At 61.8% G+C, this 54,967-nt stretch carries 58 protein-coding genes and 1 pseudogene (2 of these 59 only partly in view); 31 read left to right on the top strand and 28 right to left on the bottom strand.

The annotated features are described in order from the left end of the window. From phnD to phnE (LMTR13_RS13490), 3 genes are all read left to right on the top strand, one after another. Positions 1-211, top strand: partial view of a phosphonate ABC transporter substrate-binding protein gene (gene phnD, locus LMTR13_RS13480; RefSeq protein ID WP_065728304.1) — the 3' end only. It extends 698 nt beyond the left edge of the window; the window shows 211 of its 909 coding nt (coding positions 699-909); its start codon lies off the left edge, out of view; its stop codon occupies positions 209-211. A gap of 66 nt (positions 212-277) precedes the next feature. Continuing rightward, entirely contained in the window at positions 278-1,165 is an 888-nt protein-coding gene (phnE, locus tag LMTR13_RS13485; RefSeq protein WP_065728305.1) for a phosphonate ABC transporter, permease protein PhnE, read from the top strand. Next, complete coding sequence (gene phnE / locus LMTR13_RS13490) at positions 1,162-2,016, top strand: phosphonate ABC transporter, permease protein PhnE (RefSeq protein ID WP_065728306.1); 855 nt, start codon at positions 1,162-1,164, stop codon at positions 2,014-2,016. The genes phnE (LMTR13_RS13485) and phnE (LMTR13_RS13490) overlap by 4 nt, the downstream gene beginning before the upstream one ends. 106 nt (positions 2,017-2,122) lie before the next feature. Here phnE (LMTR13_RS13490) and phnF read toward each other — a convergent pair whose 3' ends face one another. Further along, positions 2,123-2,848 (bottom strand): phosphonate metabolism transcriptional regulator PhnF, encoded by a 726-nt coding sequence (phnF, locus tag LMTR13_RS13495; protein ID WP_065728307.1) that lies wholly within the window; start codon positions 2,846-2,848, stop codon positions 2,123-2,125. A gap of 104 nt (positions 2,849-2,952) precedes the next feature. On the opposite strand from phnF, the gene phnG reads away from it, so the two are divergent. Genes phnG through LMTR13_RS13540 form a run of 9 tightly spaced genes read left to right on the top strand, consistent with a single transcriptional unit; the run spans position 2,953 to position 9,905 of the window. Continuing rightward, positions 2,953-3,414: a phosphonate C-P lyase system protein PhnG gene (gene phnG, locus LMTR13_RS13500; RefSeq protein ID WP_065728308.1), complete on the top strand. Its 462-nt coding sequence runs from the start codon at positions 2,953-2,955 to the stop codon at positions 3,412-3,414. Positions 3,415-3,418: 4 nt separating this feature from the next. Continuing rightward, positions 3,419-4,027: a phosphonate C-P lyase system protein PhnH gene (gene phnH / locus LMTR13_RS13505; RefSeq protein ID WP_065728309.1), complete on the top strand. Its 609-nt coding sequence runs from the start codon at positions 3,419-3,421 to the stop codon at positions 4,025-4,027. 3 nt (positions 4,028-4,030) lie between these two features. After that, on the top strand, positions 4,031-5,134 hold the full coding sequence (locus LMTR13_RS13510) for a carbon-phosphorus lyase complex subunit (protein WP_065728310.1): 1,104 nt from the start codon (positions 4,031-4,033) through the stop codon (positions 5,132-5,134). After that, a complete protein-coding gene (locus LMTR13_RS13515) occupies positions 5,131-6,015 on the top strand; it encodes an alpha-D-ribose 1-methylphosphonate 5-phosphate C-P-lyase PhnJ (protein ID WP_065728311.1) in 885 nt (294 codons plus the stop codon). Before LMTR13_RS13510 ends, LMTR13_RS13515 begins: the two co-directional genes overlap by 4 nt. After that, positions 6,008-6,808 (top strand): phosphonate C-P lyase system protein PhnK, encoded by an 801-nt coding sequence (gene phnK, locus LMTR13_RS13520; protein WP_065728312.1) that lies wholly within the window; start codon positions 6,008-6,010, stop codon positions 6,806-6,808. Before LMTR13_RS13515 ends, phnK begins: the two co-directional genes overlap by 8 nt. A gap of 9 nt (positions 6,809-6,817) precedes the next feature. After that, positions 6,818-7,516 carry a phosphonate C-P lyase system protein PhnL gene (gene phnL / locus LMTR13_RS13525; protein WP_065728313.1) on the top strand — a complete coding sequence of 233 codons (699 nt, stop codon included), beginning with the start codon at positions 6,818-6,820 and terminating at the stop codon, positions 7,514-7,516. 13 nt (positions 7,517-7,529) lie between these two features. Next, positions 7,530-8,684, top strand: coding sequence for an alpha-D-ribose 1-methylphosphonate 5-triphosphate diphosphatase (locus tag LMTR13_RS13530; RefSeq protein WP_065728314.1), 1,155 nt, complete (start codon positions 7,530-7,532; stop codon positions 8,682-8,684). Further along, a complete protein-coding gene (phnN, locus tag LMTR13_RS13535; protein ID WP_065728315.1) occupies positions 8,681-9,292 on the top strand; it encodes a phosphonate metabolism protein/1,5-bisphosphokinase (PRPP-forming) PhnN in 612 nt (203 codons plus the stop codon). Before LMTR13_RS13530 ends, phnN begins: the two co-directional genes overlap by 4 nt. A gap of 1 nt (position 9,293) precedes the next feature. Then, complete coding sequence (locus LMTR13_RS13540; protein ID WP_065728316.1) at positions 9,294-9,905, top strand: pyridoxamine 5'-phosphate oxidase family protein; 612 nt, start codon at positions 9,294-9,296, stop codon at positions 9,903-9,905. A 45-nt stretch (positions 9,906-9,950) separates the two neighbouring features. On the opposite strand, the gene LMTR13_RS40730 is transcribed toward LMTR13_RS13540, so the two are convergent. Then, positions 9,951-10,169, bottom strand: coding sequence for a hypothetical protein (locus tag LMTR13_RS40730; RefSeq protein ID WP_156795610.1), 219 nt, complete (start codon positions 10,167-10,169; stop codon positions 9,951-9,953). 323 nt (positions 10,170-10,492) lie between these two features. Here LMTR13_RS40730 and LMTR13_RS39225 point away from each other — a divergent pair, with 323 nt between their 5' ends. The 4 genes from LMTR13_RS39225 to LMTR13_RS43355 all read left to right on the top strand — a co-directional run bounded on the left by LMTR13_RS39225 (position 10,493) and on the right by LMTR13_RS43355 (position 12,721). Next, entirely contained in the window at positions 10,493-10,819 is a 327-nt protein-coding gene (locus LMTR13_RS39225) for a hypothetical protein (RefSeq protein ID WP_083219029.1), read from the top strand. Between the two features lie 294 nt (positions 10,820-11,113). Next, on the top strand, positions 11,114-11,194 hold the full coding sequence (pqqA, locus tag LMTR13_RS13550) for a pyrroloquinoline quinone precursor peptide PqqA (protein ID WP_035728097.1): 81 nt from the start codon (positions 11,114-11,116) through the stop codon (positions 11,192-11,194). 304 nt (positions 11,195-11,498) lie between these two features. Then, entirely contained in the window at positions 11,499-12,371 is an 873-nt protein-coding gene (locus LMTR13_RS13555; RefSeq protein WP_236843377.1) for a hypothetical protein, read from the top strand. Positions 12,372-12,484: 113 nt separating this feature from the next. After that, on the top strand, positions 12,485-12,721 hold the full coding sequence (locus tag LMTR13_RS43355; RefSeq protein WP_065728319.1) for a hypothetical protein: 237 nt from the start codon (positions 12,485-12,487) through the stop codon (positions 12,719-12,721). Between the two features lie 21 nt (positions 12,722-12,742). Here the strand turns inward: LMTR13_RS43355 and LMTR13_RS13565 are convergent. From LMTR13_RS13565 to LMTR13_RS13585, 5 genes and pseudogenes are all read right to left on the bottom strand, one after another. Beyond that, positions 12,743-13,067, bottom strand: a pseudogene (locus LMTR13_RS13565) (hypothetical protein). Positions 13,068-13,101: 34 nt separating this feature from the next. Further along, positions 13,102-13,896, bottom strand: a complete 795-nt coding sequence (locus LMTR13_RS13570; protein WP_065728320.1) for a pentapeptide repeat-containing protein — start codon at positions 13,894-13,896, stop codon at positions 13,102-13,104. A gap of 48 nt (positions 13,897-13,944) precedes the next feature. Then, the gene (locus LMTR13_RS13575; protein WP_065728321.1) at positions 13,945-14,673 is read right to left on the bottom strand and encodes an ABC transporter ATP-binding protein; all 729 of its coding nucleotides are present in this window, start codon (positions 14,671-14,673) and stop codon (positions 13,945-13,947) included. Then, complete coding sequence (locus LMTR13_RS13580; protein ID WP_065728322.1) at positions 14,663-15,400, bottom strand: ABC transporter permease; 738 nt, start codon at positions 15,398-15,400, stop codon at positions 14,663-14,665. The genes LMTR13_RS13575 and LMTR13_RS13580 overlap by 11 nt, the downstream gene beginning before the upstream one ends. A 1-nt stretch (position 15,401) precedes the next feature. After that, positions 15,402-16,376: an ABC transporter substrate-binding protein gene (locus LMTR13_RS13585; protein WP_065732658.1), complete on the bottom strand. Its 975-nt coding sequence runs from the start codon at positions 16,374-16,376 to the stop codon at positions 15,402-15,404. Between the two features lie 86 nt (positions 16,377-16,462). Here LMTR13_RS13585 and LMTR13_RS13590 point away from each other — a divergent pair, with 86 nt between their 5' ends. Next, positions 16,463-16,822: a hypothetical protein gene (locus LMTR13_RS13590; RefSeq protein WP_065728323.1), complete on the top strand. Its 360-nt coding sequence runs from the start codon at positions 16,463-16,465 to the stop codon at positions 16,820-16,822. Between the two features lie 214 nt (positions 16,823-17,036). Here the strand turns inward: LMTR13_RS13590 and LMTR13_RS13595 are convergent, their stop codons facing one another. Beyond that, entirely contained in the window at positions 17,037-17,852 is an 816-nt protein-coding gene (locus tag LMTR13_RS13595) for a quinoprotein dehydrogenase-associated SoxYZ-like carrier (protein WP_083219030.1), read from the bottom strand. Between the two features lie 55 nt (positions 17,853-17,907). After that, positions 17,908-18,834 carry a quinoprotein relay system zinc metallohydrolase 2 gene (locus LMTR13_RS13600; protein WP_065728324.1) on the bottom strand — a complete coding sequence of 309 codons (927 nt, stop codon included), beginning with the start codon at positions 18,832-18,834 and terminating at the stop codon, positions 17,908-17,910. A gap of 213 nt (positions 18,835-19,047) precedes the next feature. Between LMTR13_RS13600 and LMTR13_RS13605 the strand changes: the two genes are divergently transcribed. Together LMTR13_RS13605 and LMTR13_RS13610 are read left to right on the top strand one after the other, a co-directional pair. After that, on the top strand, positions 19,048-19,932 hold the full coding sequence (locus tag LMTR13_RS13605; RefSeq protein ID WP_065728325.1) for a substrate-binding domain-containing protein: 885 nt from the start codon (positions 19,048-19,050) through the stop codon (positions 19,930-19,932). Then, entirely contained in the window at positions 19,929-20,504 is a 576-nt protein-coding gene (locus LMTR13_RS13610) for a PQQ-dependent catabolism-associated CXXCW motif protein (RefSeq protein ID WP_065728326.1), read from the top strand. The genes LMTR13_RS13605 and LMTR13_RS13610 overlap by 4 nt, the downstream gene beginning before the upstream one ends. A 3-nt stretch (positions 20,505-20,507) precedes the next feature. Here the strand turns inward: LMTR13_RS13610 and LMTR13_RS13615 are convergent, their stop codons facing one another. The 7 genes from LMTR13_RS13615 to LMTR13_RS13645 all read right to left on the bottom strand — a co-directional run bounded on the left by LMTR13_RS13615 (position 20,508) and on the right by LMTR13_RS13645 (position 26,562). Then, the gene (locus tag LMTR13_RS13615; RefSeq protein ID WP_065728327.1) at positions 20,508-21,119 is read right to left on the bottom strand and encodes a hypothetical protein; all 612 of its coding nucleotides are present in this window, start codon (positions 21,117-21,119) and stop codon (positions 20,508-20,510) included. Then, positions 21,116-21,964 carry an ABC transporter permease gene (locus LMTR13_RS13620; RefSeq protein ID WP_065728328.1) on the bottom strand — a complete coding sequence of 283 codons (849 nt, stop codon included), beginning with the start codon at positions 21,962-21,964 and terminating at the stop codon, positions 21,116-21,118. Before LMTR13_RS13620 ends, LMTR13_RS13615 begins: the two co-directional genes overlap by 4 nt. Next, complete coding sequence (locus tag LMTR13_RS13625; protein WP_065728329.1) at positions 21,961-22,782, bottom strand: ABC transporter ATP-binding protein; 822 nt, start codon at positions 22,780-22,782, stop codon at positions 21,961-21,963. The genes LMTR13_RS13620 and LMTR13_RS13625 overlap by 4 nt, the downstream gene beginning before the upstream one ends. Beyond that, a complete protein-coding gene (locus LMTR13_RS13630; RefSeq protein WP_236843378.1) occupies positions 22,779-23,705 on the bottom strand; it encodes a YVTN family beta-propeller repeat protein in 927 nt (308 codons plus the stop codon). Before LMTR13_RS13630 ends, LMTR13_RS13625 begins: the two co-directional genes overlap by 4 nt. Positions 23,706-23,765: 60 nt before the next feature. Beyond that, entirely contained in the window at positions 23,766-24,947 is a 1,182-nt protein-coding gene (locus LMTR13_RS13635; RefSeq protein WP_065732660.1) for an ABC transporter substrate-binding protein, read from the bottom strand. 116 nt (positions 24,948-25,063) lie between these two features. Next, entirely contained in the window at positions 25,064-25,909 is an 846-nt protein-coding gene (fghA, locus tag LMTR13_RS13640) for an S-formylglutathione hydrolase (RefSeq protein WP_065728331.1), read from the bottom strand. Beyond that, positions 25,906-26,562 (bottom strand): response regulator, encoded by a 657-nt coding sequence (locus LMTR13_RS13645; protein WP_065728332.1) that lies wholly within the window; start codon positions 26,560-26,562, stop codon positions 25,906-25,908. Before LMTR13_RS13645 ends, fghA begins: the two co-directional genes overlap by 4 nt. Positions 26,563-26,745: 183 nt before the next feature. Here LMTR13_RS13645 and LMTR13_RS13650 point away from each other — a divergent pair, with 183 nt between their 5' ends. Together LMTR13_RS13650 and LMTR13_RS13655 are read left to right on the top strand one after the other, a co-directional pair. Beyond that, entirely contained in the window at positions 26,746-28,095 is a 1,350-nt protein-coding gene (locus LMTR13_RS13650) for a histidine kinase (protein WP_065728333.1), read from the top strand. Between the two features lie 162 nt (positions 28,096-28,257). Beyond that, positions 28,258-30,696, top strand: coding sequence for a TonB-dependent receptor (locus LMTR13_RS13655; protein WP_065728334.1), 2,439 nt, complete (start codon positions 28,258-28,260; stop codon positions 30,694-30,696). A gap of 77 nt (positions 30,697-30,773) precedes the next feature. Here LMTR13_RS13655 and LMTR13_RS13660 read toward each other — a convergent pair whose 3' ends face one another. Continuing rightward, entirely contained in the window at positions 30,774-31,742 is a 969-nt protein-coding gene (locus LMTR13_RS13660) for a helix-turn-helix domain-containing protein (protein ID WP_065728335.1), read from the bottom strand. Positions 31,743-32,153: 411 nt separating this feature from the next. On the opposite strand from LMTR13_RS13660, the gene xoxF5 reads away from it, so the two are divergent. The 5 genes from xoxF5 to LMTR13_RS13685 all read left to right on the top strand — a co-directional run bounded on the left by xoxF5 (position 32,154) and on the right by LMTR13_RS13685 (position 37,937). Next, positions 32,154-33,956: a lanthanide-dependent methanol dehydrogenase XoxF5 gene (xoxF5, locus tag LMTR13_RS13665; RefSeq protein ID WP_065728336.1), complete on the top strand. Its 1,803-nt coding sequence runs from the start codon at positions 32,154-32,156 to the stop codon at positions 33,954-33,956. 117 nt (positions 33,957-34,073) lie between these two features. After that, positions 34,074-34,535: a c-type cytochrome, methanol metabolism-related gene (locus tag LMTR13_RS13670; RefSeq protein WP_065728337.1), complete on the top strand. Its 462-nt coding sequence runs from the start codon at positions 34,074-34,076 to the stop codon at positions 34,533-34,535. Positions 34,536-34,607: 72 nt separating this feature from the next. Then, entirely contained in the window at positions 34,608-35,714 is a 1,107-nt protein-coding gene (locus LMTR13_RS13675; protein ID WP_065728338.1) for an S-(hydroxymethyl)glutathione dehydrogenase/class III alcohol dehydrogenase, read from the top strand. A gap of 34 nt (positions 35,715-35,748) precedes the next feature. Then, positions 35,749-36,318 carry an S-(hydroxymethyl)glutathione synthase gene (gfa, locus tag LMTR13_RS13680; protein WP_065728339.1) on the top strand — a complete coding sequence of 190 codons (570 nt, stop codon included), beginning with the start codon at positions 35,749-35,751 and terminating at the stop codon, positions 36,316-36,318. Positions 36,319-36,746: 428 nt separating this feature from the next. After that, positions 36,747-37,937 carry a fumarylacetoacetate hydrolase family protein gene (locus tag LMTR13_RS13685; RefSeq protein ID WP_065728340.1) on the top strand — a complete coding sequence of 397 codons (1,191 nt, stop codon included), beginning with the start codon at positions 36,747-36,749 and terminating at the stop codon, positions 37,935-37,937. A gap of 22 nt (positions 37,938-37,959) precedes the next feature. On the opposite strand, the gene LMTR13_RS13690 is transcribed toward LMTR13_RS13685, so the two are convergent. Genes LMTR13_RS13690 through LMTR13_RS13705 form a run of 4 tightly spaced genes read right to left on the bottom strand, consistent with a single transcriptional unit; the run spans position 37,960 to position 42,763 of the window. Beyond that, entirely contained in the window at positions 37,960-38,310 is a 351-nt protein-coding gene (locus LMTR13_RS13690; RefSeq protein WP_065728341.1) for a hypothetical protein, read from the bottom strand. Then, positions 38,307-40,829 (bottom strand): cytochrome c oxidase subunit I, encoded by a 2,523-nt coding sequence (ctaD, locus tag LMTR13_RS13695; RefSeq protein WP_065728342.1) that lies wholly within the window; start codon positions 40,827-40,829, stop codon positions 38,307-38,309. The genes LMTR13_RS13690 and ctaD overlap by 4 nt, the downstream gene beginning before the upstream one ends. Then, positions 40,830-41,834 carry a cytochrome c oxidase subunit II gene (gene coxB / locus LMTR13_RS13700; RefSeq protein ID WP_065728343.1) on the bottom strand — a complete coding sequence of 335 codons (1,005 nt, stop codon included), beginning with the start codon at positions 41,832-41,834 and terminating at the stop codon, positions 40,830-40,832. Then, a complete protein-coding gene (locus tag LMTR13_RS13705) occupies positions 41,831-42,763 on the bottom strand; it encodes a c-type cytochrome (RefSeq protein WP_236843464.1) in 933 nt (310 codons plus the stop codon). Before LMTR13_RS13705 ends, coxB begins: the two co-directional genes overlap by 4 nt. Here LMTR13_RS13705 and LMTR13_RS42465 point away from each other — a divergent pair. After that, a complete protein-coding gene (locus LMTR13_RS42465) occupies positions 42,647-42,949 on the top strand; it encodes a hypothetical protein (protein WP_236843536.1) in 303 nt (100 codons plus the stop codon). The two genes, LMTR13_RS13705 and LMTR13_RS42465, sit on opposite strands and share 117 nt — an antisense overlap. Positions 42,950-42,963: 14 nt before the next feature. Here the strand turns inward: LMTR13_RS42465 and LMTR13_RS13710 are convergent, their stop codons facing one another. After that, positions 42,964-43,617, bottom strand: coding sequence for a cytochrome c oxidase assembly protein (locus LMTR13_RS13710; protein WP_083219031.1), 654 nt, complete (start codon positions 43,615-43,617; stop codon positions 42,964-42,966). A 180-nt stretch (positions 43,618-43,797) separates the two neighbouring features. Here LMTR13_RS13710 and LMTR13_RS13715 point away from each other — a divergent pair, with 180 nt between their 5' ends. Continuing rightward, entirely contained in the window at positions 43,798-44,235 is a 438-nt protein-coding gene (locus tag LMTR13_RS13715; protein ID WP_065732662.1) for a DUF6766 family protein, read from the top strand. A gap of 58 nt (positions 44,236-44,293) precedes the next feature. Further along, the gene (locus tag LMTR13_RS13720; RefSeq protein WP_065728345.1) at positions 44,294-45,463 is read left to right on the top strand and encodes a Gfo/Idh/MocA family protein; all 1,170 of its coding nucleotides are present in this window, start codon (positions 44,294-44,296) and stop codon (positions 45,461-45,463) included. A gap of 44 nt (positions 45,464-45,507) precedes the next feature. Here the strand turns inward: LMTR13_RS13720 and LMTR13_RS13725 are convergent, their stop codons facing one another. After that, positions 45,508-46,818 carry an ABC transporter substrate-binding protein gene (locus LMTR13_RS13725; RefSeq protein WP_065728346.1) on the bottom strand — a complete coding sequence of 437 codons (1,311 nt, stop codon included), beginning with the start codon at positions 46,816-46,818 and terminating at the stop codon, positions 45,508-45,510. A 313-nt stretch (positions 46,819-47,131) separates the two neighbouring features. Here LMTR13_RS13725 and LMTR13_RS13730 point away from each other — a divergent pair, with 313 nt between their 5' ends. After that, entirely contained in the window at positions 47,132-47,725 is a 594-nt protein-coding gene (locus tag LMTR13_RS13730; protein WP_065732663.1) for a QcrA and Rieske domain-containing protein, read from the top strand. Between the two features lie 66 nt (positions 47,726-47,791). Continuing rightward, on the top strand, positions 47,792-49,519 hold the full coding sequence (locus tag LMTR13_RS13735; protein WP_065728347.1) for a methanol/ethanol family PQQ-dependent dehydrogenase: 1,728 nt from the start codon (positions 47,792-47,794) through the stop codon (positions 49,517-49,519). Between the two features lie 95 nt (positions 49,520-49,614). Here LMTR13_RS13735 and LMTR13_RS13740 read toward each other — a convergent pair whose 3' ends face one another. From LMTR13_RS13740 to LMTR13_RS13760, 5 genes are all read right to left on the bottom strand, one after another. Continuing rightward, positions 49,615-49,878: a hypothetical protein gene (locus LMTR13_RS13740; RefSeq protein ID WP_065728348.1), complete on the bottom strand. Its 264-nt coding sequence runs from the start codon at positions 49,876-49,878 to the stop codon at positions 49,615-49,617. Between the two features lie 53 nt (positions 49,879-49,931). Further along, a complete protein-coding gene (locus LMTR13_RS13745) occupies positions 49,932-52,247 on the bottom strand; it encodes a xanthine dehydrogenase family protein molybdopterin-binding subunit (RefSeq protein ID WP_065728349.1) in 2,316 nt (771 codons plus the stop codon). A gap of 2 nt (positions 52,248-52,249) precedes the next feature. Beyond that, the gene (locus tag LMTR13_RS13750) at positions 52,250-52,702 is read right to left on the bottom strand and encodes a (2Fe-2S)-binding protein (protein WP_065728350.1); all 453 of its coding nucleotides are present in this window, start codon (positions 52,700-52,702) and stop codon (positions 52,250-52,252) included. A gap of 421 nt (positions 52,703-53,123) precedes the next feature. Then, entirely contained in the window at positions 53,124-54,212 is a 1,089-nt protein-coding gene (locus LMTR13_RS13755; protein ID WP_065728351.1) for a mandelate racemase/muconate lactonizing enzyme family protein, read from the bottom strand. 129 nt (positions 54,213-54,341) lie between these two features. Then, positions 54,342-54,967 carry the 3' portion of a cystathionine gamma-synthase family protein gene (locus LMTR13_RS13760; RefSeq protein ID WP_065728352.1) on the bottom strand. The gene runs 658 nt beyond the window's last position, so the window shows 626 of its 1,284 coding nt (coding positions 659-1,284); its start codon lies off the right edge, out of view; its stop codon occupies positions 54,342-54,344.

Genomic DNA, 54,967 nt, shown 5'->3' on the forward strand with positions numbered 1-54,967 from the left:
TTCGCCGATGGCATATCTCGGTAGCCTGCCTGCCGACCTTAAGGCGGCGATTAAGAAGGCAGTGCTGGAAATTGCAGTGAAGGACAAGGCCGCTTTCGACAAGATTTACGAGGGGAAGCAACTGCCTTTCGTCGAGGTTGACCACAAGGCCTATGAGGCCGTGATCGATCTGACCAAATTTGTCGACAGCCTGCGCAAGCAGAAGTCCTGAACGGAACCACGTTTCCAGACGACTCGGGCGGATCGCGAGGTCCGCCCATTTCTCTTCAGAAAACCCATGCGAACAGCAGTCCCCGAATTCCCGGAAGCCAGGCTGCGCGAACTGGCCGATCGCTATGCGGCTGCAGTTGCCGCGAAGCGACGGCGTATATGGCTGGGTTCGGCGATCCTGATCGCTGCGGCGCTTGCCGCCGGCTGGATGGGCGACGTCGACCTTTGGAAGTTTGCCGAGAATTTCTGGCGGTTCCCGGCCTATTTCGCCAGCATAGCTCCCACGTTTTCGTTTTCGTCTGCATGGAACGATCTCTCGGAATGGCTTTGGGGCCTGCCTCGCTGGACGCTGCTTCTCGGGGACACCCTGCTGATTGCGTACATGGGAACCCTTTCGGGAGCTATATGCGGATTCGTTCTCTGCTTCTTGGCTTCGGCCAATCTCGTCAGGTCGCGCGCGATCGTTTTCGTCACGCGGCGCGTTCTCGAATTTTGCCGGACCGTGCCGGAGATCGTCTTTGCCCTGGTTTTTGTGCTGGCATTCGGCCTGGGACCGCTTCCGGGCGTGCTCGCGATAGCGATCCATACCACGGGCGCGCTTGGCAAGCAGTTCGCCGAGGTTGTCGAGAATATCGATAACAAGCCGATCGAGGGGGTGGCGGCGAGCGGAGGAAGCTGGATTCAGATTGTCCGGTTCGGCGCGGTGCCTCAGGTTCTTTCGAATTTCGTAAGCTATGCTCTGTTGAGATTCGAGATCAACGTGCGCGGCGCGGCGGTGATGGGCTTCGTCGGCGCCGGCGGGATCGGGCAGGACTTGATCGAGGCCGTGCGCAAGTTTTACTACAGCGATGTCAGCGCCATCCTTTTGCTCATCGTCGTCACCGTCATGCTGATCGATTTTGTCACGGAGCGCGTACGTCATCGCCTCCTTGGGCTGGAGGGCGCGGGCACGTGATTTCCTTCAGTTCTGAAAACCAGGCCGCAATCGTTGAACGCTATCCGGAGGTTTTCCGCCCGGATTGGTGGAACAGGGGAAAGATCGCACTGAGCCTCGGCGGGGCAGTTATACTTTTTCTGTTCGGGATTGCCCAGCTAGACATTCCGTTTGACCGGCTTTCTGACGGAATGGCCAGACTAGGCGGATTCCTTCGGCTTATGCTGCCGCCCGATCCTGGTTCATGGGCGGAGGCATTGAAGTATTTGAATGCGCTCGGCGAGACGGTGTCGATCGCATTTCTCGGTACGCTGGGCGGAGCACTACTGGCATTGCCAGTGGCCCTGCTGGCCGCGCGCAATGTGGTTGCGAACCGGATCGTCCACTTTTTCACACGCCGTAGCCTCGACACCATCCGCGGTGTCGATATCTTGATCTGGGCGCTCATCTGGGTCGGCGTCGTGGGATTGGGTCCGTTTGCAGGTATCCTTGCGGTCATCTGCAGCGATTTCGGGACGTTTGGAAAGCTCTTTTCAGAGGCCATCGAGACTGCGGACAAGAACCCCGCTGAAGGAGTCCAGTCGGCGGGCGGCAGCCATTTTCATGCAGTTCGGTTTGGACTGATGCCGCAGGTCTTTCCGATTCTGCTGAGCCAAGTGCTTTACTATTTCGAATCGAATACGCGATCGGCGACGATTATCGGAATCGTCGGGGCCGGCGGAATCGGCCTTCAGCTTGCCGAACAGATCCGGGTGCTGGAATGGCAAAAGGTATCGTTTCTGATTCTGCTAATCCTCATCGCGGTTTCCGCAATTGACTGGATTTCGGGCAAACTCCGCTTCGCGATCATTGGACAGCGCGCGGTCGCGTGATGCTTCTGTCGGATGGGCAAAGGCGCGCCAGCGACGTGCCCGCCATCTAGTCTAGTGCACGTCACTGAATGGTGGGCACGCTATCGCTTTGCCCATCCTACAAGCATCAACTGTTCTCTATCAAAAACTCGACGCGCTCCGCGGCAAAGCGCGATCGCTTGGTGACGAGCGGCTTGTCGCCGGTGTCGACATCGGTACTGTCAACCACGAGCACGGGACGGCCGAGCGCGAGATCGAGTCGTGCGGCGTCGGTGGCGTCCACGATGCCGGCGGTGACGCGGGTCGAGGCGCGGCGGTAATCGCGGACGCCGTAATGCGCCAGCAGTTTGGTCATTGAGCGCGCGTTGGCGAAGACCGCTCCGGCGTCCGGGAAGCGATCGGCAGAAAGCCAACTGGTGCTGACGCAGATCGGCGTGCGGTCAGCGAGCCGCACCGATTCGATCCGGATCAGGGGCGCGCCGGTCTTCAGTCCGAGCTCACGGGCCAGCTCGCGCGTCGCGGGCTCTTCGGAGGTATCGATCAATTGGCCGCGCGGCTCGCGGCCGCCGGCGCCGACGATTTCGGAAAATCGCGTCCGCGAGCGCAAGGGATAGGCGAGGCGCTGCGCCTCGACATAGGTGCCGCTGCCGCGTTCGGCACGCACCAGGCCGCGTTCGGCAAGCGCAGCCAGTGCGCGCCGCACGGTGTGGCGGTTGACCCGATAGGTATCGGCGATCTCGATCTCGCCCGGCAGCTTTTCGCCCGCGGCAAAGCGGCCGTCGGCAATGCCGCGCTCGATGCCGTCGGCGACCTGCCGCCATAAGGCGACGCCGGAACTCTCCTGCAGGCTCATGGCGTGGTGGTACCAGAAATTATCCGTTTGTCACGAAACAGTCATGGCGCTCCGCTATCAAGTTGTCTATTATCATAGACAACTTGATTTAGGCAAGGTTGCTCATGGGTTTGTCCGGACGGAACGGCAGAGAGGCGCAGCGCAAGGCGGCGATGGCGGTGCTGGCGCATTCCGGGGCTGGCGACATTGCGGGCCATCTCGCGGCGATCGCGGTACCCGCACACGAGAACCTGCGCGAGCCCGAGAACGGCCTCGTGATGCTGCGCGGCCGGATCGGCGGCGACGGCGCACCGTTCAATCTCGGCGAGGCCACGGTGTCGCGCGCGGCGGTGCGTCTTGCGACCGGCGAGATCGGCTTCGGCTACGTGCTCGGCCGCGACAGGCAGAAGGCGCAGATGATAGCGCTGTGCGATGCCATGGTGCAGTCGACGGAGCTTTCGGGTGAGGTCGAGACCAGGGTGATCGCGCCGTTACGCGAGGCCATGATCGCCGATCGCAGCCGCAAGGCGGCCGAGGCGGCGGCGACGCGGGTCGATTTCTATACCATGGTGCGCGGCGAGGGGTGATGCGATGACGACGGTTGCAGAATTGCCCGCGGGCTTTGCCGACAAGGTGCTGTCGGCGCAGTCGACCTTCCGCTCCGTGATGGACGCGATGGCGCGTCCCGGCAACGCGCAACGGGTCACGGCAGCTGTCGGCGCGCCCGCCGGCATGATGGGCGGCGCGGCGGCGATCGCGCTGACGCTGTTCGATCACGACACGCCGATCTGGCTCGATGCCGCGATGTCGGCCACGCCTGATGTGGCGAAGTGGCTCAAGTTCCATACCAGTGCGCCGGTGATCGCGGATTCCTCGATCGCCAGCTTCGCCCTCGTCGGCGACGCCAAGAGCCTGCCGACGCTCGATCGCTTCGCGTTCGGCAGCAACGAATATCCTGACAGGTCGACGACGCTGATCCTGCAGGTCGAGAGCCTGACGCAGGGTCCTACATTCGAGGTGAAGGGGCCGGGCATCGACGGTACAACGCTGCTGCAGGCGATGCTCCAGCCGCGCGACCTTTTTCAGCGGCTCGCCATCAATGAAACCCTGTTCCCGCGCGGCATCGATGTCGTGCTGGTCCATGACGACTTGATTGTCGCGATTCCCCGAACCACGCGGCTGGTCGCAAGCGGAGCGTAGTCCATGTATGTAGCCGTCAAAGGAGGCGAACGCGCCATTGAGAACGCCCACCGCCTGCTGGCGCATGAGCGGCGTGGCGACCGTGATGTGCCCGAACTCTCGTTGGCGCAAATTGCCGAGCAACTCTCGCTCGGCGTCGACCGCGTCATGACGGAAGGCTCGCTCTACGACCGCGAGCTGGCGGCACTCGCGATCAAGCAGGCGCGCGGCGACCTGATCGAGGCGATCTTCCTGGTCCGTGCCTTCCGTGCCACGCTGCCCCGTTTTGGCGCGACCGAGCCGGTCGACACCGGCGAGATGCAGGTGCGGCGGCGCATCTCTTCGACCTTCAAGGACATTCCGGGTGGTCAGATCCTGGGGCCGACTTTCGATTATACCCATCGCTTGCTGGACCCGCAGCTTGCGGACGGCTTTGTGCCGGAGCAGCCGGCGACGTCGGAGGCAACGCAGGCGGCAACGCCACGCGTCACCGACATTCTCGGTCGCGATGGCCTGATCGAACCGTCGCCGGCGGCAGATGCTGCTGCGCCGGTCGGCGATCTCACGCGCGAGCCGCTCAGCTTTCCGGCCGACCGCGATCTGCGGCTGCAGAATCTTGCGCGTGCCGACGAGGGATTCCTGCTTGCGCTCGGCTATTCCTCACAGCGCGGCTATGGCCGTACCCATCCCTTTGCCGGCGAAATCCGTTTCGGCGAGGTAGAGGTGGAATTCTTCGCCGAGGATGCGGGCTTTGCCGTCCCGCTCGGCTCGATCGAGCTGACCGAGTGCCAGATGGTCAACCAGTTCAAGGGATCGGCGACGGAGGCGCCGTGTTTTACGCGCGGTTATGGCCTGGCCTTCGGACAAAGCGAGCGCAAGACCATGTCGATGGCGCTGGTCGACCGCAGCCTGCGCGCCCGCGAGCTGGGCGAGGAAGTGATCGCGCCGGCCCAGGACGAGGAGTTCGTGATGTCGCATTCCGATAATGTGCAGGCGACCGGCTTCGTCGAGCATCTCAAGCTGCCGCATTACGTCGACTTTCAGTCCGAGCTCGGTCTGTTGCGCAAGCTGCGCAAGGAGTTCGCCGAGGCCAGTGAGGCGCCGGACATGCAGGAGGCCGCGGAATGAACGCGCCAGCTTACAATTTCGGCTATCTCGACGAACAGACAAAGCGGATGATCCGCCGCGCGATCCTGAAGGCGATCGCGATTCCCGGCTATCAAGTGCCGTTCGCGAGCCGCGAGATGCCGATGCCCTATGGCTGGGGCACCGGCGGCGTGCAGGTGACGGCGGCGATCCTCGGGCCACAGGACGTGTTGAAGGTGATCGATCAGGGTTCGGACGACACCACCAACGCGATCTCGATCCGGAAATTCTTCGGCAAGACCGCTGGTGTCGCGACCACCACGTCCACGATAGACGCCACCGTGATCCAGACCCGGCACCGGATTCCCGAAGCGCCGCTGCATGCGGGGCAGGTGCTGGTCTATCAGGTGCCGATCCCCGAGCCGCTGCGATTCCTGGAGCCGCGCGAGACCGAGACGCGGCGTATGCATGCGCTGGGCGAATATGGCCTGATGCACGTCAAGCTGTACGAAGACATTGCGCGCTTCGGCCATATCGCGACCTCCTATGCCTACCCGGTAAAGGTGAATGCGCGCTATGTGATGGATCCGTCGCCGACACCGAAATTCGACAATCCGAAGATGGATAATTGCCCGGCGCTGCAACTGTTCGGCGCCGGCCGCGAAAAGCGCATCTACGCGATCCCGCCGCATACCAACGTCGTGTCGCTCGATTTCGAGGATCACCCGTTCACGCGCTACCGGTTCGACGCGCCGTGCGCGCTGTGCGGCGCGGACGATTCCTATCTCGACGAAATCGTCACCGACGACAAAGGCGGGAGGATGTTCGTATGCTCGGATACCGATTATTGCGAGTCTCGCCAGTTGGCCGGCCATCGCGGCAGCGAGAGCGCGGCTCCGCACAAGGAGAGGGCGCATGGCTGAGCCGCAAGACCCCAGGCAGGACGATCAGCCGCTTCTGGTCGCCGAAAACCTCGGCAAGAATTACGACCGGTTGACCGCCTGCCGCGACGTTTCCTTTGCGCTTTATCCCGGCGAGGTGCTGGCTATCGTCGGCGAGTCCGGGTCGGGCAAGTCGACGCTGCTGCAACTGTTGTCCGCGCAGCTCGCGCCGAGCGCCGGGCGGGTATCATACCGGATGCGGGACGGCGTGTTGCGCGATCTCGCCAGCCTCGGCGAAGCCGAGCGCCGCTTTCTGTTCCGCACGGATTGGGGCTATGTGCACCAGGACCCCGCGCAAGGACTGCGGATGGCGGTCTCGGCCGGCGCCAATGTCGGCGAGCGGCTGATGGCGGTGGGCTGGAATCATTACGGCCGTATCCGTCATACCGCCTCGTCCTGGCTGGAGCGCGTCGAGATCGACACCGCGCGCATCGACGACGCGCCGCGCACCTATTCCGGCGGCATGCGGCAGCGGTTGCAGATCGCGCGCAATCTGGTCACCGAGCCGCGGCTGGTATTCATGGACGAGCCGACCGGCGGGCTCGACGTATCGGTGCAGGCGCGCCTACTCGATCTGATGCGCAATCTCGTCAGCGAGCTCGGCCTTGCCGCTATCGTTGTCACCCATGACCTCGCCGTGGCGCGGCTGTTGTCGCACCGCGTAATGGTGATGAAGGGTGGGCGCGTCATTGAAACCGGCCTGACCGACCAGGTGCTCGACGACCCCCGCGAGCCCTATACCCAACTGCTCGTTTCCTCGATCCTTCCGGCATGAGCACGGCTAATGACTGCGATGATCGACATCACCAGCGCCGAAAAGACCTTTACCATGCACCTGCAGGGCGGCGTTGAGCTGCCCGTGGTGCGCGGCGTCTCGTTTCAGGTCGAGCCGGGCGAATGCGTCGTGCTGTCGGGCCCTTCCGGCGCCGGAAAATCCTCGATCCTGAAAATGATCTTTGGCAATTACCGCTGCGATGGCGGCCGAATCGGCATCCGGCATCAGGGGACAGTGATCGACCTTGCCACAGCCGAGCCGCGGCAGGTGCTCAGCGTGCGCCGCTCGACCATCGGCTATGTCAGCCAGTTCTTGCGGGCGGTACCGCGGGTCGCCACCATCGACGTGGTGGCGGAGCCGCTGATTGCGAATGGAGCTGCACGCGGGGAAGCTCGCGAGAGGGCGGGTGCGCTGCTGCGTCGCCTCAACATTCCCGAGCGGCTGTGGGCGCTGCCGCCATCGACGTTCTCAGGTGGCGAGCAGCAGCGGGTCAACATCGCGCGTGGTTTCATTTCCGATCTGCCAATTCTGTTGCTGGACGAGCCGACAGCTTCGCTCGATGCCGCCAATCGCGCTGTTGTCGTCGATTTGATTGAACAGAAGAAACGGCAGGGCGTCGCGGTGGTGGCGATCGTCCATGACGACGAAATTCGCCATCTGATCGCCGACCGCATCGTCGACGTGACATCATTTGCCGCCGCGGCTTGAGGGAAGAAAAGAGATGACTTCGAAGCAAGAAACCATCCTCGGCAACGCCCGCATCGTCCTGGCCGATCGCGTGATCGAGCACGGCTGGGTCGCTTTCGCCGATGGCCGCATCGCCGAATACGGCGAGGGCGGTGCGCCGTCAGGCAGCGAGGACGCCGGCGGCGATCTGATCATGCCAGGCCTGATCGAGCTGCATACCGACCATCTCGAAATGCACTATGTGCCACGCCCAAAGGTATTCTGGGATCCGATCGCGTCGGTGGTTTCCTATGACGGACAGTTGGCCACCTCGGGCATCACCACGGTTCTGGATTCGCTCCGGGTCTGGCGTGAGGACGGCGCCGAGGAGGTCGACGGAAGGGCAGGCGTGCTGGCGGAGGCGATCGCATCCGCGCGCGAGGCGAACCTGCTGCGCGCAGAGCATTTCCTGCATCTGCGGTGCGAAATCCCGATGCCAAGCGTCGTCGAGGAGGCCAAGGAGCTGATCGACCGGCCTGACGTCCGGCTGATGTCGCTAATGGACCACACGCCGGGCCAGCGCCAGTTCCGCGACGAGGTCAAGCTGCGCGACTATTACCGCGGCAAGGGCGGCGGCAAGACCGACGCCGAACTCGATGCGCTGTTCGAAAAGCGCTTCCACTATCAAAAGACCCATGCCGCGGCCAACATGCGCGAGATCGTGGCGCTTGCCCATCGATATGAAATCCCGCTCGCCAGCCACGACGACACGACCGAGGAAAATGTCGCCGACGCGATCCAGGACCGCGTCGCAGTGGCGGAGTTTCCGACCACGATGGAAGCCGCGCGCGGCCTGCATCAGGCTGGCATCGGTATCTTGATGGGGGCACCGAACGTGGTTCGCGGCGGTTCGCATTCCGGCAACATCGCCGCCATCGATCTCGCCCGCGAGGGACTTTTGGACATCCTGTCGTCCGACTACATCCCTTCGAGTCTTTTGATGGCAGCCCTGCAATTGCCGCAGGATGTGCCGGCGATCGATCTGGCCTCGGCCGTCCGCACCGTCACCAAGACGCCGGCCGAAGCGGTCGGTCTTGCGGACCGCGGCGAGATCGCACCCGGCAAGCGGGCCGATGTAATCCGGGTGCATGTCGCCCGCAACATTCCGGTGGTGCGCAGCGTCTGGCGGGAAGGGCGGCGCGTAGCATGACGGAAACACTGACAACCACAGCGCCAGACCAGGCGGCCGCGATCGGGCCGGGCCGGTTGATTCTGGTGGTCGGCCCAAGCGGCGCCGGCAAGGACACGCTGCTCAGCCTCGCCAAGGTGGCCTGCGCCGAGGACAGCAGCATTGTGTTTCCCCGCCGCGTGATCACGCGTGAAGCGTCGGCGTCGGAGGAAAACGAAGAGGTCAGCGCCGGCACGTTTCAGGAGGCGCTGGCGCGTGGCGAATACGCCATGCATTGGGAAGCCCATGGCCATTGCTATGCATTGTCGCGCGCGATCGACAACGAAATCCGCGCCGGACGAACGATCGTGGTCAACGTATCGCGCACCGTGATTGGCGCGATGCGCCGCGCCTATGCCGACGTGGTGGTGGTTTCGATCACCGCGCCGCCGAACGTTCTGGCCGAACGGATTGCGATGCGGCGGCGGAACAGCGACGGCAAGCTCGAAGCCCGCCTGGGTCGCACGGTGGAGGATGCGGCGGCCGCGCCCGACGTCACCATCGTCAATACCGGCAGCGCCGAGTATCATGCCCGCCAGCTCGTCCGCGTCATCAAGAGCGAGAAATGGGACGATCGACGGGAGAGCTAAAATGACTGTGATCGCGACCATCGAGCAACTTGAGGCCATCTACGGCTTTCCCAACGATGCCTCGACCGTCAAGGTCGCGAACAGGATCACGCCGGCCTATCGGGCGTTGATGGACAAGTCGCCGTTTGCGGCGCTGGCGACCTGCGGGCCGGAAGGGCTGGACTGTTCGCCGCGCGGCGACTTGCCGGGCTTCGTTCGCGTCCACGACGAGAAGACGCTGATGATGCCAGACCGGCGCGGCAACAACCGCTGCGATTCGCTGCGCAATATCGTGCGCGATCCGCGGGTGGCGCTTTTGTTTCTTATCCCGGGTTCCGGCAGCACACTGCGCATCAACGGCCGCGCGCATGTCTCGGCCGATCCGGAACTGCTCGCGTCCTTCAAGATGGAAGGCAAGGCGCCGCGCACCGTCATCGTCATGACGGTCGAAGAGGTTTACTTCCAGTGCGCGCGGGCCATCGCCCGTTCCGATCTCTGGAATCCCGACAAGCGCGTCGATCCGAGAAGCTTGCCGACGCCCGGCCAGATACTTGCCGAAATGAGCGACAATACCGTCGGCGGCGAGAAGTACGATCGGGAATGGCCGGAGCGCGCGCGGCAGACCATGTGGTGATGCGCTGCTGGCTCGCGACCTGGCAGCGGCCGTACGGCAAGCAATTCAGAACAACCGGCGCGAGCGCCGCGAGCGGATCAGGCGTAACGGATCGCCTTTTACGCGCATTTGAGAAAATTCCGGACCAGCGGATTGAGAGAATCCCTCCGCCAGCAAACGTTGGCGTAGCCGTGCCGTTGCGCTGTCGCCGATCATCCCGATGGAACGTGCGGGCAGGTGCTGGATCGCTGTTTGCTGCCGCGCTTGTCGGCCGGCACGTTGCAATCGTCGATCCGCTGCTCGTCCATCCACTTTCTTCCCAGCCGCTCTTTTCCGGTCAATGACGGTCCGTCAGCGGGCAGAGCGGTCTCCGCATTCGGTGCCGTTTGGTCAGGCTGCCTTTCCTGCGCAAAGGCCGCCGATGCAAGGCAGAGCACGAGAAGGAAACTGATCAACCTTTGGTGAATCGGTTCCATCGGATGTCCTCACCGAAACCAGAAGCGTCAGATTAAACCTGTCGATATTCACGTCGCCACCCGGAACCTGCAGAGAACGGGTCGGTTGCCTCTCATCGCGTCGTGCGTGCTTCACGTGGAAAGGAGAGACACATGAATACGAAACGACTCATTCTTGCGGGTTGCTCCATTTTGGTTTTGAGCACCGGCGCAGCACTGGCCGGTCCCTGCGAAACGGGACGCGCCGCCAACCTGAAGGACGCAGGCTCTGGACCGGCCCAGACTGGCGACAGTCAAACAACAGGTATGGCGAGCAGCACCAGCCAACATCCGCCGACCGGCACCATGAACCGAGCGGCGGGAGAAACTGCAGCATCTTCACAAGATACGCAGCGGCAGATGCAAGGCGAACCGACGGCGGCACAGCAGGCTGAAGGCGCCAAGGCCGACAAGGTCACAGAGGCAGACAAAGACTGCTGAAGATACGTATCGACCCTGGTCGTCATACTGCTTCGGCAGATAGGCGCTGGTGCGTAATGGAAAGTCGTTCGAACTGTGATTGGACGAACTCTCGCGGTGCATGCGTCGATTGGGCGCCGTTATCCGCAGGGGTTTGACCAAGAGGGAAGTAGGCTTGTCCAAGAGCGAACTTCTTCCTTCGGAGATAGTACGCATAGTGCGACCTTCGACCTTCCGTACTTGCGCTCTGTCCACGGCGACCCTAGTTTCGTCCCGGCACGAATGTCGTGCCAGCACTGCTTGGGAGGACCCCTGATGAGTTGGAAGACTCCGAAGATCGTCGAAGTGTCGGTGGGCATGGAAATCAACATGTACGCCTGCGCGGCGCGTAAATAGACGCGTCGAACCGGTCTGCCCGGCTCCGGCAACGGCCTGTTGCCGCGGGCCGGGCAAACTGCACGCCCTCCAGCCACAGGATCCCCAAGGAAGTTTTCCACTGTTTGCTGCAGGCGCAGATCCTGACCAACTGGACCGGAATCTCCGTAGGGGGCTGGCCGAAGGCCGGCCGGTCTAGATCACACGCTATCTTATCCGGATTCCAATTTGTCCCATGACTCGCCGACGGTCCCTGCCTCATGCTAGGGTAGGTCTCGGCTGATGCCGCGGACTTACTTGCCCGTTCAACCTCAAGACCCGCTGAATGCGAATGCTGACGCATGCAAAGACCTTCCAGGCTATGGTCGTGTCTCTTGTTGCGTTGCTGCCGGCCTGCGCCCATGCCGAGGCCTTCGATACCGAGCATATATTCGGCTTCATGATTGGAACCGATGTCGGCAGTGTGGGCGAACGGGAGTTTCAAACGGAGACGACCGGGCGCTTCGGCAGGAGCGGCGGTACTTATCGGGCCCTCGGCCAGGAGTTCGAACTGGAGTTTGTACCTGTCCGGAATTTTCGAATCGAGCTGGGTAGCACATTTGCATCGCATACGATCAGCGGCGTGCCTGGCCTTGACGATCAGCGCCGGCTGTCGTGGCAGGGCGCATCGGTCGATTTGCGCTACCGCTTTCTCGATAGGGAGGCGGCGCCGTTCGGGCTCACTTTCGCGACAGAAATGCACGCGCATCGTGTCGATGAAACGACGGCTGAAGCGGTTCGGAGTTTCGGGACTGAATTCAGGTTGGCGTTCGACGGGGAGCTCGTCCCGAACCGCGTTATCGCGGCGTTCAACCTGATCTACGAACCGGAATGGACGCGCCTGGTCGGCAACAGCGCCATGGAGCGTGACTCCACTGCGGGCGCGGCGATTGGGGTGCTGGCGCAGGTGCGGCCGGGTTTTCTGCTGGGCGGAGAGGCGCGGTACTTGCGGAAATATGAGGGAATCGGCTTGGAGGAACTTGTCGGGCAGGCGATGTTCGTCGGTCCGACAGCGTATTTCCAATTGTCGAAGCATACGCGGGTGACCGCGAGCTGGAGCGTTCAGGCGTGGGGACGTCCGGCCGGATCAAATGCCAGCCTTGATCTGGTCAATTTCGACCGCCACCAGGCGCGGCTGGTATTTGGCGTTAACTTCTAGCGTGGGGAGGACGCATGGCGTTTCGGCTTTTCACGGTGTAGTGAAACCCGGCTTCGCCGATTGCCGTACCTCTTTGCGTTATCTATTCGGGAACTAATCAAGGGATATCAGCAATGACACCGATAGACTTGGTCGTGACCGTTTGTGCCGTGCTCTCGCCGACCACCTGCGAGGAAACCCATTTGGTCTTTTCTTCAAATGTTTCGTTGCAGCGATGTGCCATGGCCGCGCAGCCCTATATCGCGCAGTGGGTTGGCGAACACCCGAAATGGACTGCGGTCAAGTGGCGATGCGAATATCCAGGCGCCAATCGAAAGGCTTCCGGTGACGCCGTGTGGTCGGCAGGCTGAATAGTCGTCCGGCAGCGGCGGCTACTTGTTGCAGTCCTTAAAATCCTTGTCCGCGATCGAAAACATGGCATCGGCCTTGATTTCGATGTCGCGCACGAAGCAGTGCTTTGAGCCGGGATAGTCGACCTTGATGTCGTAGCGCTCCGGCTGCACGCCGGTGATACGCAGGCGCTCGTCGTGGTCGACTTCCTTGTCGTGCAGGGTGAGGTTGGGACCCCCGTCGTTCTTTCCGGGCGGGGATAGCTGAAACTCCGAAATGGTGACCACAATCGGATGCCTTTTCCCTGCGCGTCACCTCATTGGCGCTCGTTGAGAGCAGCGCCACCGAAGCCAGTATCCATCGCATCGGAGCATGCTTTCGTCGCGGCGCGCCTTAGCCGTCATTGCCTGATCAGGCGGTCTCGATTTTTTGCTTTACCGAAGTTTCTTGCCCGATCGAGACCGATTGGGGCGATCAACCGGGCCGTATCGAGATCGGCACCCTCGAAATCCGTGTCGACGACAGTGATGCCAGTCAGGTCGGCCCCGCCGAGCTGAGCACCCTTGAGAGAAGCACCGGTGAGGTCGCTGCCCTTCAGCACCGCAAATTCGAGATCGACACGAGACAGGTCGGCGCCGCGCGCGTTCAGGCGTTCCAGCTTGGCCGATTTCAGCACCGCGCGCATCAGCCCCATCGACTGGTTACGCATGTCGGCGCCCAGATTTGCTTCCGCGATCGAAGCTCCGACGAGGCTCGCGCCGGTGAGATCGGCAGCGATGCGCGCTTGCGAAAGATCGGCGCCGTCGAGGCGGGCGCGAGCCATCTGTGAAGCGAACAGGTTTGCGCTCCTGAGGCTTGCACCAGTGAGGTCCGCTTCCAGTAGCCATGCCTGGTCGAGGATGGCGCGGTCGAGTTTGGCGCCGGCAAGTTTCGTCTTGTTGAGCCGTGCCGCGCGGAAGATTGCGCCGGACAGATTGATTCCCGACAAGTCCAGGCCGGATAATCTCTTCCCGGTGAAATCGGCGGGCGCGGCGATGGTCGCCGCAGCGACCGTGGCCTCGACCTCTCCGCGGGTCAATTCGGCTGAGACCATATCGGGTGAAGACAGGTCAACATGACGCATCATGTCCTGCGCGGTTGCCGTTATGGCTACAAGAGCAAAACCAAAGACTGCAGTTCCGATCGAGCGTTTCATTGTCAACCCCAACCGATCACGCATTCTAGCACCGGCCTTTGGCACTGCCTACGGCGCATCCTGCTGGGTGGGACAGCCATAGATCCGCCGCACGATTTCCGATTTGATTGCGGCGATCTCGACCTCTCCGCGTGCGCTTCGCGGCGTGCGGATGGGTAGCTGCGCGAGAACCCGGGCCGGGCGCGGTGACAGCAGGATTACGCGATCGCCGAGACGAACCGCGTCGTCCACATCGTGGGTGACCAGCAGCGTTATCATGGAGCGACCGTCCACCAACATGGCGATCTCATCGCGCAAGCGGCTCGCAAGGGCGGTATCCAGCGAGGCGAGCGGTTCGTCGAGAATGAGCAATTCCGGCTCGACGGCGAAGGCGCGGGCAAGCGCCACGCGCCGCGCGAGGCCGACCGACAACTCGCCGGGAAAATGGTTGCGATGTGCCTTCAGCTCAAGAACTTCGAAGAGTGCTGAAAGCTTCGCGTCGTCGGCGCCAGGCGCGGCAAGTCGCACATTCTCCTCGACCGACCGCCACGGCAACAGCCGCGGCTCCTGGAACACGAAGCCGATCCGCGCGCCGGCGGGTCGCGAGACGCGCCCTTGAAAGTCGGGGTCCAGGCCGGCGAGAATCCGGAGCATCGTACTCTTGCCGCAGCCGGATGGGCCAACCAATACACCGACCTCGCCTGCATCAAGTGCAAAGGCAACGCCCGCGATCACGTCGTGCTGTTCGCCCGCCGCGCTCTTGAACGTCTTGCTGGCGATATCGACCTCAAGCCGCACGGGGACGCCACCGGGATACCCGGGCCTCAAACGGCTGCACCAGCAAGGTTTCAATGAGGAGCACGACCGCGGCGAAGCTCAGCGAGTAGGCAAGCAGTAGCGGAATGTCGAATAGCTGGAACGCTACGCCAATCTCGAAACCGACACCGTTCGGACGCCCGAGCAATTCCGCAACAAGTACGATCTTCCAGACCAGGGAAAGTCCTGATCGTGCGGCGGCTGCGATATAGGGCGACAGTTGCGGCAAAATGACGTGTCGGAACCTGCTCCAGCGCGGCAATGCAAATACCGTCGCCATTTCGTCCAGCGCCGCATCGAGGGCGCGCGCGCCCTCGCGGAGCGTAACGACGGCGGTCGGGAGTTTGTTGATGGCGATTGCCGCAATTGCGGCGACTTCAGTCAATCCAGCCCAGATGTAGGCGAGCACGATGACCACGAGCGCCGGCAGATTGAGCAGCAGGATCAGCCAAGGATCGCACAGCCGATCGGCAAGCCGTACCCGGCCCATCAGGTATCCGATGGCCGCGCCCAGAGCCATCGCCAGCGTGAAGGCGAGCGCAACGCGCGCCAACGTCGCGCCGAGATGGAAGAACAGGTTACCCGACCTGGCTTCCGCAATCATGGCAGTGAGCACGGTGGGGGGAGGTGGCAGCTTCGCGTCGCCGGCAAACAGCGAGGCGATCCACCAGATTGCAAGGAACATGGCGAATGACAGCAGGCGCGCCACCTCAATCTCCCGGGATCGCGTGATAGAATGTTCCGGCATCCAGTTCAGGCACCGGCCCGACAAGCTCGTGGCCGCCGATTTCAGCCAGCACGCGATAGAGAATGCGCGCGTCGGCTTCTTCGTCTGCGATCGGCCGACGCGGAATTCCCTCCCGATAGCGATCACGATAGACGCGCAACGTTTCGGCGTCTGGAGCGCCGGTCAGCGGCGCAATTTTCTCCCACTCCGCATCCGTGGTCGACAGGATCTCTTTCGCCGCGCGGGTCATGGCTATGAAGCGGGCAATTTTGTCCTGGTTTGCGTTCGCCCATTTTTCGTCGAAGACGTAGCCGAGCATCGCGGTGCGGCCTTTGGCGCCGAGTTTCGGCAGCAGGTCCTCGATGCCGGCGACGCGGCGGAAGCCCTTCGCTTCCAGCGCCGCGCAGAAATTCCAGTAGTTCACGGTGGCATCCATTTCGCCGCTGAGCGTCTTCGCAGCCAGCAGCGGTGGCGCCCCGTAAGCGATTGTCGCGTCCGATTTCAGGTCGATGCCGTCCCGCTTCAACCACGCCCGCAACAACAGCCAGTTCTTGTCGATCGGACCGCCCGCGACGGCGAGCTTGCGGCCCTTGAGATCGGCCAGGGTCCGGATCGGCGATGAGGCAGGGACCATCACCGCGCCGAGCGCGCTCGAATAGGGATAGAATGTCAGTTTGGCGCCAAGCCCGCGCTCGCGCGACACCCAAAGCCAGTCAGTGACGACAATGTCGGCGTTGCCGGCACGAAGCGCGATCTTGCCCGCCTCAGGGCTCGCCAGTTCGAGAACCTCAACGGAAAGGTTGGCCTGCTTGTCGAGGCCGTGCGCGCGGATCACTGCCAGTTCCCAGGCGAATGTTCCGGTCTTCTGCACTGCAACGCGCAAGGCTTCAGCGCTGCCGCGCGTGCCGAGCGAGACCAAGACAATCGTAGCAAGGAGCATGCGAACAAAGAGTTTCATGGTGCCTCTGGCCATTTCCTCCGACATCTGCTTTTCAGCGGATCAGTCATAGCATAGCTTCCACCGTTAGCAGCGGGAGGAAGACGATGATGTTTGTGGGATCGGTACGACCGATTGTCGCCGCGTTGACGGCGCTAATGGCGACGACAGGGCTTACGCGTGCCCAGGATATCAACGACTATCCGACCTCGGCGCGCGTCGAATACGCGTTTGGCTGTTTGAAAGCGAACGGCGAGACGCGCCAAGCGATCGAACAATGCTCCTGCTCGATCGATGTTATCGCTTCGCTCGTGCCCTACGACCGCTATGTCACGGCCGAAACCGTGCTCAGCATGTCGCAGGTGCGGGGCGATCTGGGCGGCCCCTTCCGCACGTCGGAGCAGGCGGCAAGCGCCCTCAACGAGCTGAGGCGAGCCCAGGCCGAAGCGGAAGTTCGCTGCTTCTGAAAGCGAGGTGATCGCGGCTTCGAAGACGACGACGGCCAGGCGACAGCCGTTTTTCTCGTGCCCCGGACGCAGCGCAGCACGCGAGTGATGCGCTGCAGAGCCGGGACCCATGTCACCAGAGCGCACGATGTCCGCAATGGGGCCCGGCTCTGCGGAGCAGCGCTGTCGCGCTGCACCGCGTCCGGGACACGATGCTATTCTGTCCGCAGACGCATCAAATTCCGGAATCGTCGATCTTCCATTCGCGCTGGAAGACGCGTCCCTCGGTGTCCTTTGCCTCGGCGCGGAAACTTTTCGCGCCATTCGAGACGTAGGTGAACCGGATATTGGGATCTTCCGAAATTGAAATGCCACCCTCCATCGTCAACACCAGGCTGTCGTCCTGCCAGAGCCGCAGTTCATTGATGAAGAATGCCGGAACATACAGATGTGTGACCTGATCCATCTGCAGGCCGGAATTATTGGGATGGCCGATCATGATCTGGGCCTCGCGGACGCCGGTGGCAGGGCCTTCGCCAGCCTTCGCGAACTGCCGGTAGCGCATCTGGCCGAGCCTGGCCTTGGCCTCGTCGGCGTTCTTGGCGGCAGGTGCCGAGCATCCGCCGGACGCCTTTACATACGTCTTGGCCATATAGAGTTGGCCGTCGCTGAGTTCGGCCACCGCATGGACATCGGTGTAATTGTTGACGCGGACACGGGTGGAGATTTCCGGGACCTTGGCGTCCGGCCCGAGCTGGAATTTTGCCGCCATCGGCGCAGGGTTCTGGTCGATGACCAGCGTAATGCTCAGCACCTGCCGGCCGTCACTGGCTGGCAGCTTCGTTCGTAACGTCACCGGCACGATTGCGGCATCCTCGGCGCGGGCCGGCATTTCGATGGCAATGACGTCGCTGCCATCGTTCATCGGACGATTGTTGAAGATGTCCTGAACCAGGCCAGGCCAGGGATCCGGCGTTGCCGCAAATGCTAGCGGCGAGCCAGACAGCAGCAAGCCAACGACGACGCACAAGCGGAAGATAGTTTCGGGCATGCACCACCTTCACGGGGGATGGAGGCAACGAACGGAATATACGGTAACGCCCCCGCTATTCCCATTCAATTTCCGAAAATGCCGCGGTTGCGTTGCGGGCGTTGAAGTCGTCGAACAATTCCCACCGGGTTCGCTCGGAGCTCGCTGCCGTGCCTGCCGCGGCCTTTATCGGCTCGCCGCGGGCGACGAGCCCGCGTACGTCCGAGGCCAGAGTTTCGAGATAACGACGCTCGTCGGCGAGGGCGGCCGGCCATCCGCTCACGGGACCGTGACCAGGAACCACGCGCTGCGCGGGCAGGGTGGCGAGTTCACCGATGACGGCCAGCCAGCCGCGGATGCTGCCGTCCAGCACGGGCGTATGGACGAGAAACACGAGGTCGCCCGCGAACAGGGTTCCGGTCTTTTCATCGAGCACGGTGAGATCGCAATCGCTGTGCGCGGCGGGCCACGCCCGTAAGGCGAGGGTTCGCCCGCCGAGATCGAGCTTGAGCGTGCCGCTGACGAGCAGCGTTGGCGGCACGATGCGTATTTCGTCGATCAACTGATCGCCCATCGTGCGGCGAAATGCGTCGAGATAGAATTGACCGCGCGCAGCCAGCGCGCGCGGCAGGTTCGCGTGGCCGACAAACGTCGTTTCGTCCTGCACGAAAGCGCCGTTGCCGAAGATGTGATCAGGGTGGCCGTGCGTATTGATGACGTAGCGGATCGGCTTGTCGGTCCGGGCGCGAATGGCTGCCAGCAATTGCCGTCCCTCGCGAAGGCTGCCGCCGGTATCGATCACGGCGACCGCGTCCTCGCCGATGATAAAGCCTACATTGGCAATCGCGCCCGCGTTCTCGCGCTTCATCTGCGCGGTCTGGCCGTTGTGTACGAATACGCCATCGGCAATGGAGTTGACGGGCAGCTCCTGTTGCTGGGCGAACGAAGCTGTGCTCGTCGCGATCATCGCGAGCGCGGCAATGATCCATGCGGGATAAGCCATAATCGGCCTTCGTCTCTCCACGAAGCGCAACCGGTGCTGCGTTTGCGTCGCAGCACGGGCGGCGACTTCGCCGGGATTATTCCTGTTGCGCGCCCCAATTGACAAGCATAGCATTTTGCTTGTCTGCGGCTTCAACGGAACATCGTTCGTCGAGGTTGCCGATATCTTTTGCGAGTTGGCAACAATAGCGAGCCGGAATTGCAGCAGCTTTCGATGACACGTGCCAGACAGAAGCGCTGGCTGGCGATTTCAACCTTGGTGATGCTCGCGGTGTTCTTCGGGCGCGATGTTGCGCGCGCGCAGATCAAGGAAGGCGGCGATCTGTCGATTGAGCTCATCGATCCCAAGGTGCTGCGCGTCTGCGCCGACCCGCACAATTTGCCGTTTTCCAACGACAAGGGCGAGGGTTTCGAGAACAAGCTCGCCGAACTGTTCGCCGAGAAACTGCACAAGAAACTGGACTACATGTACTTCCCGCAGGCGACAGGCTTCGTCCGGATGACGCTTGGCGCCCATCGTTGCGACGTCATCATGGGCTTTCCTCAGGGCGACGACCTCGTTCAGGGCACCAATCCCTATTACCGCACCGCCTACGCGCTGGTCGCCAAGAAGGGCAGCGGCCTCGACGAAGTGACCACGCTGGAAGACGAGCGTCTCAAGGGCAAGCATATCGGCGTCGTGGCCGGAACACCGCCTGCCACGAATATGGCGGTCAACGGCCTGATGGCGAATGCCAAACCGTATCATTTGATGGTCGATACCCGTTTGGAGTCGTCAGCGGAGGCCATGATAGCCGACCTGATGTCCGGTAAGATCGACGCCGGCATTCTCTGGGGGCCGATGGCGGGCTTCTATGCGAAGAAGGCGAACCCGCCGCTCCATGTCACGCCCCTCGTGAAGGAAAAGTCAGGCCCTCGATTGGCGTACCGTATCGGCATGGGAGTGCGTGCCGCCGACCAGAACTGGAAGCGGCAGCTCAATCGCCTGATCCAGGAAAACCAGTCGGCCGTCAACAAGATACTCCTGGATTTCGGCGTGCCCTTGCTCGACGACAACGACCGGCCGATCGGCGCGGAGGCGGCAACCAAAACGCCATGAGAGCAGCGCTCGCAGGCCTGATCCTTGCGGCATTCCCATTCGTCGTCTCGACCTTCGCGCAGGAGAAGCCTCCCGAGCCCGAGGGGTACCGCATGGAAGATTACCGTGCGCCGGTTCCTGCGACCCTTGCCGGTGTACGCGTGCTGACCACCGCAGAGGCCGAGGCGATCTGGCGCGCCAATGCCGGCGCATTCATCGACGTAATGCCTCGCGCACCGAAGCCGCAAAATCTCCCCGAAGGCACCATCTGGCGCGATCAGCCGCGGCTCAACATTCCCGGCAGCGTGTGGCTGCCGGACACCGGCTACGGAAAGCTAGCCGGCGTAACGGAAGACTATCTGCGGCGCGGGCTTGTCCGCGCGACGGCGGGCAACAATGCTGCGCTGGTGGTGATCTACTGTCTTGCCGATTGCTGGATGTCCTGGAACGCGGCCAAGCGCATCCTCACTTACGGCTATTCCAACGTGGCGTGGTACCCTGACGGGACCGACGGATGGGAACGGGCCGGTCTGGCGCTGGCAGAGTCGCATCCGGAGCCGCGGACAGGCGGGGAGACCGCATCGCCGCGTTAGCGACTATTCGATCTCCTGCTGAATCGTCCGCCCGAGGGCGAACAGCCGCTGGTCGATCGCCGTCGGCACCTCGCAGACGAATTTGATGACGTTCCGTCGGTCCTCGAAGATCCGCGTCTGCCAGACGAGCTGATTGCCGAGTTCGTCGATCTTCGCCTGGTCGGGCGCCGTTTCGCCCTGCAGCGCCTGCAAGGCAAGCGTGTCGGTGCGGATTTTATCCGCCGCCTCGCGCTGCTTGCGGGTGACGCGCTCCAGGCCGTTCATAACCTGGGAGCGTTGGGCATTGAGAGCGTCGAACAGGCCGGCGAATAGCAGTTTCCCGCTGGCGGTCTTGTCGGCTGCACCGTTCAGATACTCCGTGATTGCCTTTTGCGCCTCCTCGAGCGGGGTCCGCCTTGCCGCGAGTTTCGCGACCAGCGCGCTGACCTTGGCGTCGTCCTTCCACTTGCCGGAGACGTCGTCGAGCGGCGGGCCTGCCCACACCGCGGCGAGCGAAATTTCGGGCACCTTGGCCTGGACGCACGGCCAGTCGGGATAGCGCGGATCGGCGGCATGGCCGTATCCGCTTATGGCCGCGATAGCAACAAGTATGGTGATCGTGGTCCGAAACCTCATGTCTCGCCTCCGGCCGGCCCGCGGCGGATCAGGCCGCGCGACGGATCGTAGGCAAAGATGGCGCCGATCATGAAGGCGATCGTGCAGCCGCCGACGACCGCGAGCGCGATCCAGTTCATTTGCCCATACAGCGCAAAACGTATCAGCTCAACGGCATGCGTGAACGGATTGAATAGGCAGACATAGTAGAGCATCGGGCTGCTTTCCAGGATGCGCCACAGCGGATAGAGCGCCGAGGAAGCGAAGAACATCGGAAAGATGACAAAGTTCATCACGCCCGCAAAGTTCTCGAGCTGCTTGATGCCAGAAGAGATCAGCATGCCGAGCGCGCCGAGCATGAGGCCTGAGAGGACCAGCGCCGGCAGCACCGTGAGATAGCCGGCCGGCGGCGGCGCGATATCCCAGAACCAGGCGATCAGCAGGAAGGCATAGACCTGAAGCAGCGAGACCGCGGTTCCCGCCAGAAGCTTGCAGGACAACAGAAACCATCGCGGCAGCGGACTCACCAGCAAGGTCCGCATATTGCCCATCTCGCGGTCGTAGACCATGGAGAGCGAGGACTGCATGCCGTTGAAGAGCTGGATCATCGCCATCAGGCCGGGCGCGATGTAGACCTCGTAAAGGATGTAGGTCTCATATGGCGGGATGATGGAGAGGCCTAGCACCTGGCGGAAGCCCGTGGCGAAGATGAACAGCCACACCAGAGGCCGCACCAGCGCCGAGATGAAGCGCTCGCGCTGATGCAGGAAGCGAAGCGCCTCGCGCCACACAATGCCGTTCAGGCATGTAAGGTATTCGGTGAGCGAGAAGCCGCGCTGGATTGGCGTTATGGCTGCCGATGTCATGGCGTCTCGCTCCCGCTTTGTGCGCTGGAGCCGGTCAGCCGCATGAACGCCGTGTTGATATCGCTGCCGCCCGCATCGGCGATGACCCGCGCCACCTTGCCTTGGGCCAGTACGCGGCCCTGATGCAGCACGACGAGATCGTCGTTCGAGCCGATCTCGTCGAACAGATGCGTCGCCCAAAGCACGCTTATTCCCTGTTCGGCAACGAGCTGGCGGACGTGGTTGAGGATGTCGGCGCGGGCTTTGACGTCGAGGCCGACGGTGGCCTCGTCAAGCAGGAGCAGGCGCGGGCGATGTAACAGCGCCCGCGCGATTTCCAATCGCCGCATCTGGCCGCCGGAGAGATCGCGCACCTTGCTGCCGGCGCGGTCGGCAAGGCCGATGCGCGCCAGCACCTCACCGCTGCGCGCGCGCGCATCGCGCCTGCGGATGCCATGCAGGGCGGCGTGATAAAGCAGGTTTTGCGTCACCGAGAGGTCGAGATCAAGCGTGCGCGGCTGAAACACCACGCCGAGCAGCCGCAAGGCTTCGCCGGGCGTCTGCGCGACGTCATGGCCGAAAATCCCGATACGACCATGCTGGATACCGAACAGCCGCGTGATCAGCGAGAACAGGGTGCTCTTGCCGGCGCCGTTCAGGCCGAGCAACGCGGTGAAACTCGCCGGTGCGACGGTGAAGCCGATGTCGATCAGCGCGCGCCGGATGCCATAGGCATGGCTGACGCCTTCGATCGACAGCGCAGGCCTCTCCCCGGCATCGGGTCGGGGAGGGAAACCCTGCGAGTTCTGACCGGCGGAAAAGGCGTCAGTGGCCGTCATGGTTGTGCAATCGTGACACCCCAGGGCAGCTCACCGACCTGGATCGTCTTGATAACCTTCTGGGCTGCGACGTCGATCACCGAGACGTCGTTCGACACGCCATTGGTGACCAGCAGATATTTCTCGTCCGGCGTGAATGCCATCTGCCAGACCCGCTGACCGACCAGCAGATACTTCGTCACCTTGTGGCTGGTGGCATCGACGACTGCAACGCGATTGGCCGGCCCGAGCGCGACGAAAGCGGTTTTGCCGTCCTTGGTCATGCCGATGCCGACCGGCTGGATGGCTTCGCTCCGCAGGCCGGGAATTTCGAATGTAATCTTCTTCATCACCTCCCGCTTCGCCGGGTCGATCACCGAGACGGTGCCGCCAATCTCGGACGATACCCATACTTCGGAATTGTCACGCTTGAACTCGGCGAACCGCGGGCGCGCATCTACCAGCACGTTGGCGACGATCTGGCGCGTCGTGGTGTCGATGAAATGCGCCATGTTGGTGGTCTCGGACGTATTGATCAGGATTTTGCCGTCCGGACTGATGGCCATGCCTTCCGGTTCGACGCCGACCTGGATTTCGCCGAGACGTGCGCGCTTCTCGACGTCGATGATGGTCACCGTATTGTCGTTTTCGTTGGCGACGTAAAGGATCTTACCTTCTGCATCCAGGGCGAACAGCTCGGGATCCGGGCCCGAGGGCAGGGTATCGACGACTTCCTGTTTGGCAACGTCGATGACCTGGATACTGTCGTCATCGCCGACGGCCACGAATACGAACTTACCGTCTCTTGTGAACTCGATTCCGCGCGGCCGCTGGCCGACCTTGATGGTCTTGGTGACGGCCCAATTGTTGGTATCGATCACGGATACCGTATTGCTCTTTTCGTTGGAGACATAGGCGATGAAGGCCGAGGCGGGGGTCGCCATCATGAGCCACGCAGCCGTTACGGAAAGCAGGCAACATCGCCACATACGCAATCTCCTCCTTCAACGTAGCTTGCACTTGGTTTCCGGTCGATCGACGCCAAGCGAATCGAGCTCCGACACCTGGTGCAGAAATCCTTCCTGCGGCGAGACCGACACTACCATGCGCCCATCGACCAGCAGGATCGGTTGACGAAGCTGCAGATTCCAGTCCCGCAGCGTCAGCCGCCGACCTTTGAACGCCGCGATGGAAAAGTCGGGTCCTTTGAGGAAATCCGAAATCGTCTTTGGATCGCCAGACTTGGTGCGCGACGCCGCTTCGCCGATCATGCGCGCGGCGGTCCAGGCCTGCATGTCCAATGCCGTCATCTGTCGCGAATTCAGTTTTGTAAAACGGTTCTGGAGCTGGATCGCACCCCATTGATCCTGTGCGGCGTGCCAACCGGTGGGGACCAGCCCTGCCGAGCCGGCAACCGGCCGCGGGTCCCAAGTCCTGTAGGGCAGGTAGGATGCGAACACCTCGCTTTCGTCAGCCGCGACGAGGACGTCATAGGCCGGCGCTTGCTGGGTGAATACCGGTATTTGCCGCTGGATCAGGGTAACACCGCTGTCGGTACGGCGGGCGCCGCCGGTATCTTCGAATGTTCGCTCCTGAACGATCTTGGCGCCGAAGCGCGTGGCCGCGCGGCGCAATGCATCGGCGTAGAGCTTGTCCCGATCATGCGAGCCGACGACAAGCAGCCAGCGTTTCCATTGCTTCCACACCAGATATTGCGCGAGCGCATCCGCGAGCATCGAGCGCGTCGGCGCGACATGAATTACGTTTCCGCGACAATCCTGTTCACGCAGCCGATCGTCGACCGCGCCAGTATTCAACAGCAGCGTTCCGCGATCGCGGAGCGCGTCGGCCGCCTTCAAGAGATCGTCCGCTGGAAGGTCGGCGATGATGAAACCGGTGTGGCCGGCAAGCGCGGCTGCGGCCTTAGCGACATCCTCATTGTCCTTGAGCCGGACTTCTTCCAGCGTGAAGTGCTGATTGAGGAACTTGCCCGTGGTGTTGTTGTCCTCGATGGCAAGGCGTGCGCCGGCAACGCCATCGTTCTCCGCCGGCAGTTCGACGAGAGACAGTTTTGGTTCAATGCCGGCGCGGCCGAGATAACCGATGCCGATCTCGATCGGGTCGGCCGCGAGCACGGGGGTAGCCGCGATGCCCAAGCCGATCGCAGCGACCAACCATCGGATCATGGCTCCTCCCTGACAGGCCTTCTTCACGCCGCCGCGTGGAAAGCCTTTGGCGTGAACCATGACCGAATTGTCTTGGCTTGCAACCCAATTCTCCGTTGGGGCGGCATCACGCCGCTTCAGCCCTTTAGCCGCTCGGCGTGCCAGCGCAGATGGTCGGCCATGAACGTGGAGATGAAGTAGTAGCTATGGTCGTAACCGGATTGCCGGCGCAAGGTGAGGGGGATCTTGGCTTTCTCACATGCACCTTGCAGCAGTTCCGGGCGGAGCTGTTCCGTCAGAAACTGGTCCGCATCGCCGTAATCGACCAGCAGTTCGGACAACCTGGCGCCGTCCTCGATCAGCGCAACCGCATCGTGCTTGCGCCACGCTTGCCTGGCATCGCCGAGATAGCCGCCCAGCGCCTTGATGCCCCACGGCACCTGCGAGGGGGCGACGATCGGCGCAAACGCGCTCGCCGAGCGATAGCGATCCGGATGGCGCAGCGCGATCGTCAGCGCGCCGTGGCCGCCCATGGAATGGCCGAGAATGGATTGCCGGCTTGCATCGACAGGAAAGTTTTCGGCGACCAGCTTCGGCAGTTCCTCTGTGACATAGCTCCACATTCGGTAATTGCGGGCGAACGGCTCCTGCGTCGCATCGACATAGAAGCCGGCACCAAGCCCGAAATCGTAGGCGTTGGCGGGATCGCCCGGCACGCCTTCGCCGCGCGGGCTGGTGTCGGGCGCAACGAAGATCAGGCTGAACTCGGCGCAGGCGCTGCGGAATTCACCCTTTTCCGTGACGTTGGCATGGGTGCAGGTCAGGCCTGAGAGATACCAGACGACCGGAAGTCTCGTGCCGGCAGCGTGCGGAGGCACATACACCGAGAACGTCATGTCGGTCCGGGTTTCGTGGCTGGCGTGCCGGTAGACGCCTTGCGTTCCGCCATATGCCTTGTTGAGTGAAACAGTATGCATGCTCATGGTCTTGCTACTCCGGCGCCATGCGGCACGCTTACGCCAAGGCCACTTTCGATTGCCAGCCGCACCAGTTCGGCGGAAGTTCGTACGCCGAGCTTTTGGCGCATGATCGACGACGTGTTGGCGACGGTTTTGTAGGAGGAATGAACCAGCCACGCGATCTCGGAAAGACTCTTGCCCGCGCTGAGCAGGCGCAGGATCTCCATCTCCCGCGAGGTAAGTTTTGCAAGCGGGCTGCGAGCGAAAGCGGGTCCGGCGAATGCGATGCTTCGCGCGATCGCGGAGGGCAGGTAGACCCCGCCTTTGCCGACTTCGCGGATGGCCTCGACCAGATCCTGCGGATCGCCCGTCTTCGCGACATAGCCCTTGGCGCCGATTTCAATGGCGCGCGCGGCGAAGACCGGATCGTCGTTCATGCTGAACATGATGATCCGCGCGGAAGCGGCGCGCGCAAGAATGCGCCGCGCCAGTTCGAACCCCGACACGGTCGGGAGGTTGATATCGATCACGCTGATGTCGGGGCGTTCGGCGACGAACACGCGTTCGCCGCCCTCGGCGTCGGCGGCCTCCAGCAGCACGATCTCCGGCTCGTCGGCAAACACGGTGCGGCAGCCAGAAGCAACGATGGGATGATCGTCGACGATCAGTACTCGCATTGCATCGATCCCCGATAGCTTCGGTTGCATTGCTGCATCGCGTCAGGCTGCGCTGGACTCGGCGCACCGCCGATCATGCAACGCCGACACGATTGCTGTACGCTTCAATCTGATCGTCGGTTTTTCGACTGTCAACGGTCCTCTCGTCGAGGAACTGATTGCGACACGATTGGGGCAAACGTCATGTGGCAGAGATTGTCGTTGCGTGGGCGGATCAATCTGCTGCTGGCGCTGGGGCTCACGCTTGGTTTGGCCATCAACATCGCGCGGCTGGTGGTGGAAGCGGCACCCCGTGTCCGGGCCGAAGACCAAAGTGTCATACGGCTGGCGCGCGAATTCGTGGAGACGATCGTTCCAGGCCTGAACGAGGCGCCAGATCCGGAGGCGCGGCTGAACCAGATCGTCGACGACCTCAGCCGGCTCCGCCACGTCAGCATCACGCGGCAGGGCGATGCAACCGTGGCTGAGCGCTCGGGCGACGTCGACGGCCAGCGGTCGCCGCCGGCATGGTTCATCGCGCTCGTGCATCCGGAAACAACCACCGTGAGCGTACCGATCACGATCCACGGAAAGCCGCAATCGCTCCTGATCACCTCGCATCCGAACGACGAAATGGCCGAAATCTGGGACGGAATCGTCACCCAGCTAGCGGTTAGTTCCGCCCTCGCCATCGCGCTCTTTCTCGTTACGATAGTCGTGGTTGGCCGTGCGCTGGCACCGCTGCAGGCGCTTTCGCAGACCATGGCGAACATCGAGGCCGGGCAGTATGGGGCACGCGTCGAGCCCGGCGGCCCGCCCGAACTGGCGGCGATCTGTGCCAAACTGAACCACCTTGCGGGCGCCCTCGGCGAAGCCGTCGAGGACAAGCGCCGGCTCGCCGAGCGCACGGTCTCGCTGCAGGACATGGAGCGCAAGGACATTGCGCGCGAGCTGCATGATGAGTTTGGGCCCTACCTCTTTACGCTGCGCGCCCACGCCGGCGCCCTGATGCGGCTTTCGGAAGACGGGCGCGCGCCCGCTGCGGACGCACTGCGCAAGCATGGCACCGCGATCATGGAGCAGATCAATGCGCTGCAGCAGTTCAACCGCAGGATACTGGAAAAACTGCGGCCTGTTGGGCTCGCTGAGCTTGGGCTTCGCGAGGCGCTCGGCGTGCTCTTGCGCTTGTGGCGTGAATCCCGCCCCGACGTTGCTATTGAGGCGAACATTGCCTGCGCGCCGGGCGAGACCGGAGAGGTCGCGGACCTGACGATCTACCGTACCGTCCAGGAAGCCCTCACGAACGCCTTCCGCCACGCCGACGCGACCACCGTCAACGTCACGGTCGAACAGGCCGCAGGAATGCATGGAAGTCGGGCTTGCGCCTTGGTGCGCGTCAGCGACAACGGCCGCGGTCTGGCGCCGGATCACAAGCTCGGTTTCGGCTTGACCGGCATGCGCGAGAGAATACTGGCGCTGGGTGGCACGCTGAATGTCGTCTCCGGCAAAGAGGGCGTCACGGTGGAGGCGGTCATTCCTCACGGATCGCATTGAGGCGGCGAAGCGATGGGCGGGAATTTTTCCCGGTCTCTTCGGGAAGGAAGGCATTTAGGGAACCCGACCTTTTGCGGCTAGCGCGTGTCGATGTCTTCTCACTAGTATCGTCCGCATCAAACCGGCCCTTGCCAATGCGCCGGAATGTAGTGGGGTGGGGATATGGGCGCGCGCGTACTGGTGATCGGGACAATCTCACTGTGCCTGGTTCCCGGGATCGACAGTGCCGAGGCCCAAACCGCATCTGGCGAGAGCGAGGTCTTGCCCGCCATCGAGGTCATCGCCCCGCCGACATCAGCAAGACCAGCGGCGAGACCTGCCCGCGGCACTACCGCACCTCGAGCCGCCCGAACTGTGCGCAGGGTGTATGTCTACCCGACCGCGCCCACACCGACGGCGCGATCGGGAATGGATGTCGACAAGGTGCCTGCAGCGATCAATGCCGTTGGAGCCGGGCAGATTGCGCGTACGGGCTCGCTGAACGTCGCAGATGCGCTACAGCAACAGGTGCCGGGTATCGTCCTCAGTGACACGACCGGCAATCCATTTATGCCCGACGTACAATTTCGAGGTTTCGTTGCATCTCCGGTCTCGGGTACTCCCCAGGGATTGGCAGTTTACCAGAACGGGGTGCGCATCAACGAAGCGTTCGGCGACACCGTCAATTGGGACTTGATCCCGACCGCTGCAATCAGGTCGGTCACAGTCGTAACCAACAACCCGGCGTTCGGCCTCAACGCGCTCGGCGGAGCCGTCAACGTGCTGATGAAGGACGGCTTCAGCTATCAAGGGGCCGAAATTAACACCATGGGAGGCTCGTTCGGGCGCATCCAGAGCTCGGCGCAGTATGGCAAGCAGATCGACAATTTCTCCGTCTATGGCGCGCTCGAAGGCGTGCGTGACAACGGCTATCGAAATTTCTCGGAGTCGGCGATTCGCCGGTTCTACGGTGATGTCGGTTATCGGACCGATAGCAGTGAATTTCACCTCAACGTGGGCGTCGCCAAGAATAATTTCGGCGCGGCGGCGGCCGTTCCGGTCGAACTGCTGCAGAGATATTGGGGGGCGACCTATACGACACCGCAGACCACCGACAACCGTGTTGCCTACGCCAATCTGACTGGAAAGGTCGAGGTGACGCCGACCTGGACGATCGAAGGCTCGGCGCGAGTCCGGGCATTTAGGCAGAAGACGGTGGACGGAAACCCGACCGAGACGGAGCCGTGTGCCGCCGATCCGGGGCTGCTTTGCTTCAACGACGATGACGTGCCGGCAAATGGGCTTAACGGCGTCCAACTCGCAAATCCGTTCCCCGCCGACGCCGTTCTGGGGCAGATCGACCGGACGACGACCCGTTCGACGACGACTGGCGCGACCCTGCAGGCAACCAACACCGACCAGTTGTTCGGGCACAACAACCAGTTCATGGTTGGCGCCACTTTCGATTCCGGCGTCACCCGCTTCGGGGCCAGCGCGGAACTGGGTACGATCGGCTCAAACTACGTCGTCAGCGGCAGCGGCATCTTTCTCGGGCCGTCTGGCGATCCTATTTCCATCGGCCCGGTCTCGCTCCGCGCCACCAACCGGTATACCGGCCTCTATGCGCTCGACACGTTCGACGTGACGGATGCGTTCTCAATCTCGGGTGGCGGCCGGTTCAACTATGCAAACATCGTCCTTCAGGATCAGATTGGCACCGACCTCAACGGCAATCACACGTTCAGTCGCTTCAATCCGATGATCGGCGGCACCTACAAGATCACGCCGGGCTTGACGGCCTATGCGGGATATTCCGAAGCTAATCGCGCACCGACGCCGCTGGAGCTCGCATGCGCCGACCCTGCGCGCCCCTGTATCGCTGCGGCATTCCTGATCGCGGACCCGCCGCTGAAGCAGGTCGTCTCTCGCACCATAGAGGCCGGTTTCCGCGGAACGCAGGAGCTGAATATCGGAACGCTGGGGTGGAAAGTCGGCGCGTTCCGCGCGACCAATGCCGATGACATCCTGGCGATTCCGAGCCCGGAATTACAGGGATTTGGCTATTTCCAGAACGTAGGCCGGACGCGCCGCCAGGGTATCGAGGCTCAAGTCAATCTGACGTCGAAGACGCTGCAACTTTATGCCAGCTATGCCCTCGTAGATGCGCGCTTCCTCGACGCCCTGACGCTCACCTCCAACAGCCCGTTCGCCGATCCCGTCACCGGCAATATCCAGGTTCTGCCGGGCAATCGCATTCCGGCGATACCCCGCAACCGGGTCAAGGTTGGCATCGACTATTCGATCACAGACGCCTTCAAGGTCGGTGGCGATGCATTGTTCGTCGGCAGCCAGTATTTTGTGGGCGACGAATCCAATCAGGCGGCGCGGCTGCCAGGGTATTCGGTTTTCAACCTGCACGCCTCGTATCAGATCAACAAGACGTTCCAGCTCTACGGCCGCGTCGACAATGTCCTCGACAACCGCTATGCGGTTTACGGGACGTTCTTCGAACGAGATGACATCCCCAACTTCGCCAACGGTGGCGCGGACTTTACCGACGCCCGCTCGGTCAGCCCGGCGCGGCCGCGCGCCTTTTACGCGGGCCTGAAGGCAACTTTCTAGAGAACGGGAGGCCTAAAGGCGGCTCAGCGATGATGGCGGCAGAGCATTCAGCTTGCCGCGCCACCGGGATGTTCTCGTCAGGAAACATCCGGCGACCGATCGACGCAGTGCGCCTTGTGGATCGCGGACGGAACGAAGCCAAAATGCTTGCGGAACACGCGGCTGAAGTGCGACGAACTCGAAAAACCCCACGAAAATGCGACATCCGTGATCGTCTTTCCGTTCTGGGTCTCCAGCTCCTGCCGGCAGTGCAGCAGTCTCGCCCGCCAGATGTAATCGCTGACGGTCATGCCCTTGTCGCTGAACAGCATGTGCAGATAGCGCTTGGTGCAGCCCAATGCCGCGGATATCTGGTCGATGCAAAGATCCGGGTCGCGCAAATGTTCGCGGATGAAGGCTTGCGCGCGAATGTACATTGCTTCGGGACCGACGCGATCGAACATCGTGTCTGCCTCGCGAAGCGGCAACAGCAAGAGGTCGATGAGCGAATCGGCGACGCCGATGGCGTTGTGAGGCGACAGTCGCTTTGCTTCATCAAACGCGGTGTGCACGAAGTCGTAGGCGATGCGGCCGGTGCCGTTGCGCGCGGAGAGCTTGCAAGGCAACATCTTCGCCGTGCGGAATCCGCGTTCGTGAAGCAGCTCCTTCGGGACGATCACGACCTCGTGCCGCGTCAGCGAGGGGCTGACGATCGTGTGTGGACAGGAGACGTCATAGGCAAGGCAATCGCCAGGCATGATGTCGATGCGGCGACCGTTCTGTTCGAAATGCGAGATGCCGTAGGTCTGGAACAGTATCTTGACGTAGGGATGTTCGCTCAGCTTTGTGCCCGAGATCGTGTGCGCGATACGATGCTGGCTCGCCTCGATCTGACAAAGTTTGAGCTGCGAGACGGTCGTGTAATTTATCCGCCCCTCCAGCGAGGAACCTTCCAGCGGATCGACATCAAACTGGCCGCATAGATCGGTCAGTGCATCTGACCAAGTTTGGATCTGCTTCTTCGGCGCCAACCCGGAAGTGCTGAGTGAACGAACAGTATCAGACATTGCCCAGCCACCGATTTGAGAACAGGCTGCAACTTCCGCCGGGGCGTCGGTCAGATGGTCGCGACATTTGGACCCAATTTAGGCAGTCGTCAGGGAAGTCGCGCAGATTCTTCCCAATATCCCTTTGACAATCCTCCAACTTAGTTTCGGCGGCGTCAAGGGAAACCTAAACCGATCCAGGGTAGGTGATGGGAACACGCCCACGGCATGATGCTTCGCAGCATCACGGCAGAGCCGAAACCGCGCGTCAGGGCGAATTTTTAAAAAATTCAATTGGGTTCGCTTTTGAGCAAACGCGCTTCGCTCTTGGGCAAGTTTCCCATTTCCGGACGGGATAGGAATAGGGACCAACAATGGAAGAATGGGCCGTTTCGGCGGAAACCCAAAACCCGTATCTTGGAGGAAACCACTATGCGCAAGGTGCTATCCGTAGCCTGTCTTGGCGCTATGGCGACATTCGTTGTCGGCGTCGCATACGCCAACGAAGAACTGATCAAGATGTCGCAGAACCCGAAGGACTGGGTGCAGCCGGCCGGCGACTACGCCAATACACGCTACTCGAAGCTTAACCAGATCAACGCATCCAATGTCGGCAAGCTCCAGGTCGCCTGGACGTTCTCCACCGGCGTGCTGCGCGGCCATGAAGGCGGACCGCTCATCATCGGAAACATGATGTACGTCCATACGCCGTTCCCCAACAAGGTCTACGCTCTTGACCTTTCGCAGGAGAACAAGATCGTCTGGAAGTACGAGCCGAAGCAGGATCCGAACGTCATTCCGGTGATGTGCTGCGATACGGTCAATCGCGGCGTGGCCTATGGTGACGGCAAGATCTTCCTGCATCAGGCCGATACCACTCTGGTTGCACTCGATGCCAAGACCGGGCAGGTGGCGTGGAGCGTGAAGAATGGCGATCCGGGCAAGGGCGCCACTGGTACTTCATCGCCGCTCGTCGTCAAGGACAAGGTTCTGATCGGCATTTCCGGCGGCGAATTCGGCGTTCAGTGCCATGTCACGGCCTACGATCTCAAGAGCGGCAAGCAGGTATGGCGTGCCTACTCTGAAGGGCCGGACGATCAGCTCCTCGTCGATCCCGTGAAGACCACCGAGCTCGGCAAGCCGATCGGCAAGGATTCGAGCATCAAGACGTGGCAAGGCGACCAATGGAAGATTGGTGGCGGCTGCACATGGGGCTGGCTGTCCTATGACCCCGGCCTGAACCTCGTTTACTACGGCTCGGGAAATCCCTCGACCTGGAATCCGAAGCAGCGTCCCGGCGACAACAAGTGGTCGATGACCATCTTCGCGCGCAATCCCGACGACGGAATGGCCAAGTGGGTCTACCAGATGACGCCTCACGACGAATGGGACTATGACGGCGTCAACGAAATGATCCTTACCGATCAGCCGTTCAATGGCCAGCCTCGCAAGCTGCTGACCCACTTCGACCGCAACGGGCTCGCCTATACGATGGATCGCGAAAGCGGTGAACTGCTGGTGGCCGAGAAGTACGACCCGAAGGTTAACTGGACCACCGGCGTCGACATGAACAAGAGCTCGCCGACTTATGGTCGTCCCAAGGTCGTCGATCAGTATTCGACGGAGAAGGGTGGCGAGGACAAGAACACCAAGGGTATCTGCCCGGCCGCGCTCGGCACCAAGGACCAGCAGCCGGCAGCCTATTCGCCCGATACGCAACTGTTCTATGTCCCGACCAACCACGTCTGCATGGACTATGAGCCGTTCAAGGTGAGCTACACCGCGGGTCAGCCCTATGTCGGGGCGACGCTCTCGATGTATCCGCCGCAAGGCGAAAGCCATATGGGCAACTTCATCGCCTGGGACAACAAGGGAAAGATCGTCTGGTCGAACAAGGAGCAGTTCTCGGTGTGGTCGGGAGCGCTCGCCACCGCTGGCGGCGTGGTGTTCTACGGAACGCTGGAAGGCTTCCTGAAGGCGGTCGACGCCAAGACGGGCAAGGAGCTCTACAAGTTCAAGACCCCGTCCGGCATCATCGGCAACGTCACGACCTATGAGCAGGGCGGCAAGCAGTATGTGGCCGTGCTGTCCGGCGTCGGCGGCTGGGCTGGTATCGGCCTTGCCGCAGGTCTGACCGATCCGACTGCGGGTCTCGGTGCGGTCGGTGGCTATGCCGCGCTGAGCAACTACACCGCGCTCGGCGGCACACTCACCGTGTTCGCGCTGCCGCAGTAAAGCAGGACCACCTCGTCCGGCGCGTGGCTCGTTCCACGCGCCGGTTGGTCTGCATCGAATATCAAGGATGATGAGCTCTTGCGTAAAATCTGGTTGATTGCGGCCACTCTCACGCTCGTGGCGCCGGGAACAGTTGCCTTCGCTGCGGATGATGCTGCCGCGGTCAAGTCCGAGGACGGCAAGTATCTCGATAAGGAAGGAAACCCGACCTACAAAGTCGGAGCCGACGGCACGGTCGATTGGTACACCTATTCCGGATACCGTCGCTATCATTCCGAATGCCACGTCTGCCATGGCCCTGACGGGATGGGATCGACCTATGCGCCGGCGTTACAGGATTCGCTGAAGACGATGAGCTATGGCGACTTCGTCGCAGTTGTCGCGAGCGGCCGCAAGAACGGCAGCTCCGTCATGCCAGCCCTCGGCGACAATCCGAATGTCGCCTGTTACATGGACGACCTTTATGTGTATCTGCGTGCCCGCGCCCATGATGCCGTCGGGCGCGTCCGCCCTGCCAAGAAGGAAGACAAGCCCGACGCGTACACCGAGACGGAAAAGTCCTGCATGGGAAGCAGATGATCATGCCGAACATGCGAGGTGCACGTCTGGTACATCCGTGCGGCGACTTGAAAAGCCAATGTGGAGTTTACAATGAAGACCCGCGCTGCTGTCGCATTCGAGGCCAAGAAGCCTCTTGAAATCGTCGAGGTCGATCTCGAAGGCCCGAAGGCCGGGGAGGTCCTCGTCGAAATAAAAGCCACCGGAATCTGCCACACCGACGCCTACACGCTCGACGGATTCGACAGCGAAGGAATCTTTCCTTCGATTCTCGGTCATGAGGGCGCGGGCATCGTCCGCGAAGTCGGGCCGGGCGTGACGTCGGTCAAGGCCGGCGATCACATCATTCCGCTCTACACGCCGGAATGCCGTCAGTGCAAAAGCTGCCTGAGCGGCAAGACCAATCTTTGTACTGCCATCCGCGCAACCCAGGGCAAGGGGCTCATGCCGGACGGCACTTCCCGTTTCAGCTACCAAGGCAAGCCGATCTTTCACTACATGGGTTGCTCGACGTTTTCGAACTTTACCGTGCTGCCGGAAATCGCGGTGGCAAAGATCCGCGAGGACGCGCCCTTCGACAAGAGCTGTTACATCGGTTGCGGGGTGACGACGGGCGTTGGCGCCGTGGTCAATACCGCAAAGGTAACACCGGGCGCCAACGTCGTTGTTTTCGGTCTCGGCGGCATCGGGCTCAACGTCATCCAGGGTGCGAAGATGGTAGGCGCCGACAAGATCGTCGGCGTCGACATCAACGATTCCAAGGAGGATTGGGGCCGCCGTTTCGGTATGACGCATTTCGTCAATCCGACCAAGGTCAGCGATATCGTCCAGCATCTGGTCGGGCTCACCGACGGCGGCGCCGATTACACCTTCGACTGCACCGGCAATACCACCGTGATGCGGCAGGCGCTCGAAGCGTGCCATCGCGGCTGGGGTGTCTCTGTCGTGATCGGGGTTGCGGAGTCGGGCAAAGAAATCGCCACCCGGCCGTTCCAACTCGTGACGGGGCGTGTCTGGAAAGGCACGGCCTTTGGCGGCGCGCGCGGCCGCACGGACGTGCCGAAAATCGTCGACTGGTACATGAACGGGAAGATCGAGATCGATCCGATGATCACGCATGTCCTCAAGCTCGAGGAGATCAATAAGGGATTCGACCTCATGCACGAAGGCAAGTCGATCCGTTCTGTTGTCGTGTTCTGAATCGGGGAACTTCAAACACAAGGAGGATAGGCCTATGACAGTTCATATCCACCCATCGATTGACAGCGGCGTGAAGCAGGGCACTGGCAACTTTGCCGGCGGCACCCTGGTCTGCAAATGCGCGGACAAGCCGGTCAAGGTCGCCATCAAGGGCGACGTGGCCCACAACCACGCCTGCGGCTGCACCAAATGCTGGAAGCCCGAAGGGGCGACCTTCTCCGTCGTCGCCGTCGTCCCGCGCGACAATGTGAAAGTGATCGAGAACGGCGACAAGCTGCAGATCGTCGACTCGGCGGCGGCGATTCAGCGTTACGCCTGCAAGGCCTGCGGCACGCATATGTACGGCCGGATCGAGAACACGGGGCATCCGTTCTACGGGCTCGACTTCATCCATCCCGAACTGTTCCAGGAAGGCGGATGGGCAGCTCCGGGGTTTGCCGCGTTCGTGTCTTCCGTGCTGGAGTCCGGCGTCCAACCGGGCGAGATGGATGGCATCAGGGCGAGGCTGAAGGAACTTGGACTGGAGCCGTATGATTGCCTGTCGCCGCCATTGATGGATGCGATCTCGAGCCACGTGGCAAAGTCCAAGGCCAAGGCGGCTTGAACAAGGCGGCTTGAAGCGGGCGCCTGCCTTGCAGCTTGCGCGATACCGAACTTGCGCTGACGGCCGTCGCCGTTAGCGCAGCCGCTCTCTGAGAGCACAGCGAGGTCGACAGGCGAGTAAGGCCCGCCGGCCACTGGTCGTCTAACCACCCCGGGCCGGCGGCGTTCGGCGCGACTGTCCCGCGCCTAATTCCAGACATCAAAGGCCTGCGAAGTCTCGCGCAGTTGTCATGCCGCCGCGGTTGTTGCAGGGCTGCAATCGGCTGCACTCACAGATCGTCTGATTTTGCATGCTGCGGTGCGGTAGTCGGTCATGGCGGCCGCGATGCCGAAGGCGGACATTTCCCTAAAGTGTTGACCCGTCGAGCGGTTCCCTTCTATGGACGATGCTGAGCTTATAGCCCAGATGCCCTCTTGAGGATTCCCACGATGCCGATCGTCACAGACGCTGCCTTCATTCTGCCCGACGATTTCGCCGGCGCCGCGCTGATGGGACGCATCTGGCGTCCCGATCTTGCCGGCCCGTCGGTGGCCGCGATCCGCCAGGATGGCGTGTTCGACATCACCGAGGACTTCCCCACCGCCAGCCAGCTTGCCGCCGTCGCCGATCCGGCCCGGGCGCTGCGCGCCGCGCGTGGCGAGCGGATAGGCACGCTGCAGGATCTCTTGAACAACACACCGCCCGACACCCGCGATCCGACCAGGCCGTGGCTGCTCGCCCCGATCGACCTGCAGGTGATCAAGGCTGCCGGCGTTACCTTCGCCATCTCGATGCTGGAGCGGGTGATCGAGGAGCGGGCGCGCGGCAATCCGGATTCGGCCGAGGCGATCCGGGCCGAGGTGACGCGGATCGTCGGCACCGACCTGTCGCAATTGAAGCCGGGTTCAGCCGAAGCGCAGCACATCAAAGACGTGCTGGTTTCCCAGAACGCCTGGAGCCAGTATCTCGAAGTCGGCATCGGTCCGGATGCTGAGGTGTTTACCAAGGCGCCCGTGCTGTCGGCGGTCGGAACCTGCGTGGATGCGGGCCTGCATCCGAAATCGACCTGGAACAATCCGGAGCCGGAGGTGGTGCTGATCGTGACGGGAGACGGCCGTATCGTCGGCGCGACGCTTGGCAACGACGTCAACCTGCGCGACTTCGAGGGACGTTCGGCGCTGCTTCTGTCCAAGGCAAAGGACAACAACGCCTCCTGCGCCATCGGGCCGTTCGTGCGGTTCTTCGACGCGGGATTCACGCTCGACGATGTCAGGAGAATGGAGATATCGCTGGAGGTGAAGGGGCCGGAGGGCTTCGTGCTGCACGGTGCGTCCTCGCTGACCCAGATCAGCCGCGACCCGGCCGACATCGTGGGGCAGACCATCAACGAGAACCATCAATATCCCGACGGCTTCGTGCTGTTCCTCGGCACGATGTTCGCGCCGATCCAGGACCGTGCCGCGAAGGGGCAGGGGTTCACCCATGTGGAAGGCGATCTGGTGACGGTCGCCACGCCCAAACTCGGCCGACTGACCAACCGGATGCGTCACAGCGGCGATTGCGAGCCTTGGCGGTTCGGCTTGGCCGATCTCTTCGCCGCATTGATGCGCCGCAAAGGCGTCGGCCGAAGCAGCAACTAACCGACGAAAACGAGTTCGAAATCTATGCGCAAGCGGGCAGGAAGATAGTGGGCAGGATCGTCCACGCGATCCCAAGAAGCGAAAGCAGGATCAGAAGGTATGATACGCCAGGCAGAAACCGAGAGCTGCCGACGCTCTGGGTATGCCCGGCATCACCGCGATGGAGCGTCCATGCCGTCAGGAGCAGGGCAGTTAAGGCTGCGGCAGTGGCAAGAGCAATTGTCCAGGCTATCATGGTAGCCGCTGCGGCCGCTGGTCCAATGCAGATCAGCGCTTCGGCGGCGTAGACGGTGGTCAGATGCAAAAACCAGATAAGCGGCGGAGCAAGCACCCGCAGAAGATTGCCAAGAGACGGCTGGAAAGTGTCACTCATCCTGCAAGCCTCGGAAATCCGTGCACGAGGAGAAGCCCCAGCAGGCCTTGGCCGACCGTGTAGTGAAAAAGCAGGCCCAGATTCTCGAAGACCACGCGTCGTTTCCGATCAAGACGGCCAGCGAAGCTCCGCGCAATCGAAAATCCCGTTATGACCAGAACCGCAAGGGTTAACTGCCCCTGCAGGAACGCAGCCATATAGACCATCGCGCCATGCGCATCGGATTCCGGCCGCAGCCCAGTCCGCCACTGCGCGAACACGTCGATCACCAGCGCGCCGGTAAGGGCGGCCACGGCGAGCCCGGCAAGTCCTACGAAAGCGCTACTGCTGCGAGACCTTCCGGGCAAAACATGTCGGGCGATTTCGAGGATCGCACTGCCAAAAACAAGCAGCAAGGCCGATAAGACAGGGTATGCGATCGGCGCAAGCGCCGAAGGCCTCGGCCAAACCTGCGGTGAGACGGTCCACAAATAGAGGTAGGAAAATACGTAGGAGAGGTACAGCGAACCGGCGACCAATAACAGGACGATCATGGCCCACCAGGCATGCGACAACGAACCGGTTGCATAGGTTGGGAGTTTGAGGTTCGCTCCGATATCGACTGACGGCAGCGGCTTCAAGTCGCTACCCCACATCCACACGATAGTCATCGCAATTCCGAGCAGCCCGCAGATCAGCGCAAGCACCACCGCCTTGACGGTGAGCAGCATGAAGAAGGCCGCAGTGAGCACCGCCGCCAAGAGCGGCGTCCAGCCCGGACCGGGAAGTCGGAGCAGGTATTGCGGCGTCGCATCGAAGGGCGAAGTGACGATGGTTTCGCGCAGACCGGTGATCGAGCCGGGCAAGAAATGCCGCCCGTCTTCGGTCTCCCTGGCTAGCTGCGGATGATGCCACAGCGGATATGCACTGGTTACGGCCGGAATGCTGCGGGGTCCATAGACATTATTGGGCAGCCACTCGAGGGTTGCTCCTCCCCAAATATTGCCGGCTGGTTTCGACATGGCGGGACGCAGGTTTCGAATCATGTCGACCAGAAACATGGCAATGCCGGCGGCAAACAGAAAGGCGCCGATCGTGGAGATCATGTTCAGCACGTCCCATTGCATGACTGCCGGATAGGTATAGACGCGCCGCGGCATCCCCATCAGGCCGGTGAGGTGCATCGGAAAGAACGCGACGTTGAAGCCCGCGAACATCAGCCAGAAGATCCACTTTCCAAGTCGCTCGGACAGTGCCAGACGGCTGAATGCCGGCGCCCAGTAGTAAAATGCACCGAACAGCGGAAACACCATTCCTCCGACCAGCACGTAATGGAAATGCGCGACAACGAAATAGGTGTCGTGCGCCTGCCAGTCGAACGGGACCATCGCGACCATTACGCCAGTGAGGCCGCCGAGCGTGAAAATGAAGAGGAAGCCCAGCACGAACAGGGACGGCGTCGTCCACCGCAAGCGGCCCGACGCGATTGTCGCGATCCAAGCAAAAACCTGAATTCCGCTTGGTAACGCCACCGCCATACTGGCGGCCGAAAAGAAACTGAGCGACAGCGCCGGAATTCCGGTGGTGAACATGTGGTGGACCCACAGGCCGAAGCTGAAGAAGCCGGTTGCGATCAGCGCCACGACGATAAGCCGATAGCCCACGAGTGGTGTAGCGCACATGGTCGGTACGATCATCGACACCATGCCGGCAGCCGGCAGGAAAATGATGTATACTTCCGGATGCCCGAAGAACCAGAAGAGATGCTGCCAGAGCAACGCATCGCCGCCCCTCGCGGCGATGAAGAAGGGCCAGCCGAACGCGCGTTCCAGTTCGAGTAGCAGCGTGGCCAGGATCACGGCCGGGAATGCGAAGACGATCATGCCGGCGAAGATCAGCATCGTCCAGGCGAACATCGGCATCTGATCGAGGGTCATGCCGGGTGCCCGGGTGCGCAGTACGCCGACGATGATTTCTATCGCACCGGCGATCGCCGAGATCTCGATAAAGCCAATACCCAGGAGCCAGAAGTCCGCCCCCGGTCCGGGCGAGAACTGCGAACTGGTCAGCGGCGGATACATGAACCAGCCGCCCGTTGGCGCGAGATCGAAGAACAACGTGCTGAAGAAGATCAGTCCGCCGACCAGATAGGCCCAGAACGCGTAAGCGCCGAGTCGCGGAAAAGGCAAGTCGCGCGCACCGAGCATCTGGGGAAGCAAAAGGATACCCATCGCCTCGACGACGGGAACGGCGAACAGAAACATCATCACGGTGCCATGCATCGTGAAGATCTGGTTGTAGGCCTCCTGGCTGAGAAAGGTATTGCTGGGCACCGCGAGCTGAAGGCGCATCAGCAGTGCGAGGATGCCGGCCAGGAGAAAGAACAGCACGGCAGCAGCGGCATAGAAAAGGCCGATCACCGTGTTGTTGACGTCAGTGATAATACGCCAGCCTCTAGGCATAGCCCATACCGCTTCGAGCTGAGCCAATTCCTCGCTTGGCCTGGGTAGTGTGTTTGGGTAGGAGGGCGCGTCAACCATCTAGTCTGCCGCCTTGAGGCTGAGAAGATAGGAAGCGAGCGCTTCCAGTTGCTGTGGCTGCAGGACACGAAACTCAGGCATTAAATTTCCGGGCTTGACGTGCTGGCCATCGACAATGAAGCGCATCAGGTTTTCGCGGGTCAGCGGCAAAGTATCGACGCCGACTGAGCGCCTCGCGCCGATATGCGTCAGATCCGGACCGACCGAGCCTGCGGCAGCGGTGCCGCGCACCGTGTGGCATGCGCCGCAGCCGGCCGCGAGGAAGATCGATCTTCCGTGCAAGCCGATTTCGGTCTCAGGCGTTGCGGGCACCGTCGCCGCGCGCTCAAGCCACGCCGCATAATCGGATGAAGACATGGCGATAACGTCCATGGTCATGAGGGCATGAGCCCCGCCGCAATATTCGGCGCATTGTCCTCGATAGACCCCGGGACGATCGACAGTGAGCTGCAATTGGGTTGTGCGCCCCGGGATCATGTCGACCTTTCCACCAAGGCTCGGCACCCAGAAACTGTGAATGACGTCAGCGGCCTGGAGTTTCAGTGTGACCGGAGATCCAACCGGAATTCGAATTTCATTGGCGCCGGCAATCTGCGGACCAGTAGGAGTGGGGTACGTGACGCGCCACCACCACTGCTCTCCGACCACCTCGATGCTGACGGTGTTGCCACCGCGGGGCAGGTTGAGGTGCGATCGTGTCACCCAGACGCCATAGACCAGAAGCACCGTCAGCGTCACGGCAGGAAATGCGATGCCGAGCCAGATCACGGTGCTCTCTCGCGCCAACGCCTGGCGTACTCGCAATGATCCGCGGACGGCGAGCAACAACGTCACGATCACGAGGACGAGTACGAATGTCCCGAACCCGAACAGAAACCAGGCCAGTTCAGTAATCTGCACCGCCTGGAGACTGCCCGGATTCATCACCGATTGAACATCGCTGGTGCAGCCGCCGAGAAGCATAGAGGCGCCGAGCAGGTACCAGCATGGTCGGGCCGGTATCATTGATTCTCTTCTTTGGAAATTGACGCGCTTGTCGACGCAAAATAGGCCGCGACATCGTCGATCTGCTGCTCGTTTAGAGACCGGGCGATAGGTGCCATGATCGCATCGGTCGCCGATTCGGATGCAATTCCTTTCTTCCAATTCCGCAGCCTATTGACGATGTAGGTGGCGTGCTGTTCCGAAAGACGCGGATAGGCGTTGAGCGCTGAGGCGCTGTGACAATCCATGCATGCGGGAATTCTTGCATTCGGATCCCCCCGCGTCGCGAGCTCGCGCCCACGCTCGACGGCCGCAGCGTTTTCCAATCGGTTCGGCGCGCCCGGCCGCGCAAGCCCTGCGTAGTAGCGTGCTACCCGCTCGCGTTCGGCGGGGGAGAGTTCGCTCGCCACCGGCTGCATGATGCCGCTCGCACGGCGGCCCGCGGCGAAGTCTTCCAGCGCCGCAATCAGAAACTCGGCGGGCTGGCCGTGCAGCACCGGTACCAGGTGGCTCTTCGGTCCGCGGCGGTCCGCACCATGACAACGCGCGCAGGCGCTCATCGCCCCCGACGTATCTTCAGTGGTGGCAATCTCACTCCCAATCTGCGGTCGAATTGACAACCCGCCAAGTGCCAGTTCGCGATAGCCCGCCGCATCAAGGGTGGGAAGTCGCTTGAGAAACGCGACCACCGCCCAGACTTCGTCGTCGCGCTGCGCCGCGACCCAAGCCGGCATGCCGGTGTACTTGATGCCATGTTTGACAATCCAGAACAGCTCCCGATCGCGCCAATCCGGCACCGCCTTCGAAAGGTCAGGCGGGGGAGGTAACATGCTTTGCGCGATCGGATCGGTCGGAACGCCTGGTGCGCCGTGGCAATAGGCGCATCCATTGTGAAAATGAGCGGCGCCGAGTGTCGAGAGATCGTTGCTGTAGGTTTGCGGAGCCTCGATGCCAAGCGCATGGGTCTTTACGGAATTGCGCATTCCGAATGTAAGGATGGCGTTGGTCAGCGCGAAGTGGCCACGACTTGCTGCAACGCTGTAAAGGCCGGACCATGCGAAGAGAAAGCCGCCGAGCGCGATTGCGATCAGGCCATAGAGAATGAAACGGATGGTTCGTATCAGGCGTGGGCGTGAAACCAGGTGCATCGCTAACGGCCGATGGGGAGCCTGCCGTCCCGCATGGGACCCGCCGATGTTTCCTCGCGGGTTATTAACTGCAGGGTGATGATTACGGCCGCGACCAGATAGCTCAGTGGACAGGCTGTGATCATGAGCAGGCCGGCTAGATGTTGATCCTCCAGCGCGTGAAGCAATGAGAAACGTTCGGGAGCGTCAGCAGGATGGCCTGCCAACCCGTAGAGTGTTCTCGGCGCGAAGATGAGCAGCGCCGCGAGCAGACATGTCAGTTTTCCGGTAAGCAGGAGCGCCGGAATTGTCTGCCACCGCGATGCGGCGGAAGTTGTCAGCAGGGACAACCAGAAGAACAGCGCAGCCAGCAATAGAGTTGCGTGGAACGTCAACCCAGCCGCCGGAGACCGCAGGAGGAGGTCATGGACCGCGGGGGAATGCCACGTCCAGAGCAGAGTAATCTGAAGGAAAGTTGCGGTCCAGAGCCAGATTGGTCGGGTGCCGCCGATGTGCCGGCCAGTAATAATCACCGCGGCGACCGAGGGCGCGATGATATTCATCGACACGACATGCAGCACCATATGGGTCGAGAAATGACCTAGATCGTAAACCAAAAGCACGGCCGCCCCAGTCAAGAGAACGGCAGTAGCGCTCGCGAAGGCGGGACTGGTCATCCGGACGTTCAACGGTCTGGCTTATCGCCCTCAACGGGCACAAACATCAAGTCTGAGTTCCCAAAGATGTTCCCTTCGTACGGCGTCGCCTGTCGTAGCAGTCCTCCTAAGGGGACATTACGGAACCGGCATTGAAAGATGAGCGTTCATGGTTCGCAGGCGCGAAGCAGGAGCATGGATATGTCCCGGAAATCGATCTGGACGCGGTACGGATTCGCCTGGGTTACTGTGACTTTATTTCTGATCACGCTGACCGGTCACTGGATATTCGGTTGGTATGCCTACGCGAACGAGCAGCTTGCTCACCAGCAGCCGGTTGAAATCGGCGACTACACCGTGCAGATGATGCGCGATACGCTGGAGAATTGGCAGTCTGAGTTCTTGCAGTTGCTTTGGCAGGTCGCCGGCCTGGCCATTCTGTTGCACGTCGGCTCGCCGCAATCCAAGGAGGGCGACGACCGGATCGAGGCCAAGATCGATGCCATATTGCTTGCTGTGGAGCCGAGGAAAGGCGATGGCCTCCTGAAGGATATCGACGACGAATATGAAGGGCGTCATACGGACGCCCGCTTTGTACGGGAGCTGGAGCGTCGACATAGTGGCTCCCCACGAGAGTGACTCGCCCTGATTCCCTGTTGTACGGTGCTGACCAACGACAATCCGGGATGTATCCGCAATGGCGAAAATCAGGATCGGTCTGGCCGGCTGCGGCTTCGTGTCCGAGCTGCACATGCACGCCTACCGGCGCGTTTATGGCGTGGATGTCGAGGTCAGGGCTGTTGCGGCGAGGGGCGATCATGTCCTGGAGTTTGCCAATCGCCATCGGATCCCGACGGTTTATCGCAGCTTCCGCGACCTGATCGGTGACGGCGAGCTCGACGTGATCGACATCTGCACGCCGCCCAATTTGCACACCTCGATGATTGTCGATGCGATGCAGGCCGGCAAACACGTCATCTGCGAAAAGCCGTTCGCCGGCTATTTTGGCCGGGATGGCGACAAGGCGCCGATCGGCAGGCATGTGCCGAAGGCGTTGATGTATGAGCGCGTGCTGGATGAAATGGCAAAGACCCGCGCAGCCATCAACAGGACCGGCAAGCTCTTCATGTATGCGGAGGACTGGATCTACGCGCCCGCGGTGACCAAGACCGCCGAGATCCTCAAGGCCACGAAAGACAAAATCCTGTTCATGAAGGGGGAGGAAAGCCACTCCGGCTCGCATGCGGCGCATGCCGCGCAATGGGCGATGACCGGCGGCGGCTCGTTGATACGGATGGGATGCCATCCGCTCTCGGCGGTGCTCTATCTCAAGCAGGTCGAGGCGAGGGCTCGCGGCGAGACGATTGGCGTTGCGAGCGTGACGTGCGACGTCGGCAATGTCACGGCTGTCCTTAAACCGGAGGAGCGTAGCTACATCAAGGCCAATCCGGTCGACGTCGAGGATTGGGGCACGCTCACGGTGACCTTCTCCGACGGCACCAAGGCGACGGTGTTTTCCGGCGACATGATCATGGGCGGCGTCCGCAACCTGATCGAGACCTACACCAGCGGCGGCTCGCTGTTCGCCAACATCACGCCGAACACGCACATGATGAGCTACCAGACCAGCGAGGAGAAGCTCGCAAGCGTCTATATCACCGAGAAGGTCGACCGCAAGACCGGCTGGCAATACGTCTGCCTCGAGGAGGAGTGGACGCGCGGCTATACGCAGGAAATCCAGGACTTCATGGAGTGCGTCGCAACCGGCCGGCAGCCGCTCTCCGATCTGGCGCTGGCCTTTGAGACGATCAAGGTCAACTACGCTGGCTATTGGGCCGCGGAGGAGGGACGACGCGTCACGCTGTAGGAGCGCGCAACGCGTGCGTCTCGAAGGATGAAGCCCCGAACGTTCTACCCCGCGTAGACCGATGACTTCGGCAGCGGGAACACCGGATCCCGCGTCCTGATGTTGGTGGGCCAGACCACCGAGATATGCTCGCCGGCATTTTGCATCACGACCGGGGTTGAGCGCTCGTTCTGGCCGGAGAGCGGCGTGCCGGGCCGGTAGAATTTCACCCCGTAGCCCTGGATAGTGCCGCCCGGCGGGACGTCCACGTCGAGCGCTGCCTTGCGAACCGCTTCGGGATCGAAGCCGCCGTGTTTTTCCTTTGCCACGGGCAGCACGTTGTTGAGCAGGATCCAGGTCTGGTTGAAGCCCATCGAGCAGTGCGGCGGAACGTCGGTCGCGTTGGTTTTCTCCTTGTAGCGCGCGACCATGACCTTGGTGAGATCGCCGATCCCGGGCGCGAGTTTTGCGGGATCGAGCAATTGCGCCGGAACCGGATCGATGTTGCAGAAATTGTCGATATCCGCGCCGAAGGTCGCACGCAGCTTGTCGAGCTGGCTGTAGCCTGCGCCGGCGCCGAACAGCATCTTGAACCTGAGGCCGTTCTCGCGCGCCTGGCGCAGGAACAGGGTGATGTCCGGATTGTATCCCGCATGCGAAATGACGTCGGCCCTGGCGCGTTTGATCTTGGTCACCAGCACCGAGAGATCGGGGGCGGACGCGGAATAGCCTTCCTTGAGCACGACCTGCAGGCCGGCCGCCTTCGCATAGGCTTCGTCGGCGATGGCAACGCCGACCCCATAAGGACCGTCCTCGTGAATCAGCGCGACCTTGACGTCCTTGGGCTCCATGCCGAGTTTCGCTTTGGCATGCTCGCTGACGAAGCTCGCAAAGGCCTGGCCGTACTGGTCGGAATGAATCTGTGCGCGGAAGACATATTGCAGGTTCTTGTCCTTGAACACGGCGGTCGAAACCGCAGTCGTGATCCAGAGGATCTTTTTCTGCTGTTCGACCTTGGCTGCGAGCGGGACCGCGTGCGAACTCGCATAGACACCGTTGATGATATCGATCTTCTCCTGGTCGACCAGGCGATTGGCCTCATTGATCGCCACATCCGGCTTGCTCTGGGAATCGGCAGCTACAGGGGCAACCTTGTACTTGCCGCCGATGCCGCCTTTTTCGTTGACGAGGTCGATGGCAATCTGCGCGCCGATCGAGGAGGCGACCGACCCGCCGGCGGCAAAAGGGCCGGTCAAGTCGTAGATCAGGCCGATGCGCACCGTCTCGGCTTGCGCCTGCGCGCGGGTCCAATCGAAGCTGAATGCAGCGGCGGCCGCCGCAGAAGTCTTCAGCAGTGTTCTGCGTGAAGTCGGCATCGTCTTCTCCCACTGAATTATTATTATCGCCGGGACTGCTTCTTCCGATTTTCAGTCAAGTATTTGGAGAATACGGCGAGGAGTCAACCTGCACGCTTGCTCGTCCTGGGGCGCTTATGGCAGCGCCGCGGAACGCGGCAACATGCAATTTGCTGCGATTGCGTCAGACAAACCGAGCGATGTTGAAAACAGGAAGGTCGCACTAGTAAAATTTGTCCGCTGCCTCTTTTTGGCCGAGTTCAGCCATTCAGTTTGTCAAATCATCGCGCATCCGCCATCACTCCATGGCATCGGCGCAGAAAGCGAGACGAAAATGTCATCGCCTTCAGATCAGACTCGGCGCACGATCATCCTGACCGCCCTCGCAACTGCGGTGCACGCATCGGCGCCTCGATCGGCCGCTGCCGAGGAGGACGCTCCCGGCAGCGACCTGCGACCTCAAAAAGCCGACGTCCTGGTGTTCGCTGAAGGAGATCGTGCGGGTGAGGTGATCAAGCCGCAGGATCTAAAGCCCGGCGGACCAGCCGTGCGCGCCTGGCCAAAGGATCCCAAAACCTCGGTGGTCCGCAAAGGCTCGCGGTTGAATGAGGTGGTGGTCGTAAAGCTTGATCCAGCCGAACTTGATGACAGCACGCGCCCGCGGTCGGCTGACGGCATCGTTGCCTATTCGGCGATTTGTTCCCACGCCGGGTGCCCGATCACGGCGTGGGTAAAGGCGGCGCAGGGCGAAAAAGACGTTCTTAAATGCGTTTGCCATAATTCCGAGTTCGACCCCCGACAAAGCGCGCAAGTGGTGTTCGGTCCGGCGCCACGGCGCCTCGCAGCACTTCCCTTGGCGATCGCTGACGGCTCGCTCACGGTGGCTGGAACATTCGTAGGAAAGGCAGGAGCACAGCAAGGAGGGTGACGGCGGCCTGCATCGGATGCGCACAACTGAAAACAGATAAAGAAAAACAAACAGGAGGTAGCGTCTATGACCATGAAGCAATGGCTGTTGCCGAGCTTGTTCGCATCAACATGCCTGTTCTCAATCGCCGCCGGTGCAGGCCCGATCGAGAATTACAGTCCGGTGACCGCCGATCGCCTAAAGAACCCGGAACCCGGCAACTGGATGCTCTATCGCCGGACTTACGACGGGCAGGGATATAGCCCGCTCGACCGGATCAACACCTCGAACGTCAAAAACCTGGTGCCGGTGTGGACTTTCTCGACCGGCGTGGTGGAAGGGCACCAGTCGCCTCCGATCGTCAACAATGGCGCCATGTTCATCACGACCCCGCAAGGTCAGGTGATCGCCCTCAACGCCAAGACGGGTGACGAGTACTGGCGATACAAACGGCAGCTCCCCGACGATCTCTTTCAACTGCATCCAACCAACCGCGGTGTGGGCTTGTGGCAGGACAAGCTGTATCTGGCCACGACGGACGATCATGTGGTGGCCCTCGACGCGAAGACCGGCAAGGTGCTCTGGGATACCAAGGTTCAGGACTACAGGAAGGGGCAGTACCTGACCCTGATGCCCCTCATTGTCGACGGCAAGGTCATCGTCGGCGGCTCGGGCGGCGAGTTCGGCGTTCGCGGCTATGTCGTCGCGTTCGATGCCGATACGGGCAAGGAGCTGTGGCGGACCTTCACCATCCCGGGGCCGGGCGAGCCGGGCCATGAAACATGGAGCGGTGACGACTGGAAAACGGGTGGTGCGCCCGCCTGGATGACCGGCAACTACGATGTCGAGACCAGGACAATCTACTGGGGCACCGGCAATGCCGCACCTTGGCCCGGGGAAACGCATCCCGGCGACAATCTCTACTCGACCTCGGTGCTCGCGCTCGACCCGGACAACGGAAAGATCAAGTCATACTTCCAGTACCATCAAAACGATTCCTGGGATTGGGACGAGGTGGACGCGCCGATGCTGGTCGACCTGCAGAGGGACGGCCGCACCATCAAGAGTCTGATCCATCCGGGACGCAACGCGATCTTCTGGGTGCTCGAGCGTAAGCCGGAAGGCATCAAATACGTGGCTGGCTGGCCATTCGTCTATACCGACGTCTGGAAGGGCATCGAGCCGAGCGGCAAGCCGATCGTCGATCCGGCTCATAAGCCCGGCATCGGCAAGCGGGTCGAGTTCTGTCCGTCGTTGTGGGGCGGCAAGGATTGGCCGTCGGCCGCCTATAGCCAGAACACCCGCCTGGTCTACGTTCCCGCCAACGAGAATTTCTGCGGCGGCTTCACCGGCGAAAAGCTGCCGTTGGTGCCGGGTCAGCTCTGGCTCGGGACCAAGCCTGAAGATATCGGTCTGAAGGTTCGGCCGGGCGCCACGCATTTTGGCGAGCTGCAGGCGTGGGACCCCGCGACGGGAAAGAAGGTTTGGTCGCATAATTTCCCCAAATCGCATCTGTTCGGCTCGGTGACGGTGACCGCCGGCGATCTGGTCCTGGTCGGTGGCACCAATGACCGGATGTTCCGCGCCTTTCACGCAAAGACCGGCGAACTGCTCTGGGAGCAAAAGACCAACTCCGGCATCGTGGGCATGCCGGTCGCGTACGAAGTGGACGGCACGCAGTATATCGCCGTCCAGTCCGGGTGGGGCGTTGACGCGCAACGCATCCAGGATGCCTTGGCGACACAAAATAACGTCGGCGTCGAGAACAACGTGCCGCAGGGCGGCGTCGTCTGGGTGTTCGCCGTCAAGAAGTGATTGCAAGTATAACACCTGCCCGGAATCGATAAGCGATGAGAAAAAGGGCGGCGAACGAATGTTCGCCGCACTTGTTCTGCTGCCGATGCTTGAGGCTACTTGCCCTTGGTATCGACCTTCCGTTTTTCGTCTTCGTTCATTTTCTTGATGACCGGATCGCGACTGGCTTCGCCGGTGGTCTGAGTTGTCGTGGCCGGCGGACTTTCGTTTGGCATGGAAGATTGTCCCGGGGGCATGGTTGCCGGGCGCGTTGCGGTGGTGCTCGGCGGCGACGTCGTTTGAGCCGTTGCCGCCTGTGCAGTCAACAAGAGCGCGCTCGACAGCAGCGACACCGCGAGCGCGGTTGGGTTCGGTTTCATCGATCTGGCTCCTTTCAGATCAACGAAAACGGCCGGTACGGCCCAGCGTTCCCTTAAGCCTCCAATTGCTTGCCGATCGGCAGTGCGCGGATGCGCTTGCCGGTCGCTGCGAAGATCGCGTTGATCAGCGCCGGCGCGACGGGCGGCACGCCCGGCTCGCCAACGCCGCTGGGCGGCGTGTCGGGGCCGGGAGGTACGATGTAGACGTTCGTCACGGCAGGGGATTCGTCGATCCGGAGCACCGGGAAATCGTCGAAATTGCCCTGTTGCACCTTGCCGTCCTTGAAAGTGATCTCGCCATGTTTGGCGAAGCTCAGGCCCATGATCACAGCGCCTTCCATCTGTGCCTGGATTCGCTCCGGATTGACGTAGGCTCCGCAATCGATCGCGGTATCCACCCGGGGCACGGTGAGATTGCCATTGTCGAAGGCTACCTCGACAATGGTCGCGATGTAGCTGACGAAGCTGCGGTGCGCGGCAATGCCGAGCCCGTGGCCTTTGGGCACGGACCGTCCCCAGCCGCCCTTGTCCGCGACCAGTTCGACGACCTTGCGAAGACGTGCCGTATCGATCGGATAGCTGTCATAGGGCTCGCCATAGTTCCAGAGGTCCTTCACGGAATCGAGCTTGGCGATCCGCGGAGAGCCGATCAGCTCCAGTAGCATGGTCTTTTGATCGCGGTTGGTGGCATGGGCGAGTTCGCCCACCATCGACTGCACCGCAAAGGCCCGCGGGATATTCGACACCGAGCGGAACCAGCCGATGCGGGTATGAGCGACCGCTTCCGGATTCTCGCACTGGACGTTGGCGATCTCGAAGGGCATGTCGACCAGCCCCATGCCAAGCTCAAACGGCGCCTGATGCACCGCACCGGCGGCAAATGTCGAGGCGATGCTCGGCGCGACGCTGCGATGCCGCCAGGCCGTCACCTTGCCGCTCTTGTCGAGGCCAGCCTCGATACGTTCCACCGAGACGGTGTGCAGGAAGCAGTTGCGAATGTCGTCTTCCCGCGTCCATTGCACCTTGACGGGAGCGCCGAGCTCCTTTGAAAGCAGTGCCGCCTCGAGGGCGAAATCGCACTTCGACTTGCGCCCGAAGCCGCCGCCGAGCAGCGTGACGTTGACGGTGACGTTCTCCTGGGGAATGCCGAGTGTTTTAGCGACGTCTTCGCGCGTTCCGCCCGCGCTTTGCACCGGTGCCCAGATCTCCGCCTTGTCGCCCTTGACGTCCGCGACCGCAACCGGCGGTTCCATGGCGACGTGGGCATGATGCGGCACGTAGTACTCACCGACGATCACCTTGTCGGCGCCCTTTAAGGCGGCCTCGACGTCGCCCTCCTTGCGTACCACCAGGCCGGGCTTGCGCGCTGCTCCCTCGAGCTGAGCCCGATAGGCGACGGATTCGTATTTGCTGTTCGGCCCGTCATCCCAGACGATCTTCAACGCGTCGCGGCCCTTGATCGCCGCGCCCGTGTTGCGTGCGATCACCGCGACCCCGCCGAGCGGCTGGAATTTTGAAGGCCACGGCCAACCCTTCACTTCCATGACCTTCTCGACGCCGGAAACCTTCATCGCATCCGACCCCTCGAACGACACGACCTTGCCGCCGGTCACCGGCGGCCGGGCAATGACGGCGTACTTCATGCCGGGCAGGCGAACGTCGGCGCCGTAACGCGCGGTGCCCACCGTGATGTCGCGAAGGTCGACGATGCCGATCTGGCCTTTGCCCAGATAGCGGAAATCCTTTGGGTCTTTCAGCTTCAGACCTTCGACACTCGGGACCGACTGCTTGGCGGCATCGGCTGCCAGCTCGCCGAAGCCGATGCGGCGTCCGCTTGCACTATGGACGACCTCGTGATTGACGGCCTTCACCTCGGTTGCCGGCACGCCCCAGCGTTTCGCCGCGGCTGTTTCGAGCATGGTGCGGGCCGAGGCGCCGATCTGGCGCATTGGCATCAGGTAATGCCGCGTGCTGCGCGATCCATCGGTATCCTGGTTGCCGAACTTGACTTCGTCGCCAGGCGCCTGCTGCACGCGAACGCGCGACCAGTCGGCTTCCATCTCTTCGGCAACGATCATCGGCAGGCTGGTGCGGACACCCGTTCCCATCTCGGCGCGGTGCGCGACGATCGTCACTGTTCCGTCGGATGCGATAGAAACGAAGACGCGCGGGTCCACCACGGTACCGTGCGGCATCTTGTCGGCCCCGGTCTGGTACGCGGCAAGGGCAGGGCGTGACATCACGGGGGCGGCCAGAACAAAGCCGCCAGCCAGTCCGAGGCCCTTCAGGATGCTGCGGCGTGAAACGTTGTCGACCTTGACGTGCCGTTCAAAGCCACGGAGCTTGTTGGGGTTGGTGAGGATATTCATGGTCACACCCCCGTTGATGCGAGGTGCACGGCATTCTCGATGCGTTGATAAGTGCCGCAGCGGCAGATATTACCCGCCATCGCTTCGCGTATCTGGTCGTGGGTCGGTTTTGGATTTTCGATCAAGAGGGCCGCGGCCTGCATGATCTGGCCGACCTGGCAAAAACCGCATTGCGGAACGTTCAGTTGCCGCCAAGCCTTCTGGACCGGGTGGTCACCGGTCGGATGAAGGCCTTCGATCGTCGTGACCTCGCGGCCGACCACGTCGGACACCGAGGTGATGCAGGCGCGGACGGCCTGCTTGTCGACGATCACCGTGCAGGCACCGCACAGCGCCTGGCCGCACCCGTATTTCGTGCCCGTCAAGCCGGCCTCATCGCGCAGAAACCAGAGTAATGGAAGGTCCGGGTCGCCGTCCCAGCTATGCTCCTGGCTATTGATCTTCACCTTGATCATGATCGTTCCTCGCTCTTCATAAGCTGCTGATGTTTGTTCGACGTGAGCGAGAACATATTTCCCAACCGCTCAACGCCGTTGCTTTACGAGTTTGATCGCGTGGCCGGAGAGCCGGCCTTGCTTGGCAACCGCTGGCTGAATTGTACGATTTGCTTTGAATTTTGGTGGGCCATCCTCCTGCTTAAACATTTATCCGTGTTTACAGGACGGCGCGGCGGGACAGGCGCCTAGCGAACGCTATCAGAAAGCACGCCAGATCGAATTCACAACGTGTTGTCTTTGCATTCTATTTGGACGAAAGCTGGGCTGCCCCTGACGGACCTGCCAATTTTTCCCGGCGGCCGTCATGCAGAACCCGCTTTGCAAGGGTTCGCGGGCAGACCGGTGCGACCAGCATCGCGTCGCCGACTAGCCTGCCCCGTTACTTTGCGAGCTGCGTCAACCCGTTCCAGTCGAATGCGATTCCATGGCCGGGCCGCGTCGGCGCCAATGCCATGCCTTCCTGGAGGACAAGCGGGTGCTCGATGTAACTATCGAGCCCAAATCCGTGCGCTTCGAGATAGGAGCGGTTCGGACAGGCCGCGAGCAAATGCACGGTGACGTCATGTGCGCCGTGGCTGGTCACCGGTAGGTTGAACGCTTCCGCCAGCCGCGCGATCTTCATAAAGGCGGTAACCCCGCCGCAATTGGTGACATCGGGCTCGGGATAGGACACCGCACCAGCGGCGATATAGTTCTTGAATTCCCAGAGCGAGCGCAGGTTTTCGCCGGCCGCGATCGGGACGCCGCCGGCAGCCATGATGCGCGCGTGACCGGCAATATCGTCGGGAATGATGGGTTCTTCGAGCCAGGTGAGATCGTAGGGTTGCAATGCGCGTGCCGCGCGTATGGCTTCCTCGACCGTCCATTTCATGTTGGCATCCGCCATCAGGGGAAAGCCGTTGCCAAGATGTTGGCGCATCGCCTGCACGCGTCCGATGTCGGATGCGAGATCGGGGCGGCCCACCTTCATCTTGATGGCGCGAAAGCCCCTGGCGAGATTGTCGTCGGTTTGCTTCAAGAGCCCCTCGATGGACAGGTCGAGGTCGATGCCGCCGGCGTAGCAGGGCACGCGGGCGTCGAAGCCGCCCAACATGCGAAACAGCGGCAGACCGGCACGGCGCGACTTCAGGTCCCACAGGGCGATGTCGAGCGCCGAGAGCGCAAGCACCGACGGTCCGCCGCGCCCGCCGTAATGCAAGCTCCACCAGACGTGATGCCAGATGGCTTCGGTGTCGTCGGCTTCGCGGCCCTCGATCAGTTCAGGGATCTCCCGAAGGAGGATGTCGGCAATCGCGCCGCCGTTGCGCCCGACGGTGTATGTATAGCCGATGCCTTCGGCCCCGTCCGAGTCGCGGACACGACATGTCACCAGTTCGAAGGCTTTGAGTTCGCCGTGCGTGCTGTCAGAGAGGGTAACGGGCAGGGGGATCCGGTAGAGTCCGGCCTCGGTTGTCTTGATAAGTGCCATTGTGTTTCCACCCGGTCTTTTTTATTGCACGTTAAGTTGATCTTGCCGGCTTAGCAATTGCTTGCGGTGCCCCCGGATGGGAATCACTCGCGGCGGGTTGGTCCGTTGCCTTCGACGCGTGGCGTGCTGCTATGCCGCGTTCAAGGCCTGCGCGATATCAGCGATCAGATCGGATGGGTGCTCGATGCCGATCGACAGCCGGATCGTGCAGTCGAGAACGCCTATTTTCTGGCGGATGTCAGCGGGAACGCCGGAGTGCGTCATGCTTGCGGGCAGGCTGGCAAGCGACTCCGTGCCGCCCAGGCTCACGGCGAGCTTGAAGATCTGCAGCGCGTTCAGGAATTTGAATGCGGCGGCTTGGCCGCCGACGATGTCGAAGGAGAATGTGGAGCCCGCACCGGTGCATTGCCTTGCAAACAGGCGGCCGGCGGGGGATTGCTCATCGTGGTGACCGAGGTAGTGGACCTTTGCCACTTTGGGGTGGTCGCGCAGGTAGTCCGCGACGAGGCGCGCGTTTGCGTCAGCTTTTTCCATGCGGATGCCCAGCGTTTCGAGCGACCGGCTGATCATCCAGCAGGAATGCGGGTCCAGTTGGGTGCCAATCGCGCCTCGCAACGCTTTGACGTCTTTCATGAGAGCTTTTGAGCCGAGCGCGGCGCCTGCGATCAGGTCGGAATGTCCCCCGATATATTTGGTCAGCGAGTACAGCGAAAGATCGGCACCGTGTTCGATCGGTCTCTGAAACACCGGTCCAA

Origin of the sequence: Bradyrhizobium icense (assembly GCF_001693385.1) — a bacterium.
Taxonomy (GTDB): Bacteria; Pseudomonadota; Alphaproteobacteria; order Rhizobiales; family Xanthobacteraceae; genus Bradyrhizobium; species Bradyrhizobium icense.

What these genes read in the sequence shown, in the direction of transcription:
- LMTR13_RS13650 (WP_065728333.1), top strand. Translation starts at nt 26,746, where the DNA reads ATGTGGCAGAGATTGTCGTTGCGTGGGCGGATCAATCTGCTGCTGGCG.
- phnK (WP_065728312.1), top strand. Translation starts at nt 6,008, where the DNA reads ATGGCTGAGCCGCAAGACCCCAGGCAGGACGATCAGCCGCTTCTGGTC.
- phnL (WP_065728313.1), top strand. Translation starts at nt 6,818, where the DNA reads ATGACTGCGATGATCGACATCACCAGCGCCGAAAAGACCTTTACCATG.
- LMTR13_RS13655 (WP_065728334.1), top strand. Translation starts at nt 28,258, where the DNA reads ATGGGCGCGCGCGTACTGGTGATCGGGACAATCTCACTGTGCCTGGTT.
- LMTR13_RS13755 (WP_065728351.1), bottom strand. Translation starts at nt 54,212, where the DNA reads ATGGCACTTATCAAGACAACCGAGGCCGGACTCTACCGGATCCCCCTG.
- LMTR13_RS13750 (WP_065728350.1), bottom strand. Translation starts at nt 52,702, where the DNA reads ATGATCAAGGTGAAGATCAATAGCCAGGAGCATAGCTGGGACGGCGAC.
- LMTR13_RS13635 (WP_065732660.1), bottom strand. Translation starts at nt 24,947, where the DNA reads ATGATCCGATGGTTGGTCGCTGCGATCGGCTTGGGCATCGCGGCTACC.
- LMTR13_RS13585 (WP_065732658.1), bottom strand. Translation starts at nt 16,376, where the DNA reads ATGAAACTCTTTGTTCGCATGCTCCTTGCTACGATTGTCTTGGTCTCG.
- LMTR13_RS13710 (WP_083219031.1), bottom strand. Translation starts at nt 43,617, where the DNA reads ATGACCAGTCCCGCCTTCGCGAGCGCTACTGCCGTTCTCTTGACTGGG.
- LMTR13_RS13745 (WP_065728349.1), bottom strand. Translation starts at nt 52,247, where the DNA reads ATGAATATCCTCACCAACCCCAACAAGCTCCGTGGCTTTGAACGGCAC.
- phnE (WP_065728305.1), top strand. Translation starts at nt 278, where the DNA reads ATGCGAACAGCAGTCCCCGAATTCCCGGAAGCCAGGCTGCGCGAACTG.
- LMTR13_RS13730 (WP_065732663.1), top strand. Translation starts at nt 47,132, where the DNA reads ATGTCATCGCCTTCAGATCAGACTCGGCGCACGATCATCCTGACCGCC.
- LMTR13_RS13595 (WP_083219030.1), bottom strand. Translation starts at nt 17,852, where the DNA reads ATGCCCGAAACTATCTTCCGCTTGTGCGTCGTCGTTGGCTTGCTGCTG.
- LMTR13_RS13590 (WP_065728323.1), top strand. Translation starts at nt 16,463, where the DNA reads ATGATGTTTGTGGGATCGGTACGACCGATTGTCGCCGCGTTGACGGCG.
- LMTR13_RS13735 (WP_065728347.1), top strand. Translation starts at nt 47,792, where the DNA reads ATGACCATGAAGCAATGGCTGTTGCCGAGCTTGTTCGCATCAACATGC.
- LMTR13_RS13555 (WP_236843377.1), top strand. Translation starts at nt 11,499, where the DNA reads ATGCGAATGCTGACGCATGCAAAGACCTTCCAGGCTATGGTCGTGTCT.
- LMTR13_RS13630 (WP_236843378.1), bottom strand. Translation starts at nt 23,705, where the DNA reads ATGGCGACCCCCGCCTCGGCCTTCATCGCCTATGTCTCCAACGAAAAG.
- LMTR13_RS13660 (WP_065728335.1), bottom strand. Translation starts at nt 31,742, where the DNA reads ATGTCTGATACTGTTCGTTCACTCAGCACTTCCGGGTTGGCGCCGAAG.
- coxB (WP_065728343.1), bottom strand. Translation starts at nt 41,834, where the DNA reads ATGATACCGGCCCGACCATGCTGGTACCTGCTCGGCGCCTCTATGCTT.
- LMTR13_RS13540 (WP_065728316.1), top strand. Translation starts at nt 9,294, where the DNA reads ATGACTGTGATCGCGACCATCGAGCAACTTGAGGCCATCTACGGCTTT.
- phnH (WP_065728309.1), top strand. Translation starts at nt 3,419, where the DNA reads ATGACGACGGTTGCAGAATTGCCCGCGGGCTTTGCCGACAAGGTGCTG.
- LMTR13_RS13570 (WP_065728320.1), bottom strand. Translation starts at nt 13,896, where the DNA reads ATGAAACGCTCGATCGGAACTGCAGTCTTTGGTTTTGCTCTTGTAGCC.
- phnG (WP_065728308.1), top strand. Translation starts at nt 2,953, where the DNA reads ATGGGTTTGTCCGGACGGAACGGCAGAGAGGCGCAGCGCAAGGCGGCG.
- LMTR13_RS13515 (WP_065728311.1), top strand. Translation starts at nt 5,131, where the DNA reads ATGAACGCGCCAGCTTACAATTTCGGCTATCTCGACGAACAGACAAAG.
- LMTR13_RS43355 (WP_065728319.1), top strand. Translation starts at nt 12,485, where the DNA reads ATGACACCGATAGACTTGGTCGTGACCGTTTGTGCCGTGCTCTCGCCG.
- LMTR13_RS13530 (WP_065728314.1), top strand. Translation starts at nt 7,530, where the DNA reads ATGACTTCGAAGCAAGAAACCATCCTCGGCAACGCCCGCATCGTCCTG.
- LMTR13_RS13715 (WP_065732662.1), top strand. Translation starts at nt 43,798, where the DNA reads ATGTCCCGGAAATCGATCTGGACGCGGTACGGATTCGCCTGGGTTACT.
- pqqA (WP_035728097.1), top strand. Translation starts at nt 11,114, where the DNA reads ATGAGTTGGAAGACTCCGAAGATCGTCGAAGTGTCGGTGGGCATGGAA.
- LMTR13_RS13625 (WP_065728329.1), bottom strand. Translation starts at nt 22,782, where the DNA reads ATGACGGCCACTGACGCCTTTTCCGCCGGTCAGAACTCGCAGGGTTTC.
- ctaD (WP_065728342.1), bottom strand. Translation starts at nt 40,829, where the DNA reads ATGGTTGACGCGCCCTCCTACCCAAACACACTACCCAGGCCAAGCGAG.
- LMTR13_RS13740 (WP_065728348.1), bottom strand. Translation starts at nt 49,878, where the DNA reads ATGAAACCGAACCCAACCGCGCTCGCGGTGTCGCTGCTGTCGAGCGCG.
- LMTR13_RS13685 (WP_065728340.1), top strand. Translation starts at nt 36,747, where the DNA reads ATGCCGATCGTCACAGACGCTGCCTTCATTCTGCCCGACGATTTCGCC.
- LMTR13_RS13510 (WP_065728310.1), top strand. Translation starts at nt 4,031, where the DNA reads ATGTATGTAGCCGTCAAAGGAGGCGAACGCGCCATTGAGAACGCCCAC.
- LMTR13_RS13720 (WP_065728345.1), top strand. Translation starts at nt 44,294, where the DNA reads ATGGCGAAAATCAGGATCGGTCTGGCCGGCTGCGGCTTCGTGTCCGAG.
- LMTR13_RS39225 (WP_083219029.1), top strand. Translation starts at nt 10,493, where the DNA reads ATGAATACGAAACGACTCATTCTTGCGGGTTGCTCCATTTTGGTTTTG.
- fghA (WP_065728331.1), bottom strand. Translation starts at nt 25,909, where the DNA reads ATGAGCATGCATACTGTTTCACTCAACAAGGCATATGGCGGAACGCAA.
- gfa (WP_065728339.1), top strand. Translation starts at nt 35,749, where the DNA reads ATGACAGTTCATATCCACCCATCGATTGACAGCGGCGTGAAGCAGGGC.
- LMTR13_RS13615 (WP_065728327.1), bottom strand. Translation starts at nt 21,119, where the DNA reads ATGAGGTTTCGGACCACGATCACCATACTTGTTGCTATCGCGGCCATA.
- LMTR13_RS13690 (WP_065728341.1), bottom strand. Translation starts at nt 38,310, where the DNA reads ATGAGTGACACTTTCCAGCCGTCTCTTGGCAATCTTCTGCGGGTGCTT.
- phnN (WP_065728315.1), top strand. Translation starts at nt 8,681, where the DNA reads ATGACGGAAACACTGACAACCACAGCGCCAGACCAGGCGGCCGCGATC.
- LMTR13_RS13610 (WP_065728326.1), top strand. Translation starts at nt 19,929, where the DNA reads ATGAGAGCAGCGCTCGCAGGCCTGATCCTTGCGGCATTCCCATTCGTC.
- LMTR13_RS13675 (WP_065728338.1), top strand. Translation starts at nt 34,608, where the DNA reads ATGAAGACCCGCGCTGCTGTCGCATTCGAGGCCAAGAAGCCTCTTGAA.
- LMTR13_RS13600 (WP_065728324.1), bottom strand. Translation starts at nt 18,834, where the DNA reads ATGGCTTATCCCGCATGGATCATTGCCGCGCTCGCGATGATCGCGACG.
- xoxF5 (WP_065728336.1), top strand. Translation starts at nt 32,154, where the DNA reads ATGCGCAAGGTGCTATCCGTAGCCTGTCTTGGCGCTATGGCGACATTC.
- LMTR13_RS13645 (WP_065728332.1), bottom strand. Translation starts at nt 26,562, where the DNA reads ATGCGAGTACTGATCGTCGACGATCATCCCATCGTTGCTTCTGGCTGC.
- LMTR13_RS13725 (WP_065728346.1), bottom strand. Translation starts at nt 46,818, where the DNA reads ATGCCGACTTCACGCAGAACACTGCTGAAGACTTCTGCGGCGGCCGCC.
- phnF (WP_065728307.1), bottom strand. Translation starts at nt 2,848, where the DNA reads ATGAGCCTGCAGGAGAGTTCCGGCGTCGCCTTATGGCGGCAGGTCGCC.
- LMTR13_RS13620 (WP_065728328.1), bottom strand. Translation starts at nt 21,964, where the DNA reads ATGACATCGGCAGCCATAACGCCAATCCAGCGCGGCTTCTCGCTCACC.
- LMTR13_RS13605 (WP_065728325.1), top strand. Translation starts at nt 19,048, where the DNA reads ATGACACGTGCCAGACAGAAGCGCTGGCTGGCGATTTCAACCTTGGTG.